Below are 57,428 nucleotides of genomic sequence, written 5' to 3' on the forward strand. Positions count from 1 at the left end.
CGCAAGCGGCACGGAAAACAAAATAGAAATAAAAACTAGGAGCACTCGATTTGCGATGCCTACCATATTCGGACCTTCCCTTGAGCTATCCCCGCACCGGGCACCCGCGCTACAGATGCAATATGAAAAAAGCGGATTAACTACATAAAATAATTCTACGCTGAATCAACATCCCTGAGATGCAATAGGATCAAATCTCCGCGATTTTCCTAGCGCTCCCTCATCGCCTCGGCAGCGCCTCTCCTGAACGGACTTAGCAAATAGTCAACAATCCGACGCTCGCCCGTCATCACCTCTGCCGTCAGGCTCATGCCGGCGGTCAACTTGACATCGACGCCATCGATGTTGAGATTCGAGCGATCCAGGCGAATACGTGCGGGAAATACCAGTCCTAGGTTTTCGTCCTGCGCGGCGTCGCGCGAGATGCTGACAACCTTTCCGGTGATGTAGCCGTAGCGGGTGTAGGGGAAGCTGTCGACCTTGACGGTGACATCCTGGCCGGCCCTGATGAAGCCAATGTCCTTGTTCAGAACCGTTGCTTCTACTTCCAGGGCTTCCTGATCCGGAACGATGGCCAGCAGCTCCTGGCCGGGCGCAACCACACCTCCAGCCGTATGGATGGCAAGCTGCTGGACCGTGCCGTCAACCGGCGCGCGGAGCGTCATCAGGCGATCACGAAGTCCTGCCTTCTCAAGCTCCGGGACGGCCTGTGCGATCCGGGCCTGGGCTTCGCGCAGCCCATCCAGCGTCTGCTGGCGGAAATCGGCGACCAGGATGCGCAGTTCTTCTTCGGAAGCACTCAACGACGAGCGAATCTCTTGCAGTCGATTGCGCTGGGTTGCCAAGTCGCTTTCCGCGGCGATGCGCTCCTGCTCCCTCATCAGGTAGTCGTGACGGCCGACATACTTTCCTTCGAGCAGGCTCGCATAGTCATCAGCTCGAACCTTTGAGATCCGGGCTGATTCAGCCAGGGGTGCGATCGCGTCTGCCGTCGTCCGAAGCTCGGCCTTGCGCTGCGCGATGGCTGCTTCCAATCCGTGCCGCTTCGCCAGAAGCGCATCGAACTGACTAGTTGCCAGGGCCTGCTCGGCCTCCAAGCGCTCCGGTGTGATCCCTGGCAGTTCGACAACTTTCGGCGAAATGCCGACATCCAACGCCTTGGCCAGGGCCGACAGACGCGCAGCAGCCAAGCGCGCGGTGATCAAGGCGTCATCGGATTGCGCCAGCTCGGCTCCCGCAGCGGTGCGGTCCAGCTCGATCAGGGCCTGCCCCGCCCTCACCTCTTGACCGTCCCTCACCAGGATGCGCCGAACGACGGCCGCTTCCGCCGGCTGCACTACCTTGGTTCGGGAGTCGACCACCGTCTTCCCCGGAGCCACGGCGACGATATCGATCTTGCCAAGACATGCCCAAATCAAAGCAACGGAAAAGAGTGCGACGATGATGCGCATCGTCCAGCGTGCCGTCGGCGACACAGGCGTTTCGATCAGCTCCAGGTGCGCGGGCAGGAAGGCCAACTCGTCCGCCTCCCGCTTGGGCGGATCCATTTCCTGGCGCCTGGACCAGGCCGCGGACAACACCTTGCCGTAGCGCAAGGCGAAATCTTTCAAACCTTCCACGACGTGCTTCATACGGTCCCCATCTGCAACTTGTGCAAACGCGCGTAGTGGCCGTCCGGGCGATCGACAAGCTCATTGTGCGACCCCATTTCCACGATCTGGCCCTTCTCCACTACCACGATGCGGTTGGCGCGGCGAACCGTGGAGAGGCGATGCGCAATGATGATGACCGTCCTTCCCTTGCAGATCGCGTGCATGTTGCTCATGACTGCATGCTCGGACTCGTAATCGAGCGCACTGGTTGCTTCATCCAGGATCAGGATGCGCGGGTCGGTGATCAGGGCCCGGGCGATCGCCACGCGCTGGCGCTGACCACCCGACAGGCCCGCCCCATGCTCTCCCACCATGGTGTCGTAGCCCTCGGGAAGCTCCATGATGAAGTCATGAGCGCCCGCGAGCTTTGCCGCATGGATGACACGCTCCAAACGCATGCCGGGGTCGCTCAACGCGATGTTCTCCCGCACGCTTCTGTTGAACAGAAAGTTCTCCTGCAACACCACGCCAAGCTGGCGACGAAGCCAGGCTGGATCAGCCAGGGACAAGTCATGTCCGTCGACCAGCACCCGCCCTCGCTCAGGCGTGTAGAGCCGCTGGACGAGCTTGGTGAGCGTGCTTTTGCCTGAGCCTGAGCGCCCCACGACGCCGATGACTTCGCCCGCGGCGATCTCCAGATCGATCCCATGCAGGATCTCGGGCGTATCCGGCGTATAGCGGAAATGGACTCGCTCAAAGCGCACGGTGCCCTTGATTGGCGGCAGCGCCAAGCGAGAGCCGGGAACTTCGGTGCGGGTATTGAGGATGTCCCCTAGACGCTCGACCGAGATACCAACCTGCTGGAAGTCCTGCCAGAGCTGCGCCAGGCGGATGATCGGTGCCGATACCTGCCCGGAGAGCATGTTGAACGCGATCAACTGTCCAAGGGAAAGCTTTCCTTCGATCACCAGCTTCGCACCAAAGAACAGAATCGCCACACCGACAAGCTTCTGGACCAGTTGGACGCTTTGCTGCCCCAGGGTCGCCACCCGTGTAACCGCGAAACCGGAAGATACGTAGCCGGCCAACTGGTTGTCCCAGGTGCGCGTGGCGCGGGTATCGACCGCGGAGGCCTTGACGGTACCGATGCCGCTCACGGCCTCGACCAGGAAGGACTGGTTCTCGGCGCCCCGGGCGAACTTCTCATTGAGTCGCTTCCGCAGAACTGGCGTGACCAGCGCGGAAATCGCCGCATAGATCGGAAGCGACAGCAGCACGATGAGCGTGAGCCAGTCGCTGTACCAGAACATCACGGCGAGGAAGACGACCGTGAAGAGCAGGTCCAGCACCGAGGTCAGCGCCTGGCCTGTCAGAAATCCCCGGATGTTCTCAAGCTCGCGAACGCGCGCGATGGTCTCACCGACACGCCTGGACTCAAAGTAGGATAAGGGCAGCGCCATGATGTGACGGAAGAGCCGTGCCCCAAGCTCGACATCGATCTTGCTGCTCGTATGCGAGAACACATAGGTGCGAAGGCCGCTGAGCACGACATCGAAGAGCGCGATCGCAACCAGCCCGATGGCGATTACATTGAGGGTGGTCAGGCTTTGGTGCACAAGCACCTTGTCCATCACGACCTGGAAGAACAAGGGGGTGACAAGCGCCAGGAGCTGGATGAAGAGCGAAACGACAAAGACCTCACCCAACAGCTTGCGGTACTTGATGATCGCAGGCACGAACCAGCTGAAATCGAACTTGGCCAGCTGCCCTAGCACCGATGCCCGCGAAGTCACCTGCAAAAGTCGTCCAGCGAAGCGTTCTTCGAGTTCGGACAATGCCAATGACCTGGCGCGGCGCTCTTCCAGATCATGGATCAGCGCTTTTTCACCCTGGATCTTGGCAATCAGGAAGGGCTTGCCGTCCTTGCCCCAGGCCAACGCTGGTAGCACTGCCATCCCAAGTCGCCTTGGCGATGGTGTGACGATCTTGGCTTTGAGCCCAAGCCTTCGCGCAGCGAGAACCAATGCGGTTTCGTCGAAATCCTCTCCGCTGCGGCCAAATTCGTGCGCAAGCTGCGCCGCGTCGACAGCAAGGCCATGGAACTGGGCCAACAGAACTAGCCCGCTCAATGCCAGACCCGGACGCTCTCCGAGCCCACTATCCCTATCGCTGCTCACCAGTGCGAGAGCAGCTGTCCCCTGTGGCATAACGTCCCTGCTATGCAGTAGCAATTACGCGATAGTTTCACGCAGAATTAACTTGATGTCAATCACAAAATCTCAAACTTCTACGTCCTTCCTCACGCCCCCACGCAAGGCTACCCGCTTCAAAGGAGCGAGTTGTCACTGCTACCAGTTGTTGGCACCAGTTATTGGATGAAATCGAGGTGCGTTTGCTATCTACACGAACTAAGCGTCAACCGTGTATTCATGGCAGCGAAGCGACCGGTGTTGCCGATCTCCGTTTCTTTTTTTAGCCGTTGTTCAAAGCGTTGCTGGTGTGAAGCCCGGAGTCTTCACTCAATCTGTCCGCGGCTGCCAACGCTCGGCCCCGAGAATCGGACAATCGTTGCTCAGTTGAGAGCTGCGAGTTCAAGAGGTCCGAGCGCTTGGAGGATCTAAGTGGTCACCATGTGGCACGCTGCAGCCGCGTTACCTCGGACAGGCATGAACAACGGTAGCCGCATCACTACGTGTTGATTGACCACTGAGAGCCTTGCCAAAGCTCCCGTTAAACCGGGTGTCTATGGATAAGCGTCAGGCCTTTTGTAATCGCCCAGCATCAGTTATCAACTGTCCCCGCGCCCACGACGGGCGGAGGGTCCTGAGCACCTGTGCCTGCAGGCGGCCTATTCGAACACGCATCCGAGCGCTGCGGTGCCGTTCCGCCTCCGTCGATGGAGTCGCATCGACCCTGCGTCCGTTTCCCACCCTGAGCCTTGCTTTTGGCGTCATCAGTAGCGGCGTCCCGCGTGGCGTCCGATTTGGCGCCCTCTTCCGCTCGCTCCCTTGGGCTCACGTTGGCATCGTGGGCTCGGAACGGGTCCGGCCCGATGGAAGTCGGTGAATTCTGCGAGGTTGGGGCCTGCGTGTTCTGCGCCGGCGGCGCTTGCTGCGCCTGGACCTGGGTTGCGATCGCCAAGCCAATCAGTGCACCCAGGGGGATCAAACGTGTCATGACAGTCTCCTGTGTGGTTGCAGCCCGCCGTCCAGCTCCAGGACGAGCGCGGACGTGAGGCGATGGGCCGACAGTCAAGCGCGTGGTGCGGAAGGTCGGCGTGCACGGCTTCGTGGGCGATCGTGTCGGGGACGTAACGCCGGGCCCCGCAACGGTGGGGACATCGCTGGCATCTTTCGCTTGCATCTCGGCGCTCCGGCCCGTGCCCGCTCCCTCGAGAATCCACGCGCCAGAGACGGGGCATGGCCCACCATCCGTCCCTCCCCCCATGCTTCGAGTGCCCGAATCGATGTCCAAGCCAAGCGGCTCGCGCCTGGTTGTCTATGCCGCGCTGGCGGGGAACCTGGCTATCGCGGTGGCCAAGTTCGTCGCGGCCTGGATCTCCGGAAGCTCGGCGATGCTGAGCGAGGGCGTGCACTCGCTGGTGGACACCATCAACGAGTTGCTGCTGCTCTACGGCATGCACCGGGCGGAAAAGCGGCCGGATCTCACCCACCCTTTCGGATATGGCCGCGAGCTGTACTTCTGGAGCTTCATCGTGGCCCTGCTGGTGTTCGCCGCCGGTGCTGGCGTGTCAGCCTATGAAGGCATCCAGCATCTGCGCCACCCTGCGCCGGCCACCGATCATCTGGTGAGCTACTCGGTGCTGGGCGTGTCCATCCTCTTTGAAGGGACGTCCTGGTGGATCGCCTTGCGCGAGTTTCGCGCGAGCAAGGGCGCCCTGGGCTATTTCGAGGCCTTCAGGCGCAGCAAGGACCCGACCACCTTCACCGTGCTGCTGGAGGATAGCGCCGCCCTGCTCGGGCTCGGCTTCGCCCTGGCAGGGTTGCTGCTGGCGCAGCTGCTGGAGATGCCGATGCTCGATGGCGTGGCCTCGCTCTGCATCGCCGCGGTGTTGGCCCTCACCGCGTTCCTGCTGGCGCGTGAGACCAAGGGCCTGCTGATCGGCGAGCCCGCGCACCCGCGCATCGCCGAGCGGATCCTGGCGCTGGCCAATGCCGACCCCGACCTGGGCAAGGCCAATGGCGTGACCACCATGCAGATGGGTCCGCGCCAGGTGGTGGCGATGCTGAGCGCCGAGTTTGAGGACGCGCTGACCACCCCGCAGATCGAGGCCTGCATCACCCGGATCGAGGCGGCCGCCAAGCGCGAGTATCCCGAATTGACCGCGTTGTTCATCAAGCCGCAGGAGGCGAAGGTGTTCCACTCCAGGCGTGCGGCATTGAAGCCTTCGAGCGAGGCCAGCGGGCCATAGCGACTCGAAATCACCGCAAGCTCTCTGTGGGAGCGGCTTCCGCCGCGAAGAGGCTCTACCGGGAAAGCCTCTTCGCGGCTGAAGCCGCTCCCACAGGGCCATCTTCACTTGGCTCAACTGTGGCGCGGACCCGCTATTCGAGCCCCCCCCTCAAGCGCGCGCTAATGTCCTGCGGGGATTGGCCAATCCGGCTACGAGCATCGCAGCAGATTGGAGCAACCTAGCTTTTAACTTTCCGGAGTCATTCGCGGATTGCCGCTTCCCTGGTCGACCGGGTCGGGATCGGCCACGCCTTTGCGCGAGACGGCCAGGCCGATCCTGGCCATGCTCCACGGCGGCAGCCCCAGGTGGACAAGCATCGAGTCGGCGGCGATCTCCATCGCGTCGAGTTGCGGGATCGACAGCGGCCGGCACAGCTCGGTGAAGAACTCCTCGAAGCGCACCCACCATTCGTAGTCGCTTCCGGACTGATCGACATTGTCTTCCAGGTACTCGCGTACCAGATCCATCGCCTGCCGGACTTCTCCATCAGTGACCCCACGGCGGAACAGGCGGTCCTCGATCGAGGGCTCGTACGGCATAAATCCAACTCTTCGGCGAACGCGGCAGCACCTTAGGCGCTGGTGCGTGTACCGCGCGTGCAGCTGCATCGTGCGTTGCGGCAAGATCGACATGGGCCTACCGCGTCTGCGCGCTGCAGTGCACGCTGGTTCTAGATCCTCATGAGCCCTGCTGGTTCCGCAACGCAGCAGCTGCGGCATCGAAGTCCACGACCTTGCAAACGAACACGCGCCGCACATCACGTGCGGCGCGTGGCGACAATCTGATTGCGCGGGCCCGGTGCCTGTCACGGCATCGGGCCCGGCATCACCAGCGGCTCAGGCGAGCAGGCGCAGCTTCGGCTCACGCGCCCACTGGCGGGTCTTGGCCGCTTCGACGAAGGCCTTGGCCTCGCTGGCGGCGACGATGCCCGCGTCCTTGCCGACATTGCCGGCCTTGAGCAGCGGCTGGGCGCCGGCATCGCTGGCGATGGCCTTCAGATGCGCCCAGGCGTTGCTGACGAAATCGATTGCCGCCGACTCCTTGGCCAGGGCCTTGCCGGCATCGGCCGACAGCACCACGGCGACCGCGTCGAACACGAACGACGGCGTGCCGGCCAGCTGCCCGTCGGCGGTGAGGCGCTTGCCGTCGGAGAGCTTCACGCCCAGCTTGGGCGCCACCAGCTTGCAGGTCGCGCCCGCGCCTTCGACTGCCTTGCGCAGGGCCTTGACGGTGGCCGCATCGGATCCGTCATGCACCAGGATGCCCACCGCCCGTCCCTGCAGGGTCGGCTTCATCTTGCCGATGATCTGCAGGGCCGGCGACGCCGGCATGTCCTGCGCGGCCACGGCTGCGGCGGGGGCCGGCGGCAGGGCTTCCATCCCCAACCCGTCGGCCACGCGCTGGGCCAGTTCGGCGTCCACATGGCGCAGCTGCCCCACCACCGCCTCGCGCACATGCGCCGTTTCCACCTTGGACAACTCGAACACCAGCGCGGTGGCGATATGCGCCTGCTCAGGCGCAGTCTGGCTGCGGTAGAACAGGCGCGCCTGGGAGTAATGATCGGCGAAGGTTTCCGCGCGCACGCGGCCCTTGATGCCGTCATCGGCCGTGGCGTGGCTGCGGAAGCCGGCGGGGGTTTCGCGAGGGCTATCGCCCTGCAGCGAGGACGGCTCGTAGGCCACGCGCCCCTTGGGCACGTTCATCTGCATGTGGCCATCGCGCTGGTTGTTGTGGAAGGGGCACTTGGGTGCGTTGATCGGGATCTGGTGGAAGTTCGGCGAGCCCAGGCGCGAGAGCTGCGTGTCCAGGTACGAGAACAGCCGGCCCTGCAGTAGCGGGTCGTTGGAGAAGTCGATGCCCGGCGGCACGTTGGCGGGGCAATAGGCGACCTGCTCGGTCTCGGCGAAGAAGTTGTCCGGCCAGCGGTCCAGCACCATCTTGCCGATGATCTGCAGCGGCACCAGCTCCTCGGGGATCAGCTTGGTCGCATCGAGGTGGTCGAAGGGGAAGCGTTCGGCTTCCTGCTCGGTGAACAGCTGCACGCCCAGCTCCCACTCCGGGAACTGCCCGGCGGTGATCGCCTCGAACAGGTCGCGACGCTGGAAATCCGGATCGGCGCCGGCGATCTTCACCGCCTCGTCCCACAGCGTGGACTGCAGGCCCAGCTTGGGCCGCCAGTGGAACTTCACGAAGGTGCTCTTGCCGTCCTGGTCCAGCAGGCGGAAGGTGTGCACGCCGAAGCCTTCGATCATGCGCAGCGAGCGCGGAATGGTGCGATCGCTCATCGCCCACATGATCATGTGCATCGACTCGGGGGTCAGCGAGATGAAGTCCCAGAACGTGTCGTGCGCGCTGGCAGCCTGCGGAAAGCCACGGTCCGGCTCCATCTTCACCGAGTGGATCAGGTCCGGGAATTTGATGGCATCCTGGATGAAGAACACCGGGATGTTGTTGCCCACCAGATCCCAGTTGCCCTCCTTGGTGTAGAACTTGACCGCGAAACCGCGCACGTCGCGCGGCGTGTCGATGGAACCGGCACCACCGGCGACGGTGGAGAAGCGCGTGAACACCGGGGTCTTCTCGCCAACCTCGGTCAGGATGCGGGCCGTGGTGTACTTGGACAGCGACTTGGTCAACTGGAAGTAGCCGTGGGCACCGCTGCCACGGGCGTGGACGATGCGCTCTGGAATGCGCTCGTGATCGAAGTGCGTGATCTTTTCGCGCAGCACGAAGTCTTCGAGCAGCACCGGACCTCGCGGGCTGGACTTGAGCGAATTCTGGTTGTCGCTGACTGGGATGCCCTGGTTGGTGGTCAGCGGCGGATGCGCGCCACCTGCCTGCTGGTGCAGTTCATCGCCCCGGCCGCGCTGATCGGACCCGCCCGCGGCGGTGGGGGGGACGGGGTTGGAGCGCTTGCTGGCTGCCATGGCTGTCGTGCCTGAGTCGCGAAAGGGAACCCGGATACTCGGCAATGGCGTGTCAACGCGCTGTGCCGAGGCGCGAGAGGTCGGCTCGCAATCGCAGTGATGTCATGGGGCACGCTCGCGCCCACTCGCAGGGGCTGCATTGGGTGACGCATGCGAGGGGAGCGTGCGACAGACGGGGTAGGCCTGCCCCCTGCCGCCGGGCGGATCGCCTGCCCGACGCGTCCAGGTCGTCTGCGTGGCCTGCCTTGCTCAGTCAGCCTTGCGGGTCCGGGCTGCCTTCTTCGCGGCCGCCTTGCGTGCCGTAGGCCCCTTGGTACGTGCAGCCTTCTTGGCGGCGGCGGAGCGATCCGCAGGGGTTCGCTTGGCGGCAGACTTCTTGGCCTGCGTGGACAGAGCTTTCTTGCTGACCGCCTTCTTCGCTGCACGCTTGGTCGTGGAGCCGTTCAATGCCTTTTTAGTGGCCTTGGAACGGACGGAAGAGGTCTTCTTGGCCGTACGCATGCCGGCCTTCAAGTCCTGCGATGCCTTCTTCTTGACGGTCTTGCTTGCGCGTTTGGACGGTTTGGCATCCACCCCGTCGCGCCGCGCCTTGGACAATCCAATGGCGATGGCCTGCTTGGTGCTCTTGACGCCATGCGTGCCCTCGCGAACGTGTTCGATTTCCTCGCGCACGTACTCCCCCGCCTGCGTGCTGGCGGACTTGCCTTGCTTCTTGGCGCGCTTGGCCGCCTGCCGTGTCTTTGCCTCGGGCATGTCGTTCTCCGGTGGTATCGCAGTGCTGCTGCCTCTGGATCCGTTAGCAGCCCGCCAGCAACCTTCGATGCTGGCGGGCCTGGATGATGCTCAGTTGGCTGCGACTGCCTTGGCAATCGCATCTGTGAAGGCAGGAATGTCATCGGGGTTGCGACTGGTGATGATGTTGCCGTCCACCACGACTTCGTTGTCTTCCCAGTGTCCGCCCGCGTTGGCCAGATCGGTCTTGAGCGATGCCCAGGAGGTCACCTTGCGGCCCTTGGCCAGGCCGGTCTCCACCAGCAACCAGGGGCCATGGCAGATCGCGGCCACCGGTTTGTTGTCGGTGGCGAAGGACTTGATCAGGTCCAGCGCCTTGGACTCACGCCGCAGGTTGTCCGGGTTGATCACGCCGCCCGGCAGCACCAGCGCGTCGTACTCACTGGAACGGGCCTGCCCCAGCGGCTTGTCGACCTGCACCGCGTTGCCCCAATCCTTCTTGTCCCAGCCGCGGATGCTGTCGCTGCCGTCGGGTGAGATCACGTGGACGGTAGCGCCCTGTTCTTCCAGCCGACGTTTAGGTTCTTCCAGCTCCGACTGTTCGAAGCCGTCGGTGGCCAGGATGGCGATGGTCTTGCCTTTGAGATCGTGCATGTCGTTTCCTCCGTCAAATGGTGAGAACGATGCTGTTGGCCTGCGCGTTCCGGCAGCATGAAAACCTGGCGCCCGCTTACTGACCTGCCCTCAACACATCGCGCCTGCGCCGACGCCGAGGAGTGCCGCGCTGGCAACGGCCATGCGCGCGGCGCGGTTGCCCCGCACTCACGGCGCTTTGGCACCTGCGCACAGACACTGGTGGCCCCCTACTTTCTTCGGAGTCTCCATGCGCAGGTTCTCGACCCTCACCAGCCTGGCCCTGCTGCTGTCCCTGGGGGCGTGCAGCAAGCCCGGCGATGAAGCCTCGCGCACGGCGCCGGCTCCCTCGCCCGAACCGACCACGGCCAGCATTCCCGGCCAGACCGGCGAGCCCACGCGCGACCCGGCGCAGATCGCGGGGGTGGTGGCTGCCTTTGCCGAGACCGAGATCGCGATCAGCCAGATCATCATCGACCGCAACATCGAGGGGCCACTGCGCGACTTCGCGGTCCAGCTGCAGCAGACGCATCGGCAGATCGAGGAACGCGCCAAGGCGATGAATGCGAGCAAGGACGGTCAGCGCGTTGCCCTGCAGCAAGCCAAGGCCAAGACCGAGGTCAAGTCGCTGAGCGAGGAGCAGGACGACCAAGCGCTGATGAACGCCTACATCGCCGCGGTGGTGCGTGACCACGGCGATGCGCTCAAGCAGCTCGACGCCGAGTTGATCCCTGCTGCCAACGGCGAGCTGAAAGCCTTCCTGGAAGACGTGCGCAAGCAGATCGCGGCCCAGCACGAAGAAGCGCAGGCCCTGGCCTCGGCACGCTATTGAGCCGGTCGCCTCAAGAAGCAGTCCAATTGCTCAGGCGCCGCCGTCGCGCGTGAGCGCTACGCGCCACACGGCCTGACGAGACCGTCGGCGCCGCATAGCCGGGATCGCGCTCAGCCGTCCCAGGTCAACCCGCGCGGGGCGCTGGAGAATCCAGCGCCCCGTAACGCATCGGTCACAGGTCCGCGGTCGACGGCCGATTCGTCGATCCGCTCCAGGGTGAAGCGCAAGGCGTTGCCGCGCCGCAGCGCTTGCACCAGCGCTTGCGCGGCCCGTGACAGCCTGGCTTCGGCGCCTGCTGCGCCAGGCGACAGGAAGTTCAACAGCCCCCGTCCGCCCTGGCCGAGATAGAACACCAGCGCGCCGCTGTCGACCACCACGAAGGCCCCCGCACGCCGCGTCGGGCGCGTGCCGAAGGGGTGGTCTGGCCATGGCAGCACCGCGCCGAAGGGGTTGGCCGGGTCGACGGCGGACAAGGCGATGGCCTGCGCGCTGCCGGCCCGCGCTCGACCCGCCAACGCACGCAGGCGATCGACCGTGGTCCGCTCGGCGAACTGCGCCCCACCCAGCCCCTCCACGAAACGACCGCGCAGTACGCGGCCGGCGTCTTCCATGCCGCGCAGGACCTGCTGCAGCGCCGGGAAGCCACCGACGATGCCTTCGCTCATGGCCGCGCCGCGGGTGACGATGGCATGCCGCTCCAGCAGGGCCTCGGTCATCGCAACGGCGCGCTCGGTGTCGCCCAGGGGCTCACGCTGCAGCAGCGACCACCGGCCGTCCAGGGTGGGTGCGGCGAAGCTCGCCACGCCCAAGGTGGCGACGACGGCAGCGTCGGGCTCCCACAACGGCACGCGCCGCCGCGCCGCGCGATGGCGCGCACGACCGACCCGCCGCGCCCGCTGCGGGTGGGCACCATTGAAGGCACGCAGTGGCGCCCAGGAGTCCGTAGTCACCACGCCCTTCCAGAGCAGATCCCACAGCGCGGCGTGGAAGCGTTCCACATCGAAGGCCTCCCCGGCGCCCAGCCTGGCCTGCACATGCAGCGCCAGCTGCCGCGCGAAGTAGCCCGCGCCTCCTTCCAGCGCCTGGACGATGGCCTGCTCCAGCGGCGATGCGGTCAGCTGCGACAGGTCCAGCGCCGGCAGCGATTCGGCGGCCAGCTCGCGCAGATGCAGCGACACCAGGCCGTCGTCCTCGCCCAGGCGGCCGTGGCCGCACCATTGCACGGCGCCGCTGCCGATCAACGCGTCGAGCACGTTCGGCGCATAGGCGCGCACCCGCGCCGGCAGGATCTGCTGCTCCCAGGCCGACACCGGCAGCGGCACGCCGGCCAGCTGCTCCACCACGTGCAGCACGCCCTCCGGGCCTTCCAGGCGTTGCCCGGGCGCCAGGTCGTGGCGCTCCAGCAGCAGGCGCACCAGGGCGGCCTGCGGCACCGGCCGCGCCGCCTCGCGCGCGGCCTGCAGCGAGCGCACGCGCAGGCGCTGGAAGACCTCCTGCGCCAGCCATGCCCTGGTGGCGTCCGCATGCCCGGACCTTGCGGCATCCTCCACTTCCGGCTCGGCCAGGCGGGCGAAATTGCCGCGCAGCAGGCGTCCCTGCTCGGCCAGCGCGACCAGTGCCGCCTCCGCCACCGCAACGCCCAGGCCCAGCGCCTGGGCCAGTTGCCGGGTGGTGAACGGGCCGTGCACCCGCGCGTAGCGCCAGACCAGCTCGCCGAGCGGGTCCGGCGTGGGCTGCAGGAACACCGCCGGCACCTGTGCCGGCACGCGCACCCCCAGGGCATCGCGCAGACGGCCGGCGTCCTCGATGGCGGCCCAGTGCGGCGTGCCACCCAGGACGATCTGGATGGCGCGCCCCTGCTCGCGCAGCGCCGCAAGCGCGCTCCCGGCCTCGCCCTGCTTCATCCGCCTGGCCACCGCCTCACTGGTCAACGGCCCCAGCTGCCGCAACAGATCGGCCACGCCTTCCACGCCCACGACCTGGCGCTCGGCCGACAGGCATTGCAGATCGGCGGCGATGCGCGCGACCACGGCCGGATCCAGCAGCTCGGCGGCGTCGACCTGGCCGAGCAGCTCGCCCAACAGGCCACTGTCCAGGGTCAGCATGGAGGCGCGGCGCTCGGCGGCAGGCGCATCGCCGGCATACAGGAACTCGGCCACGTAGCCGAACAGCAGGTTGGCCGCGAACGGTGAAGGCGTCTGCGTCTGCACCTCCACCAGCCGCACCTCCTCGCGGGCGATGCGCTGCATCAGCCGCTCCAGCGCGTCCAGGTCGTAGACGTCCTGCAGGCATTCGCGCGCGGTCTCAACCAGGATGGGGAACTCGGGGTATTGCTGGGCGATGGCCAGCAGCTGCCCGGCGCGCAACCGCTGCTGCCACAGCGGCGAGCGTTTGCCCGGCTGCCGGCGCGGCAGCAGCAGCGCGCGCGAGGCGCACTCGCGAAAGCGCGCGGCGAACAGGGCCGAGCCGCCGACGCAGCGGCTGACCTGCTCGCGCAGCTGCTTGGGGTCGAACACGAACAGTTCGGCGCCCGGAATGCGACCGGTGGTCTCGGGCAGACGCACCACGATGCCGTCGTCGCTGGCCACCACCGCCGGATCCACCTGCCACTGCTCGCGCAGCCGGTCGGCCAGGGCCAGCGCCCAGGGATCGTGCACGGCACGCCCATACGGCGAGTGCAGCATGATGCGCCAGTCGCCGGTTTCGTCGCGGCTGCGCTCGGCCACCAGGGTCTGCGCGCCGGGCACCAGGCCCGTGGCCTGGCGCTGCTCGCGCACCAGCGCCAGCAGGTTGGCGCTGCCCCTGGCGTCCAGCCCGCACGCGGCCAGGCGGGACTGCAAGGCGGGCGTCATGCCCGCTTCGTCGCCTTCGATCTCCGCGGCCAGCGTTTCCAGGAACTGCCCGACCGCCTGGCCCAGCTCAGCCGGCCGGCCCAGGCCTTCGCCGCGCCAGAACGGCAGGCGCGCCGAGCGCCCCGGCGCCGGGGTGACCACGACCTGGTCGTGGGTGATCTGGTCGATGCGCCAGGAGGTCGCCCCCAGGGTGATGACATCGTTGACGCGCGACTCGTGCACCATCTCTTCGTCCAGCTCGCCCACCCGGCGCGAGCCGGCGCGCTCCTCGCCCTCGGGCAGGACCACGCGGTAGCTTCCGCGGTCGGGAATGGTGCCGCCGCTGGTCACCGCCAGCTGCCGGGCACCAGGACGCGCGCTGAGCTGATTGGTCTGGCGGTTCCACACCAGGCGCGGCCGGAAACCGGCGAAGTCGTCGGAGGAATAGCGCCCGGCCAGCATGTCCAGGGTGGCCTCGAACGCGCGACGCGGCAGGTCCCGGTACGGCGCGGCGCGGCGGACGCGGGCGAACCAAGCCTCCACGTCCAGCGGCTCCATCGCCACCGCCGCGACGGTGTGCTGGGCCAGCACGTCCAGCGGATTGACCGGCGGGGACAAGGCCTCGATCCGCCCGGCCAGCATGCACTCCACCGCCACCGTGGTGTCGATGAGATCGCGCCGGGTGCGTGGGTACAGGCGCCCGGAGGACAGCCCGCCCACCTGGTGGCCGGCGCGGCCCACGCGCTGCAGCGCGCTGGCCACCGATGGCGGTGCGGCGACCTGGATGACCAGGTCCACCTGCCCCATGTCGATGCCCAGCTCCAGGCTGGAGGTGGCCACCACGCAGCGCAGCTGCCCGTCCTTGAGCGCCTGCTCGATCTCGGCGCGCTGCTCCTTGGAAACCGAGCCATGGTGGGAACGGGCGATGTGCTCGGGCGCCACCGTCACCCGCTTGGACGTCGCGCCGGAGAACGAATCGAATGGCTGAGCCTCCACTTGTGCCGTGGGCAGGCCCGCAGCCTGGGCCACGCGTTCGGCATGCAGCTCGTTCAAGCGGGCGGTGAGCTTTTCGGCCACCCCGCGCGAGTTGGCGAAGACGATGGTGGAGCGGCGGCGCAGCACCTCATCGAGGATGCTGGCCTCCACGTGCGGCCAGATCGACCCGGCCCTGGTGCCGCGCGCCTGGCCCCCGGCATCGTGCGCGGGGATGTCGGACATGTCCTCCACCGGCACCACGATCTGCAGGTCCAGGCGCCGCCGCGATGGCGGGCTCACCACCCTGACCGGTCGGTCGCCGCCCAGGAAGCGTGCGACCACCTCGGGCGGACGCACGGTCGCCGACAGACCGATGCGCTGGGCCGGCCGCTGCAGCCCGGCCTCCAGCCGCTCCAGCGTCAACGCCAGGTGCGTGCCGCGCTTGCTGCCGGCCACGGCATGAATCTCATCGATGATGATGGTGTCCACCTCGCGCAGGGTGTCCCTGGCCTTGGAGGTCAGCATCAGGAACAGCGACTCGGGCGTGGTGATCAGGATGTCCGGCGGTCGCCGCGCCAGCCGCGCGCGTTCGGATGGGGTGGTGTCGCCGCTGCGGATAGCCACCGACGGCTCGCTGATCGGATCGCCACGGTGGCGACGCTGGGCGGCCACGCCTTGCAGTGGCCGCTCCAGGTTGCGACGGATATCGGCTGCCAGCGCCTTGATCGGCGAGATGTAGAGCACCCGGGTGCCGGCAGCCGGTGCCACGCCTTTGCCCGCGGGCCGGGGCGTAGGCGCCTCGAACAGACGGTCGATGGCATACAGGAAGGCCGCCAAAGTCTTGCCCGAGCCGGTAGGCGCGATGACTAGCGTGTGCTCGCCGCTGCTGATCGCCTCCCAGGCCTGCAGCTGCACGGGCGTGGCATGTTCGAAGGAAGCGGCGAACCAGGCCCGGGTCGCCGGGCTGAAAGCGGACAGGGCCGCCAATGTGGGAGATGGATCAGTCATTGACAAGCCGTGGCGGTGCGAGCGTGCGCGGCACCGGCTGCGTCAATCGACGAATCTGCAGCGGAACGGGGGAACGGGCGCACCGCGCGAAGATAGCGCATGTGGGGGGATTGGGGATTGGGGATTGGGGATTGGGGATTCGGGATTCGGGATTCGGGATTCGGGATTCGGGATTCGGGATTCGGGATTCGGGATTCGGGATTGAAGATTTTCGCGCGCCCTTCTTGGCAAGGCGTGACCCACGCAAAAGCCACACACGTCGGCAATCCCCCAGCAAATCCCCAATCCCCAATCCCCAATCCCCAATCCCGAATCCCCAATCCCCACCACCGCACACGCTTGACACCGCCGCGCCTACCATGCCCACCTCGCGACAACAGGCATCCCGCATGAAACGGCGTTACCGCATCCCCGCCTGGCTGGCCTTGGCGGCCGTGCTGCTGATCGGCGCGCGGCTGGCGCTTCCGTCCATCGTCCTGCAACAGATCAATGCGCGCATTGCGCACATGGGCGACTACCGCGGGCATGTGCGCGATGTCGATATCGCGCTGTGGCGGGGCGCCTACGTCCTGCACGACCTGGAGATCACCAAGACCAGCGGCAAGATCACCGTGCCGTTCTTCCTGGCGCAGCGGACCGATATCGCCCTGTCCTGGCGCCACCTGTTCCGCGGCCGGGTCGTGGGTGAGCTTGAGTTCCAGTCGCCGGTGATCAACTTCGTCGACGGACGCGACCAGAGCGACTCCCAGGCCGGACAGGGCGTGGATTGGCGCGAGCAGCTGGACCGCATCGTGCTGTTCCAGGTCAACACCCTGGACATCCATGACGGCGTGGTGCGCTTCCACAACCTCATCCGCCAGCCGAAGGTCAGCGTGGCGGTCCAAGCCATCCAGGCGCATGTGACCAACCTGGGCAATGTGCTGCCGCCCAAGGATCCGCGGCGCATCGCCCACCTGGATGCCACCGGACGGGTGCTCGGCACCGCGCCGCTGGAGGTCAAGGCCGACTTCGACCCGTTCGACAAGGCGGGGGATTTCGACGTGCACCTGCGCGCGACCGGCATTGAACTCACCCGCTTGAACACGCTGGCACGCGCTTACGCCAAGGTCGATTTCGAATCCGGTCACGGCGACTTCGTGCTGGAGCTGCAGGCGCGCGACGGCGTACTGGACGGCTACGCCACGCCGTTGTTCAAGGACATGCAGATCTTCAGCTGGAAGGGCGATGTCCAGGACTCCAGCAAGAATCCGCTGCGCATCGTCTGGGAGGCCACCACCGAGGTGGTGACCAAGGTCTTCAAGAATCAGCCGGAGGACCAGTTCGCCACGCGGGTGCCCATCCAGGGCCGGCTGGGCGACCGTGAACTGGGCACGCTGCCGGCGATCCTGGGCATTCTCAGGAACGCCTTCGTCAAGGCCTACAGCGCGGACTTCGAACGTCTCAAGCCGCGCCCGTCGCGCGAGTGATCAGCTGTGCGCGGCGTCGTCGGGGCGCCGCCTGACCCAGTTGTGGATGGTCCGGGTGCTGACGCCCAGGACGCGCGAGGCCGCGGTCTTGTCGCCGTTGCAGTGCTTGAGCGTGGCCTCGAGCATGATCTGCTCGACTTCGCGCATACGCGTGCCGACGGGAATGACCACCGCGTCCTGCGCGTGCGCCAGCGCCTTGGAGGTCGACTCGCTTGCCGGCGCGATGGCTTCCATCGCCACGGTGGGCTTCTGCGCGCCGCGCGTCACGCGCAGCTGCACCTCGCCCTCTTCGCGCGAGGAATACGCCTGGGCCACGGCGTTGGCGAGCTCGCGCACATTGCCCGGCCAGGGATAGCTGCGCACGTGGTCGGCAATGCGGGCCAGCGCCCTGTCCTGGCCGCTGCGTGCGTTGTGCTGTTCCAGAAAATGCCGTGCCAGCAGGTCCAGGTCATGTCCGCGCTCGCGCAGCGGCGGCAGGTGGATGCCGTGCTCGTACAGGCGGTAGAACAGTCCCGGGTAGATGACCCCGGCTGCCGCCTCCATCGGCTCGCCAGTGGCCGCGACGATGCGGGTGAACGCGTCGGGATCGGTCGTATCGCTTTGCAGGCCCCTGATAAAGCTGGCGAATTCGCGCTGCAGGCCGGATGCGAGCAGATCGATGTCCTGCAGCAACAGCGTGCCGGCGCGACTGCGCTCGTAGGCCTCGACCAGCGCCTGCAGACCGAAGTCGCTGTTGTGCTGCGCCTGCCAGCAATTGACGAGCACGAGCTCACCCTTGGCTCCGCTGGCGGCGTGCAAGGCACGCGCCACCGTGGCCTTGCCGGTGCCGGCTTCGCCGAACAGCATGACGTGGACCGCCGAGCCGGCGGCGCGGCGGATGTCCGCGCGCAGTCGTGTCATCGGCGGACTGGTGCCGACCAGCCCCATGCTGTCCGGCACCCTCGCCTGCTGGTCCGAGTAACTGCTGGCCACGCTTCTGAGCAGTTCAAGCAGCTTGCTCGCGGGCAGGGGCTTGAGCCAGTAATCGCTGGCGTGGCTGGACACGGCGCGCGCGATCTCGCTGGCATCGGCGCTGCCGCTGACCATGACCACCTTGCCGCGATGCCGCGGGGTGAGCGTATCCAGCACTTCGTAGCCCGAGCCATCGGGCAGACGCACGTCCAGCAGCATCAGGTCCGGGCTGTGATCGCGCAGCCAGCGCTTGGCTTCGCCGACGCTGTGCATGCCGCGCGCCTGGAATCCATACTCGGAGGCGATCTCCGCGGCCAGGCTGCAGAAGTTGGTGTCGTCGTCCACGATCGCAAAAGAGGGGTTTGCCATAGATCACCATTTCCATATCACGATGTGTGAATCCCCCACTGCCTAGTGTGCCTTTCACGCGCGTTCATGCATCGTGATCGGCGAACGCTGCGCACACGCGCCGGAGATCTTGGATGGATGAGGAAGTACAGACACGCGGCGTGCTGGTCATCGGCGGATCGGCCGGCGCGGTGCCGCCACTGCGCATGCTGCTGGACGGGCTGGGACCGGACCTGAAACAGCCGGTGATCGTGCTGCTGCACATGCCGGCAAACGGAATGGGCATTCTGTCCACGGTCACCGCGGCCTCGCCGCATCTGCCGGTCAGTGCGGCCATCGAGGGCATCGCGCCGGAGCCTGGGCATGTCTACGTGGCCACGCCCGACCGTCACCTGTTGCTGGTCGATGGACGGTTTCGCCTGGGCAATGGCCCGCGCGAGAATCTTGCGCGCCCGGCGATCGACCCGCTGTTCCGCTCCGTCGCGGTCAGCTACGGCCCGCGCGCGGTGGCCGTGCTGCTGTCGGGCATGCTGGACGACGGTGTCTCCGGCCTGGACGCGATCAAGCGCTGCGGCGGCGTGGCCGTGGCCCAGGATCCGGCCGACGCCCTGGCGCCGGGCATGCCGGCAGCGGCCGTGGCCAAGATCGCCTCGCTGGATCTGGTCGCACGCGCCGAGGCGATGCCGGCCCTGCTGCAGGACCTGCTGGACGAGCCCGCCGGGTGGCCGGTACAGGTACCGGAGGACATCATGCTGGAAGTCAGCATCGCCGCTGGCGACATCGGCAACACCAAGCAGCTCGGCCCCTGCGTGCGTCCCTCCAGCATGACCTGTCCGGCCTGCGGCGGGGTCATGTCGGAAATGACCGGGCAGATCCCGCTGCGCTATCGCTGTCAGGTCGGCCACGCCATGACCGCCGAGTACATGGCCAGCAAGCAGGAAGACGCCGTGGATGAGGCCATCCGCGTCGCGCTCCGGGTGATCGAGGAGCGCGCCCAGCTGGTGAGCAGGATGGCCGAGGAGAACCGCGTGGCCGGACGGGTGGCATTGACCGAGTCCTATGAGCAACGCGCCGAGGAATACCGCCGCTACGCCGAAACCTTGCGCGTGGCGGTGCTGAGTTCGCTCAAGGCCCCCGAGGAACGCCAACCGGAACCCGGCTGAGCATGGCCGCGTGCCGGGCTTATCGGCGATCATGCGCGTTCGCATCCGAAGACCCACGCCATGACCTCTCCGATCCTGCCCGAACACCCGCCCGAAGGCGCCGACATGGGGCTGCTGCTGGTGGTGATCGCCTCGGGCAAGGACCTGCAACAGCGGGTGCGCGATCTGTCTTCCATCCCTGCCGATCCGCGCATGTGCGTGGTGCTGGTGGTGCACGACCACGCCGAGGGCGACGACAGCGCGCGGCTGACGGCCCTGGATCAATCCGGGCACCACGCGCAGATCCCGCGCGATGGCGCGCGGATCGTTCCGGGCACGTGGTTCCTGGCGCCCTCGCAGATGGTGGTCTCGCTGGAGCAGGACCGCTTCCGCCTGCGCCTGGACCAGCGCACGCCGGGCGAACGCGGGGTGATCGATACCTTGCTGGTCTCCGCCGCCCAGGCCTGGGGACGCTTTGCCGCCTGCCTGATGCTGGGCGAGATCGGCGACGGCGACGGCGCGCTGGGCGTGACCACGATCAAGGACTTCGGCGGCCTGACCCTGGCCACGGCCGACCCGGCGCAGGTCGCCAGCGACCCCTCCCCGGCCGAATCGGCGGCCCTGGTCGATGAGCTGCTGCCCGCCGCGGCCGTCGGTGCCAGGCTCACGGCCTATCTGCGTCACCTGTTCGGCAATGACGCCATTGCACCGGAGAGCGCGGTCGAACTGCAGAGCCTCAACCAGATCGCCACCATCCTGCGCTCGGCCACTGGCCACGACTTCCACGGATACAAGCGCGCCACCTTCCTGCGCCGGGTGCAGCGGCGCATGCAGGTGGTGCAGGCCTCGCAGCTGGAGGCATATCTGGAGATCCTGCGCAGCCGGCCGGAAGAGGCGCAGCGGCTGTTCAACGACCTGCTGATCGGCGTGACCCAGTTTTTCCGCGACCAGAAGGAGTTCGATTTCCTGCAAAAGGTCATCGTGCCGCGCATGTTCGAGGGCAAGACCGCCCAGGACCAGATCCGCGTCTGGGTGCTGGGCTGCTCTACCGGCGAGGAGGCCTATTCCATCGGCATCCTGCTGCGGGAATTCGCCGAAACGCTGGATGCGCCGCCGCACCTGCAGATCTTCGCCAGCGACATCGACGGGCGCGCGCTGGCCATGGCGCGGGTCGGCCGCTATCCGCTGGGCATCGCTGCGGACATCGCCCCGGAGCGGCTGGCGCGCTGGTTCGTCAAGGAAGCCGATACCTACCGGGTGGTGCGCGAGCTGCGCGAGATGTGCATCTTTTCCCAGCACAGCATCGTCAAGGACCCGCCCTTCTCCAAGCTGGACCTGGTGTCCTGCCGCAACCTGCTGATCTACCTGGATGCGGACCTGCAGTCGCGGGTGGTGCCGTTGTTCCATTTCGCGCTCAAGCCGCGCGGCTACCTGTTCCTGGGCAATTCCGAGAACGTCTCGCGGCATGCGCGCCTGTTTTCGCCGGTGGAACGCAGCTATCGGGTGTTCCATAAGATCGCCTTCGAGGGAAAGATCCATTCGGACTTCCCGCTGGCGGCCGCGCTCCAGGCGCCCCCGGCCACCCAGCCGGCGCTGCGTCCTGCCGTGCCCAGCCATGGCCTGGTCCGGCTGGGCGAGCGGATCGCCGAGCGGCACGCACCGGCCTATGCCGTCATCGACGAGCAGTTCGATGTGCTGCACTTCTCCTCCCAGGTCGGGCGCTTCATCCACCCCAACAGCGGGACGCCCAGCCTGAACCTGCTCAACCTGGCCCATCGCGACCTCAGGCTCGACCTGCGCAGCGCCCTGGACAAGGCCAGCCTGGAGCAGCGGCCGGTGCGGCTGAGCGCGGCCATGGCCCATGGGGAGGTCAGGACGGGGGTGGAGATCATCGTCGAGCCCACGGCCGATCCCCAGCAAAGCTCCCGGGGATACGTGGTGCTCTTCAAGGAGCTCGCCACCGCGCCGACCGCGCCGATGCCCGCCGACGAGGCCCTGGCCACGCGCGATGAGCACGTGCGCGCCCTGGAGCACGAACTGCGCGTGACCCGCGAGCGCCTGCAGGCCATGATCGAGGAACTGGAAAGCACCAACGAGGAACTCAAATCCTCCAACGAGGAATACCAGTCCCTCAACGAGGAGCTGCAGAGCGCCAACGAGGAGCTTGAGACTTCCAAGGAGGAGCTGCAGTCGGTCAACGAGGAAGTCACCACGGTCAACGGCGAGCTGGGGCATCGCGTGCAGGAGCTGGCGCAGGCCAACAGCGACCTGAAGAATCTGTTCGAGAGCACGCAGATCGCCACCGTGTTCCTGGACAACGAGCTTCGCGTCACCAACTTCACGCCCGCGGTGACCGACATCCTGCCGCTGGTGGAAGGCGACCTGCATCGCCCGATCGCGCACCTCAAGTGCCGCCTCGCCTACGACGAGCTGCAGGACGATGTGCGCCGCGTCATCCGCACCCTGGCCTCGGTGGAACGCGAAGTGGAGGACCCGGCCACGGCCGAGCGCTACATCGTGCGCGTGCTGCCCTACCGCAGCGTGGACAACTTCATCGGCGGCGCGGTGGTGACCTTCACCGACATCACCCAGGTCGTGCAGGCCCAGCGCGCGCTGCGCGACAGCGAGACCCGGCTGCGGACGCTGGTGGAAGGCATCCCGCAGCTGGTCTGGCGCTCGCTGGACCAGGGCAGCTGGACCTGGTCCAGCCCGCAATGGGCGGCCTGGACCGGTCAGCAACCCAGCGAAAGCGCGGGCCTGGGGTGGCTGGCGGCGATCCACCCCGAAGACCGCGCGGCCACGCACGCGGCCTGGACCGCGGCCAACGAACTGGGCGTGCTCGAGGTGGAGCACCGCATCGGCAACCGGCAACGGCAGGCCTATCGCTGGTTCCACACGCGCGGACTGCCGGTACGCGATGAGCGCGGCAACGTCAGCGAGTGGCTGGGTACGTCCACCGATATCGACGAGCTGCGCCGGCCACGCCCGTAGGCGCGGCCTGGCCCGGTCATGGGGGGAAGGACAGCGCCACACGCTTGTCCACCGGCAGCCAGTCCAGCCGCAAATGCTTCCAGGCCTCCACCCCGTCCAGCTCCAGCCACTGCCTGGGCGTCATTTCGGACAGGTGCAGGGGAAGCGGCGATCCGGTGCCCAGCTGCGGCCGGGAAATGAGCAGGCACCACGGCTGCATGCGGTCGGCGACACGGGTGACCATGCGAATGCCCGCCAGGTACAGCACCGGCCGCCCGACCACGTGCCAGTACAGCGGCCGCATCGTGGACGGGTCGCGCGATTGCAGGGCCATGCAGGGCAGCAGGCAACGCTGGGTTTCCCACAGCGCGCGCTGCACACCGCCCAGGGCGCCAGCATCCACGGTGAGTTCCGGGCGCTTGCCGGGAGGCAGGGACGGATCGCCCAGCAGCGCCGATTCCACTGAGAGCGCAGCCCCGTTCTGCACCAAGGTGATCGCCTGGCGTTGCGGGGGAACGTCGTCGTCGTATTCGGCACCGGACGCCTGGCCGGCGCGTGGCCCAGGCTGCAGGACGCGCTCAAGCATTGGCCTGCCCCATGCGTCCGCGATGGCTACGATCCGGTCGACAGCAGGCGCCTTGTGCGGGACGCGTCGGACGGGCTGGCTGCATGCGCGAGCGGGGCTCGGCTGAGCGTCCGCGCTGGCCAATCACTTCACGCGAGCGGCCACACCTGCGCAGCCGCTGTCCGAGCGCCGCCATCGTCCGCCGCGCACGGCCTGCCAACGCACTCCCGTCTCCTCTGCCTCGCAACCGCTGCGCGGCGAGCACGGCATCGATCCGGGCCATCTGTTCTTCAAGCCGGTGACAGGGCTCCGGCGCTGGGTCGATCACAACTTGCAAGCCCGATCATCTCCTTGGGGGACCTAGGCATAGCCCGCGCGAATCAAGGCGGCAACGCGCGCACAGCGCTCCTGTGGGCGCCGTTTCGATTTGTAGACAGGCGTCGCAGTTCCACCGGCCAGGTAGGCATACCCACGCATTTCCTGCGGGCATATCAAACCCAAATTGCCGCATTCGATGCGATGATTCACGTTTCAACGAGGGCCTGCGCGATGCACGCGCGAACGCAGATCTGGGAACTTATGGGCTGGCCGCACCTGCGCTACGACGCGGCGGCCCTGCACGAAATCTGCGCCGAAACCGAGTACGCGCTGGGCATCGTGAGCGGCCGCACCGCCGAACTGCCGGCCGGCACCTACGCGCAGCTCAAGCAGGCGGCCGAAGCCGAGGAAATTGTTCGCACGGCCTGGCTCAGCGGTCAGTCGATCGAACGCGCCGCGGCCCTGAGCGCCGTGGCGGATGCCGATGGCGCCGGTGGCGCCGCCGACGAACGGGCGATCGGGCTTGCCCAGGTGCTGCGCGAATGCGCGGGCGTCGGACTGCTGAGCCTGACACGCCTGCGGGCCTGGCACGCGGACTTGTTTCCGTCCGGATTCGACGGTGGCAGGCAGATCCGGCCTGGGCGTTGGCGCAGCGGCGTCGCCTCGGCGGGGCCGGCGATGTCCTGGCCAGGCCCGCCCGCCGAGCGCCTCGTCGGTGAGCTGGAAATCTTTCTGAAGTGGCTCGAGCTGGATCAATCCGACCACTACCTGGTCAAGGCCGCGCTGGCCCACATCTGGTTCCTGGCCTTGAGCCCTTTCCAGTGCGGCAATGCGCGCCTGGCGCGGATGGTCTCCAGGCGTGTCCTGGTAGGCCGCCGCGCGGCGCCGCTCGCGCTGTGCAGCCTGTCGGCGCAGTTCGCGCGCGACCGCGCAGGCTATGTGGAAGCGGTGGAGATCGCGCGCACCGGCGACCTGGACCTGACCCACTGGGTGGGCTGGTTCTGCCATCAGGTGCAGCGCGCGGCGATGCATGCGGAGGTCAACGTCGCCCGCGAGACCTCGGCCTCGCGCTTCTGGCAGCAATGCGCGGGGTTATCGCTCAACCCGAGGCAGCTGCGCGCGCTCGATCATCTGCAGCGCCACCCGGATGAGGCACTGCAGAGCAAGCGGTGGGGCCAGCTGCTGGGCGTGTCCAGCGACACCGCCTTGCGCGACCTGACCGAGCTGGCCGCGCACGGCTTGCTGCGCAGGCAGGGACGCGCGCGCGCGGTGCGATTCGTGCTGGCGCAGACCCCATAGCGTTCACGCTGCCGGCGCAGCTGCGGTGCAGCGCATCGCAGCCGACCCGTGGGCGATGCCCGTGCACGAATTGCAGTCCGATGGGCGCGCGCTGCCGCGGTCTCACGATCGCTTGATCTTCGCGTGCCTAGGGTCGATGCATCCGAAACGCCGAAGGATGATTCGCATGACCCTCCCCGACTTCCCCCGCCCCCCGTTCAAGCCGCAGCCGCAGTCCTTCCCGGGCAAGACCGCGAAGATGGACCCACGGCCGGATCATGGCGAGGACGGCGCCACACGCTATGTCGGTCATGCGCAGCTCAAGGGCAAGAAGGCCCTGGTCACCGGCGGCGACAGCGGCATCGGCGCGGCGGTGGTGATCGCCTATGCGCGCGAAGGGGCCGATGTGGCCCTGACCTATCTGCCGGACGAACAGGCCGACGCCGAAGGCATCGCCGAGGTCGCGCGACAGGCGGGCGTCACGATCGCCCTGCTCCCCTGCGACATCAGCGACCAAGCCCAGGCCGAGGGACTGATCCGCGACACGGTCGAGGCGCTCGGAGGGCTGGATATCCTGGTCAACAATGCCGGTTACCAGGCGTTCTACGAGAAGTTCGAGGACGTGACCCTGGAGGAGTGGGACAAGACCTTTTCCACCAATGTGCGTGCCACCTTCAATCTTTCGCGGCTGGCGGTGCCGTACATGCCACGTGGTGGCGCCATCATCAACACCGCCTCGATCAACTCGCTCAAGCCCAACAACAACCTGTTCCCCTATGCCGCCACCAAAGGCGCGATCGCCAATCTCACCGTTGGCCTGGCCGGTGCGCTGGCCGAGCGCGGGATCCGCGTGAACGCGGTGCTTCCCGGGCCGATCTGGACGCCCTTCATCCCCGCCGGCATGTCGGCCGAGGACCAGGAAAGCTTCGGCAGCCAGACGCCCTTCGGTCGTCCCGGGCAACCGGTGGAGCTGGCCTCCACTTATGTGCTGCTCGCCGCGGACACCAGCAGCTACACCTCTGGGGCGCTGGTCACCATCTCCGGCGGAAACGCGGTCTTGTGAAGCAGGGGGCGGCCCGACGGGCGCGCTGGCGGCGGCTCTTCGAAGACGCCGTCGTGCCCTGGCGGGTCAGCCACGCACTGGGGCCATTGAAGGCGCTGTCCTTCCGCACCCAGGTCAAGCCGGTCCTGAAGGCGGCCTGCAAGAGCCATGTCAAAAGCGAGGGATCCCACAAGCGCAGGGGACGCCGGTTCAAGCGCTATCTGTCCAGGATCGCCTGCGACCTGCCCGACGCGCTCTGCCTGCGCATTGCCCAGGACTGCTGGTCGGACCTGGACCAGCGCGGGTCGCGTTCAGCGCTGTAGGCCGTTCCACTTCAAACGAAGCCACTTCTCTGCGGTGAGGAGCTGGATATGCTGGCTTCGTTCCCAGCTTGGGTTTCCCTCGACTGTGCCGCGCTGGCGCGTGGACTCCCATGCGACTGCCGAGCCACCGCGGATGTGCGGGAGCCGATTCATCGGCGAAGAGGCTTTCACGGTAAAGCTTCTTCGCGGCTGATGGCCTTAAGCCACCTAGCGCCGCTCCACATGTGGCGAGCGTCATCGACAAGGTGGCCGTCTACGCGCGACCGCGCATTTGTGGGAGCCGATTTATCGGTGAAGGGGCTTTCGCGGGAAGGCTTCTTCGCGTCTGAACTCACAGGAATTAGCGTGGCGTGAAGGCATGCGTTACCGATAGCGTGAATTCGCGGTCGAGCGTGAAGGCCGGCACCCGGATGGAACAGCGCCGCACTGCGCCCAGCGTTGAGCCACGCCACGGTCGATGGGGATGGCAGTCTCGGATAAACTGCCAGTGCCTGCCTTGGTGCGACTGGCGCAGGTGCGTTGGACGCCAGCTCCTGATGACTTGTGGGGCTTTCGCACCTTTGACCGCCCACGCGCCTTCCGGGATTCCTTTGAACGCCAAGCGCCACGAAGAACACGCTGTCGATCTCAGCAACTGTGCCCAGGAACCGATCCATCGGCCTGGTGCGATCCAGCCCTACGGTGCGGTCCTGGTGGTGGACGCCGAAAGCCTGCAGGTGCTGGAAGCGGCCGTCACCCGCCAGGAGATGCGCGAAGAGTTTGGCCCGTTGGTCGGCGCGCATGTCGGCGCGATCTTCGACGGCTTCTTCGAACCGCGCTGCGGCGAGCTGCAAAAGCTCAAGGAAGGCCAGTCCCTGCTGATCGGCTCGTATCCCTTCGGCCGCGCTGGCGCCCATTACGTGCTGGCGCACCGCACGCCGGGGCTGGTGCTGATCGACATGGAAGAGCGGGTGCCGGGCGACGCCGGCACGCTCGAAGAGCTCTACCCCAGCATCCAGGCCTGCATCGCGCAGATCGAACAGACCAGCGACACCATCGAGGCCTGCGCCATCGCCTCGGCCTACGTGCGCCAGCTGGCCGGGTTCGACCGCACGCTGATCTATCAGTTCGACAGCCGCTGGAACGGCGCGGTGGTGGCCGAGCATCGCAACGAGCGCCTGCCGTCCTATCTGGGGCTGCGGTTCCCCGAGTCGGACATCCCAGCCCAGGCGCGCGAGCTGTATCGGCGCAACCGGGTGCGCCTGATCGCCGACAGCGACTACACCCCGGTGCCGTTCGAACGCGCCCCTGCCCGGCGCCAGCTCGAACCCACCGACCTGAGCCAGTCCATGTTGCGCAGCGTCTCGCCCATGCATCTTCAGTACATGAAGAACATGGACACCGGCGCCTCGATGTCGATCTCGATCATCAGCGAAGGGCAGCTGTGGGGGCTGATCTCTTGCCATAACCTGGAGCCGATGCGGGTGCCGGTGCATGTGCGTACCGCCTGCGAATTCATCGGGCAGATCCTGTCCCTGCAGATCGCGCTGAAGGAGCGCGCGGTCTCGGTGGAGAAGCGCATCGCCCGGCGCGCGGTGCAGGTGCGGTTGCTGGGTCACATGGCCGGCACCGAGGATTTCATCAGCGCACTGGGCCGCGAGGAGGAAAGCCTGCTGGGGCTGACCTCGGCCACCGGTGCGGCCATCGTCCACAACGGCCAGTGCATCCGGCTCGGCGCCTGCCCCTCGACCCGGCAGATCGAGGAGATCGTGCAGTGGCTGGGCAGCAGGACCCCGCAGGAAGAGATCTTCAGCTCGCATGCCCTGGGTGCCGAATGGGCGCCGGCGCTGGCCTTCGCCGACGTCGCCAGCGGGCTGCTGGCCATTTCCATCTCGCAGCTGCACGACAGCTTCGTCCTGTGGTTCAGGGGTGAGGTCGTGCAGACCGTCAACTGGGGCGGCGACCCGCGCAAGGGCAGCCACGGGCAGTCGCCATCGCCGCGCATGTCCTTCGAGAGCTGGAAGGAAACGCTGCGCCACCAGTCGCTGGAATGGGACGAGCTGGACCGCGACGCGGCCCTGGAGCTGCGCGCGGCCATCGTCGACATCGTGCTGCGCAAGGCCGAAGAGCTGGCCGCGCTCAACGAACAGCTTGTCCGCAGCAACAAGGAGCTGGAGGCCTTCTCCTACTCGGTCAGCCACGACCTGCGCGCGCCTTTCCGGCACATCGTCGGCTACTCGGACCTGCTGGAGACCTCCCTGGGCGACCGCCTTACCGACGAGGAGCGCCGCTACCTCAGCACCATCGTCGAATCGGCCACCTCGGCCGGCACCCTGGTCGATGACCTGCTGAGTTTTTCGCAGATGGGGCGCTCGGTCATCACCCCGACGCCGATCGACAGTGGCGAGCTGGTGCGCGAGACCATCCGCAAGCTGGCGATGGAGGCGGCCGGCCGCAATATCGAGTGGGAGATCGGTCCGCTGGATCCGGTCCAGGCCGACCCCGGCATGCTGGGCCTGGTCTGGCAGAACCTGATCGCCAACGCGATCAAGTTCACCCGCGACCGCGACCCGGCGCGGATCGCGATCCGCTCGGTGCGGGTGGACGAGGAGATCCGCTTCACCGTGCAGGACAACGGCTGCGGCTTCGACATGCGCTACGTGGACAAGCTGTTCGGCGTGTTCCAGCGGCTCCACCACAGCGATGAATTCGAAGGCACCGGCATCGGCCTTGCCAACGTGGCGCGCATCGTCTCGCGCCACGGCGGCCGGGTCTGGGCGGAAAGCCAGATCGGCCATGGCGCCAGCTTCACCTTTGCCCTCCCCCTGTCTAACGGAGCCTCCTCATGAGAGATCTCAGACCCATCCTGCTCGTCGAGGACAATCCCAAGGATGCCGAGCTGACCCTCACCGCGCTGTCGCGCTGCCAGCTGCTGAACAAGATCGTCCACGTGCGCGACGGCGCGCTGGCGCTGGACTACCTGCGCTGCGAAGGCAGCTTCGCGCAGACCCACCACGGCGACCCGGCGGTGGTGCTGCTGGATCTGAAGCTGCCCAAGGTCAATGGCCTGGAGGTGCTGGAAGCGGTGCGCGCCGATGCCGACCTGCGCAGCATCCCCATCGTGATGCTGACCTCCTCCAAGGAGGAGCAGGACCTGGTCAAGAGCTACAAGCTGGGCGTCAATGCCTTCGTGGTCAAGCCGGTGGACTTCAAGGAGTTCTTCGCCGCCATCCAGGGGCTGGGCATGTTCTGGGGCATCACCAACCAGCCGCCGCCACCGACCGGCCATCGCTACAAGGGCGCAGCGGCGAGTGAGTGAGGTCTTGCAAGCGCCGACCATCAGGATCCTGATGCTGGAAGATAGCGCGCTGGATGCGGAGCTGATCAGCGTGCATCTGGCCAACGCCGGCCTGCAGTTCGTCAAGGAACGGGTGTGGACGCGCCAGGACTACGAGCGCCTGCTGGCGGCCGGGAACTTCGATGTGATCCTGGCCGACCACGTGCTTCCGGCCTTCGATGGCGATACCGCCCTGGAGCTGGCGGCGGTGGCCGCGCCGGATGTGCCCTTCATTTTCGTCTCCGGCACCCTGAGCGAGGAAGCGGCGGTGCGCGCGCTGAAGAAGGGCGCGGTGGATTACGTGGTCAAACAGCGGCTGCAACGGCTGCCCGACGCGGTCGAGCGCGCCTTCCTCGAAGCGGACAAGCGCCGCCAGCTGGCGCAGGCGCAGGCCGGCCTGGCGCGGCAGCGGGCGCAGCTGGAGCTGATCACCGATTCGCTCCCCGCGCTGATCGCGCACCTGGATCCGCAACACCGCTTCCTGTTCTCCAACCAGCGCATTGCGCCCTGGCTGGGCGTGAGCAGCGCGCAGGCCCTGCACCAGCCGGCCAGCGCGGTGTTCGGCGATGCGATCTTCGCGGCGATCCAGCCGCAGCTGGCCAGGGCCGCCGCCGGCGAGCGCGTGAGTTTCCAGGCGCATTTGGACCGGCGGGAACCGGACAGCGTGGCCCAGGTGGACTGCGTGCCCGAGTTCTCCGAAGCCGGCCAGCTGACCGGCTATTACCTGCTGGCCATCGATGTCACCTCGCTCAAGCGCGCCCAGACCCAGCTGGAGCAGAGCAATCAACACCTCGAAAGCGAGGTCTCACGGCGTACCCAGGACCTGCGCAGAAGCCAGGAGACGCTGGCGGCCATCTTCGAATCGGCCTACCAGCTGCAGCAGATCATCAGCCCGCAGGGCACCATCCTGGATGCCAACGTCGCTTCGCTGGCGGCGATCCTGGCGCCCAAGCAGGAGGTCATCGGCCTGCCCTACGCCAACTCGCCCTGGTTCTCCGGCACCGACGGCGCCAGCGAACTCATCGAGCGCGCGCTGGAGCGCGGCAGCCGCCGCGAGCACACCCGCTACGAGCTTGAACTCAACCTGCCCACTGGCCGCAGGAGCTTCGACTTCTCCCTGCGGCCGCTGCTGGACCCGAACGGGGCGGTCAGCGCGCTGGTGGCCGAGGCGCTGGAGACCACCGAGCGCCGCCAGGCCGAGCACGCGCTGCGGCAGGCGCAGAAGATCGAGGCGGTGGGCCAGCTGACCGGCGGGGTGGCCCACGACTTCAACAACATCCTGACCATCATCACCGGCAACATCGACCAGGCCCGGCTGATGCTGGACAACCCCAAGTTCCAGCATCGCGTGCCGCGGGCGCTGGACAGCGCGCAGAAGGCGGTGCTGTCGGCCGCCAACCTGACCCAGCGCCTGCTGGCTTTCTCGCGCCGGCAGCCGCTGAAGAGCCGCACCCTGAGCGTCAACCGCCACCTGAGCGAATGGGAAGACATGCTGCGGCGCGCGCTCGGTGAGCTGGTGCGGCTGGAAGTGGTGCAGCAGGAAGACCTGTGGCTGATCGAGGTCGACCCCAGCCAGCTGGAGGCCAGCATCCTCAACCTGCTGGTCAACGCCCGCGACGCCATGCCCCAGGGCGGCACGCTGGAACTGGAGACCAGCAATGGCCTGGTCGATGCGCAGGACGCGGCCGCCTATGACGGCCTGGAGCCGGGGGAGTACGTGCTGCTACGGGTCACCGATTCGGGCACCGGCATTCCCGAGCACGTGGTCGGCCGCATCTTCGAACCCTTCTTCACCACCAAGGAAGTCGGGCGTGGCACCGGCCTGGGCCTGTCGATGGTCTATGGGTTCGTCAAGCAGTCCAAGGGCCACGTGGTGGTGCGCTCGTCCCCGGGCAAGGGCACGACCTTCACCCTGATGTTCCCGCGCGCGGCCGGCAACGTGACCGACGAGGAGCCGGCCGGCAACATGGCCCTGGACGAGGCCAGCTGCGAAGGCACGATCCTGGTGGCCGAGGACAACGACGACGTTCGCGCCTACGTGGTGGAAACCCTGCGCTATGCCGGCTATCGGGTGCTGGAGGCGCAGGACGGCGCCACCGCCCTGAGCCTGCTGTCCAGGCCGGACCGGTCCATCGACCTGCTGTTCTCCGACATCGTCATGCCGGGCATGAGCGGCTGGGAACTGGCCCGCCAGGCGCGGGCGATCGACCCGGACCTGCGCCTGCTCTTCGCCTCGGGTTACCCGCGCGACATCGACATGGACCAGTACAAGGCCAGCGCCACGACCATCGTCGCCAAGCCCTTCACCCGGGCCAAGCTGCTTGGCGCGATTGCGCACGCCCTGGCCGCGCGCTCGCCGGCGCGGCCGGCGGTGCCGGTGGCCGAGCCCTAGGGTCTTCACCCTTTCCTGCCGGTCTCATCTGCACGCTGGGCCATCGGTCCTGCCAGGACCTGCGGAGGTGAAGGGATGCACACGGTGCCACGCGTGCTGGTGGTGGAGGACCACGCGCTTGTTGCGGAGACCATCCGCATGACGCTGGAGCAGAACGGATTCGAGGTCGCGGTGGAAGGCGATGGCCTCAATGGACTGGCGCGGGCGGTGCAGAGCCCCTTCGACCTGCTCATCGTCGATGTCGACCTGCCGCTGCTGGATGGCGTGCAGCTGTGCAACAGGATCCGGGATGCACGGGACCACACCCTGCCCGTCATCATGCTGACCGGGCGCGCACACCCGGCCGACAGGGCCGCGGGCCTGGAGGCTGGCGCGGACATCTACATGACCAAGCCCTTCGAGGGCGGCGATCTGATCGGCAATGTCAGGCGCCTGCTGGCCATGGACGCTACCACCGCGCCGTAGTCAGGCGCCGACGACGCGAAAGTTCCCTCGCGCCGCGGAATCACCACATGCTCACGCCCCTGGCGCCACACTCTGCCCGCTAACAGGGGGTAAGTGTGAAGTTTCTTTTCGCGAGCGCCGCGTCGCTCGCCGTGTTGACCGTGTCCTGCACCAGCCTGATGCCGGTGGCGCAGTCCAAGCTGGGTTACGGCAAGCATCTGGCCTCGCGCAATCCGGTGGTCTCTGCGTTCTCCGGACCGGTCCTGGACCCAGGTGTGCAAAGCGCGCTGCGCGACCTGCAGGCGTCGGCCTTGCTCAATTGCATCGGTGCCGATGCGACTGCCCCGGGCCCAGCCGAGGGACGCGCGCGCGTGGATTTGACCGACGCCTCCCGCTATGAAGCACTGTATGCGCAGCTGCATGCGCAGCCGGATCTCCAGCGGGCGCTTGCGCTGATGCAGGCTGCAGAGATGGCATGCGGCAACGGCGCTGCGCAGCGCATCGCGCATCTGCAACGCGCGGCCTTCGCGCTGGACCGACAGATCGATGTCGCACGAGGTGAGCCATCCAGCCTCCCCCACGATGACGGCGTGGTGGTCCGCTAGCGCAACCTCGCGACGAGGGCAGCGCTCGCCAATGCGTTGCCTGCGCCAGCCGACCGCCATCCCGATGTACACGGCTATCACCCGCCACCGGCAACACTGACGCTCCCCCTCCTGTTGGAAGACGCGTTATGGACGGTTTCATGCCGTGGGTCGTTGGGCTTTTCATCCTGCTGATCGTGGTGGTCTTCGCGCTGGTGACCAAGGCCAAGAAAAACAGGAACCGGCCTGGCGCGGACAAGCCCTAGGGCTTTTGCGTTGCCGGGCGCCCTGCGTCAACGTCGCCGTGCGCCCGCACGTGTGCACGTCCGCGGCGAGCATGCGGTCGTGAAGATTTCCGCAGGTCGCAAGGTTGCCGATGCACAGCGCGTCCTTGCCCGGCCGCTGAGCGTCACCCACATGTGAGCATCCACGCGGCCGCGCTTCACCGGCACGGCAACACGTCACTAGCATCATCACGGTTCCCTTAGCGGCCAATGGCGACCCCATGTCCTCAGCGAACCAATACACGATGCGCAATCCCCTCACCCAGTTTCCGCAGCCGGAGTTTCCGGGCCAGACCCAGGAACCGCCCGGCACGGTGCATGCACTGGAGCCTGCGGCCGATCATGGCGAGAAGACCTACGTAGGTTTCGGGCGATTGGCAGGCCGCAAGGCGCTGGTTACGGGCGCCGACTCCGGCATTGGGCGCGCCACCGCCATCGCCTTCGCCCGTGAAGGTGCCGATGTTGCCCTGAACTACCTGCCGGAAGAAGAAGCCGATGCGGCCGAGGTGGTGCAGCTGATCGAGGCGGAGGGTCGCAAGGCGATCAAGCTGCCCGGCGACCTGCAGGACGAGGCGTTCTGCCAACGCCTGGTGGCCGACGCGGTCCAGGGCCTGGGCGGGCTGGATATCCTGGCCAACATCGCCGGCAAGCAGACCGCGGTGGAGGACATTGCCGACATCACCACCGAACAGCTGGATGCGACGTATCGCACCAACGTCTACTCGTTGTTCTGGATCTGCAAGGCGGCCATCCCGCACCTGCCGGCGGGTGCGGCGATCATCAACACCGGGTCGATCCAGTCCTACCAGCCCTCTCCCAACCTGCTGGACTACGCCTCGACCAAGGCGGCCATCGTGAACTTCACCAAGTCCCTGGCACAGCAGCTTGCCAGCAAGGGCATCCGCGTCAACGCGGTGGCGCCGGGCCCGGTCTGGACGCCCCTGCAGCCCAGCGGCGGTCAGCCGCCGGAAGACATTCCCTCCTTCGGCTCGGAGACCCCGCTCAAGCGCGCTGGCCAGCCGGTGGAGATGGCGCCGCTCTACGTCATCCTCGCAAGCCAGGAAAGCAGTTACGTGACGGGCGAAGTCTTCGGTGCGACCGGCGGCTTGCTGTTGTCCTGATCGGATCGTTGGCTGTTTGACGCCAGGGGAAATCTTCTGCTTCCCCTGGCGCGCTTTTTCTTTCAGAGGATGCTTGCTGTGGCGCAAAGTCCGGTTGTGTCCTCGGGGTCGCCGCCGATGGGCAACCGAGGCGAGACCGCCGACTGGATCAGCCCGCTGCGCCCGGATTCTCCGGCATGATGCCGTGGCGCTCCAGTAACTCGCCCACTTCGCGATTGATCCGCGCCACCTGTTCGGGCGGTGCAGTCCCCACGATCCGTCCTGCTTCTGCCATGACTCGCGTGGCGAACGATGGGTCGCCCGCTGCGCCATTGGCCAGCATGCGCTCGAGTGCGTCGAGCATGTGATGCAAGCTCCTGGTGTCTGAACTCATATGAGGCTCCTCGGCTCTGTGGGGTGTGCTGACCCGACGACCTTCGGTCAGGCCATGGCCGTCGATGCGCGCGCGAAGAAGGGTGTTCCCGTCCTGACGCATTCGGATGCGGCCGTCAGTGCCAATAGTGAGCTGCCTTACGTAGCGCGGAGTGATTGCGGGCGCAGCTGGCATTGCGGGCGACTTTGTTGCATGCAGAGCGCGGAAGCTAGTGGCCTCCTCGCCTGGAGATTCAAAGCCAGACCCATCAGCGAGCGGGTTTATGGCAAACGCCCCTTCGCGGCTGAAGCCGCTCCCACAAAGGGGGTGGGCATCTCGCAGGGGCGTGAAGGTTTGGAAGGCTGACTGCACCCAGACGCAGGCGGGTGTAGCGATACGCCATTTTGAAGCTCCCTCAGGTCGCAGCACCGGCGTGGCGTGTCACTGCATTTTTTGCGTGCCCGACACTTGTGTCCATGCGACGAACAAACGCGCGCCATGCAAGCGCAATCGTGAATCCAATCACAATCGATTGACGGTGCCATTCATAGCTTCAGTGCAATGAATGCACACCCTTCTTTCGCGTCTGGTGAGATCACGACGGACGCGTCACCCCTCATGCACGGCGTGCAGCGATGGTTGACCGCGTATCCCACCTTGCCGCTGCCAGGCGGAGGCGACACCCTCGCGCGTTGGCGTGTGCTGGCGCAGATCGCATCGCAGGATCTGGCAACGGTCAAGCTGCTGGAAGCGCACTACGATGCGCTGGCCATTCTCGCGGAGGCCCGGCTCGGCAGCGAACATGCCGAAGGCACGCTCTGGGGCGTCTGGGCCGCCGAAGGCCCTGCCAGCACGCTGCAACTGACGCAGCCTTCGGCGCATCTGCGTGGACGCAAGCCCTGGTGCAGTGGCGCGCGACGGGTCACGCGCGCCCTGGTCACCGTGAAGGACGAGGCCGGGTGCCAACTGGTGGCCGTCGATCTCTCGCCGGATACCACGAAGGTCGATACCTCGCACTGGCACGGCCCCGGCATGGCCGCGATCGAAACCGGGACGGTCGACTTCCTGGACGCGCCGGCGCGCTTCATCGGCGGGCGTGATTTCTATCTGGATCGCCCCGGCTTCTGGCACGGTGGTGCCGGCATCGCCGCCTGCTGGTATGGCGCGGCGACCGCGGTGGCGGAGAAGCTCAGGCGCAGCGGCCATCGCGGCAACCCGTTCGCGGCCGCGCACCTGGGCGCGATGGATGGATCGCTGGTGGCCTTGCGTGCCCTGCTGCACGCGCTGGCCGCCCGTATCGATGCCGCACCCCAGGAACCGCATCGAAACGAGGTCATCCGCGTTCGCACGGTCGCCGACCGCGTGTGCCGGGATGTGCTGGAGCGCAGTGCGCTGGCCATGGGCCCGGGGCCGCTCTGCACCGATGCCGAGCATGCACAGCGCTGTGCCGATCTTGCGGTGTTCATCCGCCAGAGCCATGCCGAACGCGACGAGCAATGGCTGGGCGAGTCCTCCATCGCGCTGGGAGACAGCCCTTGGCACCTGTAGACGAGGCTGTGATCAGCGGGTGCGGCCGCAGCGAACAGGAGTGGTCGCGATCGGCACCGCTGCAGACGCTGGCGCAGACCTCTGTGGAGGGACTGCTGGCCGATGCCCAGCGCCTGGTGGTGGTCTCGCCGCACCCCGATGATGAAGTCCTGGGCTGCGGTGGACTGATCGCAAGCCTGATGCAGCAGCGCGCAGGCGCCACACCGCTGCTCATCCTGTCCGCCTCCGATGGCGAGGCGGCCTACGCCGATGACCCAAGCTGGCCGCCGGACAGGCTTGCAGCGGCCCGCCGCCAGGAGTTGATCGATGCGCTCGCCGCGCTTGGCGCCGCCTCGGCCCGGGTCGTCAGCCTTGCGCTGGGCGATGGCGCATTGAGCGCCCGCCGCGAGGCCTTGCAGGCAGCGCTTGCGCAGCAGCTGCGTGCGAGCGACCTGGTGCTGGTGACCTATGCCGGAGACGGCCATCCGGATCACCAGGCCTGCGCGCAGGCCGCCGCCGCGGCGGCAGCGCTGTGCGGGGCGCGGTTGGTGCAGTACCCGATCTGGGCCTGGCATTGGTCCGACCCTGACAGCGCGCCGTTCCTGCGTGGGGCGCTCAAGCTGGCGCTTTCGGAGACGGCACGCGAGCGCAAGCGGCATGCGATCGCCCAGTTCCGCACGCAGACCGGGCACAGCGATCCGGCGCCACGCGCCCCCATCCTTCCGCCGTGGGCGCTGGCGCGCTTCCACCGGCCATTCGAGGTGTTCCTGCCATGACCTCCGCAAATGCCGAGTACTTCGACGGCCTGTACCGCGATCAAGACCCCTTCGGCTATCGCTCCAGGTGGTACGAGACCCGCAAGCGCGACATCCTGCTGGCCACCCTGCCCCGCGCGCGTTTTGCCCGGGGATGGGAGCTGGGGTGTTCGAACGGAGAAACCACCCGGGGACTGGCCGCGCGCTGCGAGGCGCTGCTGGCCACGGATGTGTCCAGCCAGGCGGTGGCCCTGGCGCGGCAGCGGGTCGGCGAGCGCAGCAATGTCCAGATCGTCCAGGCGCAGCACCCGCAGCAATGGCCCAGCGGCAGCTTCGACCTGATCGTGTTGAGCGAGGTCGGTTACTACCTCGCGCTGCCCGACCTGACGGAGATGATCGAACGCATCCAGGATGCGCTGGTGCCCGATGGCCTGTTCGTCGCCTGTCACTGGCGGCACCCGTTCGCCGAGGCGCACCAGGACGGCAACCAGGTGCACGCGCAGATCGCCGCACAGCTGTCGCTGCCGCTGGCCTACCGTTACAAGGACAGCGACTTCCTGCTGGAAGCCTGGACCACGCACCCGCAGTCGGTGGCACAGCAGGAGGGCCTGCGGTGATCGGCGTGCTGGTTCCGGCGCGCAACGAGGCCCAGTGCATCGGACGCTGCATCGAAGCCGTCCTCCACGCCAGCCTGCACCCTGCCCTGCAGGGTGAGCAGGTCAGCGTGCTGGTGGCCGCCGACGGCTGCACCGATGCCACCGCCAGCATCGCGCGACAGGCCGGGGCGCAGGTGGTGGAGGTGGCCCCGCCCGGTGGCGTTGGCCTTGCCAGGGGCACGGCCGCGGAGATCCTGATCGCGCGAGGCGCACGCTGGCTGGCCATGACCGATGCGGACTCGGTAGTGCCGGCGGACTGGCTGGCCGTCCAGCTCGCAAGCCGCTGCGAGGTGTTCTGCGGGATGGTCCAGGTCGAGGACTGGGAAGGCTATGGAGACATCGTCGCATCGCGGTTTTCCGCGCTGCACCCGCAGCAGGCGGGCCATGACCATGTCCACGGCGCCAACCTCGGTCTTTCCAGCGCGGCCTATCGTCGTTGCGGTGGATTCCTGCCGCTGTTGACCGGCGAAGATCGCCAACTGGTGGAGCGTTGCCACCAGCTTGGCCTGCGCATTGCCAGGTCGTCGGCCGGCATCGTGGAGACCAGCGCGCGCCGCCAGGCCAGGGCGCCTGCCGGGTTCTCGGATTACCTGAAGGCACTGGAGCAGCGGCTGGTGACGGAGCTGCACGCGCCCTCCAGCATTGCGCCCGCTCTCTAGCGCGGGCGCCATCTCGCCGGGTGACCGCGGTCGCTTGTTGCATGCATGCCATCGCAGCGCTCACGCCCGTTTACGAGGCGGGCGGCACCTTGAACACACCATCATCGGAGGACATACCATGAAGGAGACACGCAGCAAGGACGACCTGCCGCTGAACCCGAGCGGAGATGTCAGCGACCAGGACAAGGCGTTCACGCCCGACCAGCAGCGCGCGGACAAGGCCTGGCACAAGCATCGGGACATGCCGGACACCGATCCTGACAAGAACAAGGCCACGCCCGCCGACTACGAGAAGCCTGCGCCGGGCAGTCCGGAGAAGTGATCGAAGAGGTGCGCCTGGCTGATGACTTGTCAGGGAAAGTTTTGGGGTCATCCAAGTGTGCGGTGCGCACACGCAGCCGATGCCAGTGCGCGTGGCGCTTTGGGAGCGGCTTTAGCCACGAAGAGGCTTTCCGGGTAAGGCCTCTTCGCGGCTAAAGCCGCTCCCACAACAAGGCTATCGGTGTTCGCTGCGCAGCACGATCAAGCGCCCTGCTCCCCCTGTCGCCGCGCCACCTCCAGCCACGCGCGCGCCAGTGACCAGGACTGGACGCCCGAATGCACCAGCATGGTGTCGGTGGCGATCTCCACGGCGACCCGCTGGTGTTCGCCCAGCCCCGCCAATGCGCCCTCGAGGAAGCGCTCGAACTCGCTCCACCACGCCAGATCGCCGTTGGTATCGAAGAGATGGCGATCGAGGTAGGCGCGGACCTTGTCGATGACGTCCTGGACCTGCGGGTCGCTCACACCGCGCGTGAGAACCCTGCGCTCGGCGAACTTCGGTTTCATCATTGCCACATTGCTTTGATTGCGCGGCAGGTTAGTCCATTGGCTGTTGAGGGGCCGTGCAACGCGCCGCCCCGGTCAGCGCGCTTCGGCAAAACTTGCCTGCGCGGTCTTCAATAGCGCGTCCACCTTGCCCAGCAGTTCGAGCATGGAGAAGGGCTTGGGCAGCAACGCGGTGCGATCATCCAGGGTGAAGGGCTGGTCGAAGGAATCGGCCGCGTAGCCGGTGATGAACAGCACTGGCATCTCCGGCTTGGCCACGCGCACCTTGTCGGCCAGTTCGCGGCCGCTGATTCTCGGCAGGCCAACGTCGGTCACCAGCAAGTCGAATGGCTCCGGACCGTCCAGCAGCGCCAGGGCGAGCTCGGCATCGGCCACCGCACTGACCACGTAGCCAGCCGCCACCAGCATGTCCTGGGTGACCTCACGCAACAGCACGTTGTCGTCCACCAGCAGGATGCGTTGCTGGTCGCCATCGGGCAGGCTGTCGGGAAGATCCTGGCGGACCGCCTGCCTGGCCTCCTGTCCCAGCGGCAGCATCAACTCCACCTGGGTACCACGGCCGAGCTGGCTGGTGATGCCGATGGTCCCGCCGGACTGCCTGGCAAAGCCATAGGCCATGGACAGGCCCAGGCCTGTTCCCTGCCCGGTGGGTTTGGTGGTGAAGAACGGTTCGAACGCCTTTTCGATCACAGACTCGGACATGCCCGCGCCGGTATCGGTCACGACCAGGCGCGCGTACGCGCCATCGGCCAGCTCGCGGTCCCCATACAACTCCACCACGCCGGAGTCGATCAGGATGTGCCCGCCCTCGGGCATGGCGTCGCGGGCGTTCAACACCAGGTTCAGCACCACGTTCTCGAACTGGTTGACGTCGGCGCGGGCGATTGCGGGCGAGATACCGGTTTTCAGCGTCAGCTCGACCTTCTCGCCGATGGTGCGGCGGAGCATCTCCTCAAGCGACAGCACGTGCTCGTGCACGTTGAAGTCCGTCGGTGCCAGCGCCTGCCTGCGCCCGAAGGCAAGCAGGCGCTGGGTCAACGCCGCCGCGCCCAGCGAGGCGCGGCGCACGATGTCGATGAACCGCTCCATCCGGTCCAGGCGCCCGGACTTGAGCGAGGCCTCGATGATGTCGATGCCGGCCACGATGCTGGTCAGCTGGTTGTTGAAGTCGTGGGCAATGCCACCGGTGAGCTGGCCCAGCGCATCCATCTTCTGCGCCTGCACCAGCTGGCTTTCGCTCTGCCGGCGCTGGGCGATCTCCTGCTCGAGCTGGCCGGTGGCCAGGTCCAGCTTCTTCTTCTGCAGACGCTCGCGGTCGCGCTGCTCGGTGATGTCCTGCATGAACAGGATCGACTGCCCGGCCTGCGTATGCGGCGTCAGCCGCCACTCCACTTCCCGCCCGGTCGCCGTCACCAGCACGCCTGCCCAGCGACGATTGGCGCCAATCGCATCCTGCATCGCTTGCACGGCCGCGTCCTGCCCGTGCAAGAGGTACTCCGAAAGCCGCAGGTCGCGCGTGCCGGCCAACGAGAAGGCGCGGCCGAACGCGGGATTGGCTTCCACCACCCGCAGCTGCGCGTCCAGCACCGCGATCGGCGCGGCCAGGTTGCTGAAGATCTCGCGCATGCGCGATTCGCTCTTCACCAGCGCCTCTTCCGCGCTTCGGGCGCGCAGCAGCGTGCGCAGCGTGGCGATCAGCACCCCCGGATCGACCGGATGGACCAGGTAGGCATCGGCGCCGGCTTCCAGGCCGGTGACCATGTCGCCGACCTGCATGGAGGCGGCCGAGACATGCACCACCGGAAGCCGGCGGTGCAGCGGATCATCGCGCAGCTTGCGCACCAGCTCGAAGCCGCTGTAGTCCGGCAGGTTGACGTCCAGCACGACCACGTCGAAATCGCCGTCGTGGATCAGCGCCAGGCCCTGGGAGGCGGTTTCCGCTTCCTGCACCTGGTAGGCGTAGTGCTCTAGCACCCGGCGCACCGAATAGCGGGTCGCCGCATTGTCGTCGACCACCAGGATCCGCTCAGCCATGTGCCTGCTCCTGCGCCAGGCGCGTCGGCAGCACCACATGGAACGCCGAACCCTCGCCGGGCACGCTGTGCATGCCCACGTGCCCGCCCAGCAGGATGGCGAAACGCTTGCACAGCGACAGCCCCAGCCCGGTGCCGCGCAGGCGCTTCTGCAGCGGCGAGTCGACCTGCACGAAATCCTCGAACAGGGTGGCGTGCAGCGCTTCGGGAATGCCGATGCCGGTGTCGGTCACGGTGAAGCGGATCCACTCCCCGGCCGCGTCCTCCTGCCGCGCAGAGACCCGCACCTCGCCCGAGGTGGTGAACTTCAGGGCGTTGGAGATGTAGTTGCGCAGGATCTGCGCCAGCTTCTTGTCGTCGGTGTACAGCATGGGCAGCTGCGGCGGGTCCTCGAACACCAGGGCCACGGTGCCGCCCTCGGAGATCGGCCGGAACATGCCGCGCAGCGCGGAGATCAGGTCCATCAGGTCGAACCAGGCCGGCGAGATGGTGATCTTGCCCGCCTCGATCTTGGCCAGGTCCAGCAGGTCGTCGACCATCTCGGTCAACTCCTGGGCGGCGCTGCTGACGAAGCGCACCTGGCGGCGCTGCTCGGCGGTCAGCGGTCCGTCCATCTCGTCCTCCAGCAGGCGCGTCATGGAGCGGATCGACCCCAGCGGCGTGCGGAACTCATGGCTCATGTAGGACAGGAAGCGGCTCTTCAGGTCCGAGACCTGGCGCAGCTGCTCGGCCTGGTCGTCCAGCTCGGCATACAGCGCCAGCACGCCCTGGTTGGTCTCTTCCAGCTCGGCACGCAAGGCCAGCAGCTGCTCGCGCAGCTGGGCGTTGTCCTGCTCGGTCGTCGGTGGCGGCGGTGTCTGGGGGGAATCGGTCTTCATGTGAACTCGGACAAACGCAGGAGCACGACCGTGGTGTCGTCCCGACCACGATCGAAATCGCGACACAGTACCGCAGCGATGAGCGCGGGGTGGCGCAGGGCCAGGCCCGGGTACTGCTGCAGGTCCCAGCGGCCCTGCAGGCCGTCGGAGTGCAGCACCAGCAGCGCGCTGCCGGCCTGGGGGAAGTCGAAGGTCTGCGCCTTGCGGAACTGCAGCCCCACGATGCCCGGCAGCGAGGCCAGTCCGCGACTGCCCGCAGGGGTCAACAGGCGACCTGCGATATTGCCCACCCCGCCGTAGCGCAACTGGCCGCTGGCCGTGTCCAGGCAGGCTACGGCCACCGCGCCGCCGCGGGTCCCACCCAGGGCGGCGTTCAAAGCGGTCAGCACCAGGGAAGGGTCACGCGCTTGGGTGGCGAGGAAGGCTTGGGCAGTCGCATCGGCGACCCGGGCCGCCTCGGGGCCATGGCCCAGGCCGTCGACCAGACAGACCTGCATGTGCCCGGGGCCCGTGCGGAGCGACCAGCCATCTCCGCTGAACGTCCCGCCATCCATCGATCGACGGCGTGCCCCCACGGCCAGGTCGCTGGCGCCCTGCCTGAGCACGCGCGCCAGCACGATGGCGCCCTTGGCATCGGACCAGGATTCGAGCAGGTTGGACTGCCGCTTGACCGCACCCAGGCCGATGCCGGAGGTGCCGCCGGTGGAGTAGCCGTCCTGCAGGCAGGCCGCCAGGTCCAGGCCCGGCCCTTGGTCGAGCGCACACAGCTCCACGCCAAGACCGCCCTGCGCATCCGGGACGGCCTGCACGTGGATCCAGCCACCGCGGCCATGCTTGACCACGTTGGTGGCCAGTTCCGTGGCCACCAGCGCGGCGCGTCCTGCATCGTGCTCGTCCAAGCCGATCTGGGTCGCCAGCGCCTGCGCATGGCGCCGGACCTGGCCGACCTGGGTGGCCTCCTCGACCCTGATGTCCGTGCCGATCGGCCCGGAGTGCGTCAGTTCCATTTGGAGATCGTGACCTCGGTACCCTTGCCCAGTTCGCTGCGGATTTCGAACCGATCGACAAGCCGCTTGGCACCGGTCAGGCCAAGGCCCATGCCCGAGCCGGAGGTCCAGCCGTCGGTCAGCGCCAGCGCCATGTCCGGGATGCCGGGCCCTTGGTCGACGAACCGCAGCTGCACGCCCTTGCGCATGCCCTCCTGCTGCAGGCTCCAGTTCATCACCCCGCCGCCGCCATAGATGACGGTGTTGCGCGCCAGCTCGCTGACGGCGGTGACCAGCTTGGTCTGGTCCACCAGCCGCAGCCCGGCCTGTACCGCCAGGCGCCGGACCAGCTGGCGCGCCAGCACCACGTCCTGTTCGGTGCGTACGGCCGCTTCCCCGCTTTCCGGGCTCATCGCGCGTCCACGCTGTCCTGGAGCAGCTTCATGCCGCGCTCCACGTCCAGCGCTGTACGCACCCCGGGCAGGGTCAGGCCCAGCTCGACCAGGGTGATGGCCACGGCCGGCTGCATGCCGACCAGCACCGTGGTGGCGTCCATGATGCTGGCCACGCCGGCGATCATGCTAATCATCCTGCCGATGAAGGAATCGACCATGTCCAGCGCGGAGATGTCGATGAGCACGCCGCGGGCCGAATGCCGGCTGATCCGCTCGGACAGGTCGTCCAGCAGCGTGGCCGCCAGCTGATCGTGCATGTCCACCTGGATGGTCACCAGCAGCAGCGGTCCCATCTTGAGAATCGGGATGCGGTCCACGGCTCAGTCCTTGCCGCGCACCGACAGTCCCTGGCGCTTGAGCGCCAGGGCCAGCGCGTCGGCCAGCGAGGCCTTGGTGACCACGCCCTGCAGGTCCAGGCCCAGGTGCACGATGGTTTGGGCGATCTGCGGCCTGACCCCGCTGACGATGGCGTCGGCGCCCATCAGGCGGATCGCGGTGATGGTCTTGAGCAGGTGCTGTGCCACCAAGGTGTCCACCGTGGGCACGCCGGTGATGTCGATGATGGCGATTTCAGAGCCGGTCTCCACGATGCGCTGCAGCAGCGACTCCATCACCACCTGGGTGCGCTGGGAGTCCAGCGTGCCGATCATCGGCAGCGCCAGCACGCCGTCCCACAGCTTGACCACCGGGGTGGACAGCTCCAGCAGCTCTTCCTGCTGCCGGGCGATGATGTCCTCGCGCGATTTCTGGAACACGCGCACGGTGTACAGCCCCAGCGTGTCCAGCAGCTCGGTCACCGCCCAGGTCTGCTCACCCAGGGCCTGGGCATCGTCGGCGTACAGCCGCTGCAGCACCTGGAACAGCGGCTTTTTCAGCGAGAAGATGAAACTGGCGGTGTGCTGGGAATCGAAGCCCTGCAGCGCCCGGCTGCGCGAGAGCTCTTCCAGAAAGCGCCGGGTATCGGCCCACTGCGGCTGGCTCAGGTCGACGCGTTCGGCGCCGTCGGCGGCCATGCCCAGCAGCGCCAGGAACTCCTTGGTCTGCCGCTGCAGCTGCAGCGGCTCGATGCGCTGGTCGTGCCCGGCCCCTGAGTCCGAAAGGTTCTCCGACCAGGCGGCCAGAATGGTTGATTCATGGTCGCTCAACGCGGAAAGGGTACGCGGGCTCAGTGCAGTCATCGGCGGTCCGTAAGCGTGCGTCACCGCGCACGTGGATTGTAGGTCGCGTACTTAACAAAATTTCACGGTGATGCTGGCGTGAAGGGTGGGCGGAGGCGTGCTTTTTTTGCAGTTTTGCCTAGGGGTGCAGGAACGAGTGGAGAGAAACGAGGAACGAGTGAAAGGCGCAAGCGCGCTGGCTGCTGGCTTTCACTCGTTCCTCTTTCCTCGTTCCTCGTTTCTGCCCCAGTCAATTCCGCGTCAGAAACGCATCAATCGCCCCCAACTGCGCGCCGCGGATCGCGCCCAGCTCCACCAGCAGCTCGCCCACCCGGTAGCGCAGCTCGGAGGCGTCCAGCGGGTGCAGGTGCTGGCTCTCGCGCAGGCAGTTGGAGATCAGGCAATGACGGAAGCCGGGGGTCCAGCCGCCTTCTGCTTCCCAACCGATGCGGATCCGTGCCCTGGCCCGGTCGATCTCATCGAACATCAGGCGTGCGCCTCGAGCGGGGCCTGCGCGACCGCCATGCTTGAGGCCTGCAGGTCCGCCAGCAGCGTGCACACGGGGGGGCAGGCCTGGGCCGACTTGCGCATGCGCCGGTTCACCAGGCGCATCAGCGCGCAGTCGCTGTATTCGATCGAGAACAGGTCGCCGCGCACGCACCACACCTCGCAGCGCAGCTGCCTGCGGTCGGCGGTGAAACGCACCTCGGCCACGCGCAGTTCCGGCGCCTCGTTGCGGAAGCGCCGGTCCTGCTCGTTGCCGTCGAGCTGGCAGAACTCGATCTCGCAGCCATCCGGCATGCGCTGCACGAAGCCGATCGCCGCCACCTGCCTGTCCCACCGGTCCAGGACATCCCCCTCCAGTTGCTGGCGCACGCTGGCCAGGACGGCGAGATCGATCGGCTGGAGGCGACGCTGGCGATCGAGTAATCGCCGTAAGGAGGAGAGCACTGCGCAGGGCCTGTCGTTGGATTAACGAGATTCTTTCACTTCGGCCGGCCCGGACCCGTGAAACGCGACCGGCCCCCGGCCTCACCCAGGCTTATCGATCACGGCCTTGCGCACCTCCGTCTACCGGCGCCGATGCAGGGCCGCTGCTCGCGCTCAGGCCTGGCCCGAGCCCACCCGCGCCATCAGGCCGGGCACCTGCCCGGCGATCTCGCGCGCCAGGAAGCCGAGGTCGCCCACCGTCGAACTCAACGCCCGCCCGGCTTCGGCATGCAGCCAGACCGCCCACAGGCAGGCCTGCAGCGCAGAGGCGCCACGTGCGGCCAGGCCCGCAACCAGCCCGGAGAGCACATCACCAGACCCGGAGGTCCCCAGCCCAGGCACGCCGCCCCGGTGCAGCCAGGCCTGGCCGTGCGGGTCGACGATGAAGGTGTCGGCGCCCTTGGCCACCACCACGCAGCCCAGGTGCTGGGCCAGGCGGCTGGCATGCGTCAGGGGCGCTTGCTCGACCTCCTCCCGGCTGACACCGCGCAGCTGCGCCAGCTCACCGGCATGCGGGGTCAGGACATAGGGATGGCCGGGGCGAGCGGGCGCCAGGCGCTCGTCCAACGCACCGGCATCCAGCACGAGGACGGCGTCGGACGCGGCGAAGGCCTGGATCGACTCGACCAGGAACGCCGAGGCCTGCATGCCCGGCCCCACCAGCACGGCCTGCGCATCGGCCACGCAGGTGCCAAGCATGGTCCCGGGGGCCATGACCTCGCCGTCTGGCCCTTCCGGCAAGGCGATGACCATCGCCTCGGGCAGCGCCACGCCGAGGGCGGCGGCCACGCTGGCCACGGTGGCGACCTGCAACTTGCCGGCACCCGCGCGCATGGCCGCCTCGCCCGCCAGCAAGGCAGCCCCCGGCACCGCAGCCGAGCCGCCCAGCACCAGCACGCGCCCGCGCGATTCCTTGTCGTCCCCGGGTGCGGGGAGCGGTTGCCCGGCCAGGAGCGCCGGGTCGAGCAGGCTGAAGGCGTCCTCGGCCATCTCAGCGGGCGCCTGTGGGGGCATCGGGTGCGTCGGTCACCGCCTGCTCGGCCAGCTCGGGCGAGACGAAGTTGGTGCGCACCAGCTCCAGCGCCCTGCCCTGGCCGTCGGCGGCGTACTCGGTCACGCCGCAGTTGGGCACATCGCCCTTGCGGTCGATCGCCAGGATCTGCGCCTCGTCCATGCCTTCCAGCAGGTAGCGCATGCAGTTGACGATCACCTGATGGCCCACGACCAGCACGTTGGCGCCGACATGGTTGCGCTGCAGGTCGGCGATCACCCCGCGCAAGCGCAGGATCACATCGCACCAGCTTTCCCCGCCCGGCGGCCGGAAGTAGAACTTGCCCACCAGGGTGCGCTGCTCGGACAACTCCGGAAACGTCTCGCGGATGCCCGCCGAGGTGTAGCGGTCGAGGACGCCGAACTCCTTCTCGCGCAGGCGCTCATCGGCGACCAGCTGCACCTGGCCCTGAAGCGCATCGAGCACCTGCTGGGCGGTCTGCCTGGCGCGCACGTAGGGCGAGCTGAGCACCACCTGCGGACGCAGGTGCGGCGGCTGACCGCTGAGCCAACGGCCCAGCGCCTGGGCCTGTCGCAGGCCTAGCTCGGACAGCGGCACGTCGGCGTCGCGATGCTCCAGCTCGATCAGGCTCACGCCTTCTTCTTCTGCCTTGTCGCGGGCGATGTTGCCCGCGCTCTGGCCATGCCGCACGATCCAGATCCGCGCCGGCCACTGCGTGGACACGCCCTCCATCGCCTTGTTGCGCTCCACGCCGTCGGCGCTCATGCAAAGACCTCCGCGCCGATGCGGGTGCGCATTGCGCGTGCATGGCGCGGCTGTCGGGTCGGCATTGCAAGTGGCATGCGGTTTCACCTCGGGTTGAGCGGTCCGGCGGTTGTAGTGAGCACCACGTCTGACCTGCGTGAATCGATGGCGCGGCCGTGGCTCAGCGCTGGATCTTCATCCACACCGGTGCGTGGTCGCTGGCGCCCGGCTCCAGCCGCACCCAGCGGTCCACGCCCACCTCCACCAGCCGCGTCGCCAGGGCGGGATTGAGCAGCAGGTGATCGATCCGCAGCCCGCGGTCGCGCTCGGCGTGCTGGCGGAAGTAATCCCAGAAGGTGAAGACCTGCTCGGAGCCGAAGACCGAACGCAGTGCATCGGTCCATCCCTGCTCCAGCAGGCGCGCGTAGGAGGCCCTGACCTCCGGCTGGTTCAGCGCGTCCTTCTTCCACGCCGCGGGGTCGTAGACATCCAGATCGCTCGGGATGACGTTGAAATCGCCGATCAGCGCGGCCGGATGCGGCAGGTCGACCAGCGTGCGCGCATGCCGGTGCAGGCGCGCCATCCACTTGAGCTTGTCGTCGAACTTCGGCCCCGGCTGCGGATTGCCGTTGGGCAGGTACAGCCCGCCGATGACGATGCCGTGCGCGGCCGCCTCGATGTAGCGGCTCTGGCGGTCGCTGGCATCGCCGGGCAATACACGCCTACTTTCCACCGGCACGGCATCGCGGGCCAGCAAGGCCACGCCGTTCCAGGCGCGCTGGCCCTTCCAAATCGCCCCATAGCCCTGGCGCTCGATCGCCTCGCGCGGGAAGGCCGCGTCCTCGCACTTGAGCTCCTGCAACGCGACCACGTCCGGCTTGAGATAGTCCAGCCAGGCCAGCAGGTTGGACAGGCGCGCGTTGATGCCATTGACGTTGAACGTGGCGATGGTCAGCGTGCGCCGGCGGGTCATCAGCGCGGTGTCCCCAATCCGGCCTGCTCGCGCGCCGACACCGCCACCGAGGCGCGGCGCTGCTTGATCGACGACAGCACCTGGCCCACCACCGCCGTCAGCAGGATCAGCGAGTTGGTCACCACGAACACCACGCTGCCCATCAGCGCGCTGTAGATGATGAACAGCACCGAGGCCGACATCTGGCCCAGGAACAGCCAGCCGGACACCGCCTGGCTATCGGCGCTCTTCCACTGCTTCCAGATCTGGCGCGACAGGGTGGAGATCAGGATCAGCGTGGCGAGCCAGCCCAGGAGATCAGCGTTCAAGGCGAGCCTCCCATCCAGTGCTCAAACGTCACCGGACCCGCCGGTGCTGCTGAAGACGTTCCCCGTCGTGTAACTGTTGCCCTGCTCGGCCAGGTTCACGTACAGGCCGGCGATCTCCGCAGGTTGCCCCGGCCGCCCCATCGGCGAGTCGGCGCCGAACTGCGGCAGCTTGCCCGGCAGCTGGCCGCCCGCGGCCTGCAGCGGCGTCCAGTAAGGCCCCGGGGCGACGGCGTTGACCCGGATCCCCTTCTCGGCCAGCTGCTTGGCCAGGCTCTTGGTGAAGGTGACGATGAAGCCCTTGGTGCCCGCGTAGTCCAGCAGTTCGCCCGGGCCGTTGGATGCGGTCACCGAGGCGGTGTTGATGATGGCCGACCCGGCCGGCATGCCCGGTACCGCCGCCTTGGTCAGCCAGAACAGCGCATAGATGTTCGTGCGGATGGTCCAGTCGAAATCATCGCTACTGATGTCCACGATGGAGCGGTGCGGCTTCTGCCGCGCGGCGTTGTTGACCAGCAGATCCAGTCCACCGAGCTGCTCGCGCGCTTTGGCGGCCAGCTCAGTGCAGAAGGATTCCTGGCGCAGGTCGCCGGGAATGGCCACGGCCTTGCGCCCGGCCTTCCGGATCAGCGCAACGACCTCGCGCGCATCTTCCTCTTCCTGCGGCAGGTAATTGATCGCCACGTCCGCGCCCTCGCGCGCGAAGGCGATCGCTACCGCCCGGCCGATGCCCGAGTCGCCACCGGTGATCAAAGCCTTGCGACCCTGCAACCTGCCCGAGCCGCGGTAGGAGGTCTCGCCGTGATCGGGCCGCGGCTGCATCCGCGAGGCCAGCGCCGGCCATGGCTGCTGCTGGTCCGGGAACGGCGGCTTGGGGTACTCGGCGGTCACTGCCGCAGTGGCGCCTTGCGCAGCGCCAGCCTGCGAAGGCAACACGCCGGCCGTCGCGCCTACCGCCAGGCCTGCACCCATGGTGGTGATGGCATGGCGACGCGCCAGGGAAGCGGGAGGAGGATCACTGCGCATGGGGAATCGACTCCATTGAGGGCGCCCCTGGATAACCAGCCGCCGGAGACAAGCGTGTGAAGCGCACACGCGCGCCTGCACAAAATGCACACAGGGCAAGGCGTCATCGTGCGACACGAACCTAGACTGATGTATGCCGTTGCTGCGTGCGGGACGCAGCCAGTCCCGCCGCCAACTTACAGGAGCAATGCAATGAACAAGCCCGACGAATTGGAAAAGCACGACGCCCGTCAGTCCGCCTATCGCGGCCAGGGCAAGGACGCGCAGGAGGACGGACACGGCCGCCACGATCCGAGCGCGGCAGATGAAAGGGATGCAGCGCCGGACGCCGCGCGCGAAGGCGATGCGCCCGCTGGCCAAGACCCCTCTCGCGACGATGCCTCCACCCAGCCCAACTTCGGCCAATCCGGAAGCTACGGCCAGGCCGGCGATATCGCCGAGCACACCGCCAGGCGCGACGACTGACCTTGCACGTCGCCTGGGCGCAGCCCGCGTCCACACCTCCCGCCATCGCCACGAGGCCATCATGTCCACGCCACCGCCTGCCACCGCCTACCCCGGCATCGCCATCACCCTGACCCTCAATGGCGTGCGCCGGGAACTGATTGTCGAGCCCTGGGTGACGCTGCTGGACCTGCTGCGTGAGCGGGTGGACCTGACCGGCGCCAAGAAAGGCTGCGACCACGGCCAATGCGGTGCGTGCACGGTGCTGATCGACGGCGTGCGCATCAACAGCTGCCTGACCCTGGCGGTCATGCAGGACGGGCGCAGCATCACCACGATCGAAGGGCTGGCCAACGCGGAGGGCCTGCACCCAGTGCAGCAGGCCTTCATCGACCATGACGCCCTGCAGTGCGGCTACTGCACGCCCGGACAGATCTGTTCGGCGGTCGGGCTGTTGGCCGAAGGCCACGCCCACGACCGCGACCAGGTCCGCGAGCTGATGAGTGGCAACATCTGCCGGTGCGGCGCCTATCCGCAGATCGCCTCGGCCGTGGGGAGCTGCATCGATCAGGCCGGACAGGCAGCCGAGGACGCCAGCGCGCGTCCGGGCACGGTGCCGGCATGAACCCTTTCCACTACGTCCGCGCCGGGGCGACCCAGGAGGCGGTGGCGCAGCTGGCGCGCCCTGGCGAGCATCCGGCCAGGTTGATCGCCGGCGGCACCAACCTGCTGGACCTGATGAAGATCGGGGCGATGTCGGCCGAGCTGCTGATCGACATCAACGCCGCGGTGCCGGACGCGCTGCGCGATGCCGGCGCAGATGGGATGGTGCTGGGCGCGGCCGCGCGCAATGCGGTCACCGCCTACGACCCGGGGGTGAAGCGGCGTTACCCGCTGCTCAGCGCCGCGATCCTGGCCGGGGCTTCGCCGCAGATCCGCAATGCGGCCAGCAACGCCGGCAACCTGCTGCAGCGCACGCGCTGCTATTACTTCTACGACCCGGCCACCGCATGCAACAAACGCGACCCAGGCAGCGGCTGCGCGGCCCGCACCGGGGTCAACCGGCAGCACGCCATCCTCGGCTTCAGCCCCAGCTGCATCGCCACGCACCCGTCCGACATGTGCGTGGCCCTGGCGGCCCTGGAGGCGCGGGTCCAGGTCACCGGCCCGGCCGGAGACCGCGAAATCCCCTTCGCAGAGTTCCACCGCCTGCCCGGCGACCGCCCGGAGCTGGACACCACCCTTGGACCGGACGAGGTCATCACCGCGATCGCCTTGCCGGCGATGGACCAGTTCGCGGGCCACAGCGCCTACCTCAAGGTGCGCGACCGCCTCAGCTATGCCTTCGCGCTGGTGTCGGTGGCGGCCGCGCTGGCGCTGAACGAGGACGGCACGATCGCCCAGGCGCGCCTGGCCGTGGGTGGCGTGGCCCATCGCCCCTGGCGGGTGCCCGCCGCGGAGGAGGCCATGGTCGGGCAGCTGCCGGTGGAGGACACCTTCGCCGCCGCGGCCGAGAGCCTGTTGCAGGGCGCCCGCGGCAGCGGCTTCAACGATTTCAAGATTCCGCTCGCCCGTCGCAGCGTCGTGCGCGCCCTGCAGATGGCCCACGAAGGCACCTACGACAACACCGGTGCGCCACGAGGACAACACCCATGACCCACCCCGACACTCAACCGGTGCGCCTGGGCCAGGACCTGCCGCGCGTGGATGCGCTGGCCAAGGTCACCGGACAGGCGCGCTATGCCGCCGAGCACCCGGCCGCCGACCTGCTCTACGGCGTGGTGGTCAACAGCGCCATCGCGCGCGGCACCATCACCGCCATCGACGACAGCCGCGCCCGCGCGGTGCCAGGCGTGGTGGACGTCATCACCCACCAGAATCGCCCGAAGATGCGCAGCGCGCGCCTGTTCTACAAGGACATGGTGGCCCCCGGCGGAAGGCCGTACCGCCCACTCCACGATGCCCAGGTGCACTACAGCGGACAGCCAGTGGCGCTGGTGCTGGCCGAAAGCTTCGAGGCCGCCCGCTACGCCGCGCGCCTGGTCCAGGTGCAGTACGCCAGCACGCCGCATCGCACCGACCTGCTGGCCGACCTCGGGCGCGCGAAGAAGCCGCTGACCTTCAAGGCGGGCTTCTCGCCCCCGCCCTCGGACAAGGGCAAGCCCGAGCAGGTCTTCGAGGCAGCCGAGTTCCGGGTGGACTGCGAATCGCACAGCGGCGTGGAGCACCACAACCCGATGGAGCTGTTCGCCAGCACCGTGCTATGGGGCGAAGACGGCCACCTCACCATCTACGACAAGACCCAGGGCTCGCAGAACAGCCGCTGGTACGTCTCGCGCGTGTTCGGGCTGTCCAAGGACCGGGTGACCGTGCGCAATCCCTATGTGGGCGGGGCCTTCGGCTCGGGATTGCGGCCGCAGTACCAGCTGCCATTGGCAGTGATGGGCGCGCTCAAGCACCAGCGCTCGGTGCGCGTGGTGATGACCCGGCAACAGATGTTCACCTTCGGGCACCGTCCCGAAACCTGGCAGCGGGTCAAGCTTTCGGCGAGCGCCGACGGGGCGCTGACCTCGATCTGGCACGAGGCAGTGGCCGAGACCTCGCGCATGGAGGACTACGTGGAGGTGGTGGTCAACTGGAGCGGCCAGCTCTACCAGTGTCCCAACGTGCACCTGGGCTATCGCCTGGTCGAGCTGGACCACGCCACGCCGATGGACATGCGCGCCCCCGGCGCCGCGCACGGCGTGCATGCGCTGGAAGTGGCCCTGGACGAGCTGTCCTACGTGCTGGGCATGGACCCGCTGCAGCTGCGCCTGAAGAACTACGCCAGCAGCAACCCCGAAGACGGCAAGCCGTACTCGACCAAGACATTGAAACGTTGCTACGAGGTGGCTGCCGCGCGCTTCGGCTGGGATCGGCGTCCGCCGCAGCCCAGGCAGATGCGCGAGGGGCGCGAGCTCATCGGCTGGGGCATGGCCACCGGCACCTGGGACGCGATGCAGATGTTCGCCAGGGCCGAGGCGGTGCTTGGGCGCGACGGACGCCTGCGCGTGCGCAGCGCGGCCTCGGACATCGGCACCGGCACCTACACCGTCATGGCGATGATCGCCGCCGAGCGCATGGGGCTGCCGCTGGAGCTGGTGGACTTCCAGCTTGGCGATTCCAACTATCCGGTGGCCCCGATCGAAGGCGGTTCCTCGCACGTGGCCACGGTGGGCTCGGCGGTGGACGGGGCCTGCGAGAAGCTGCAGAAGCGTCTGCTGCACCTGGCCCGCAGGCAGCCAGGCAGCGGCTTTTCCAAGGCGAGGATGGCCGATGTGCTGTTCCAGGACGGCGCGCTGGTGCTGAAGTCCGAGCCTTCGGTGCGGCTGCCGTATGCGGAGCTGCTGCAGGCACTTCCGGAAGGCGAGCTCAGCACCCGCTACCTGCTGGTGCCCAACACGCTGCGCCAGCGCAAATATGTGCGCGCCACCCATGGCGCGGTGTTCTGCGAGGTCAGGGTCGACGAAACTCTGGGGATCGTGCGCGTCACCCGCGTGGTCAGCGCCATCGACGCCGGCCGTATCCTCAACCCGCGCACGGCACGCGGCCAGGTCATCGGCGGCATCGTCTGGGGGATCAGCCAGGCCCTGCACGAGGAAACCTTCTGCGACCACACCATCGGTCGCTTCATCAACCACGACCTGGCCGAATACCACGTGGCCGCCAACGCCGACATCCACGAGATCCAGGTCGACTTCGTCGAAGCCCACGATGACATCGTCAGCCGCATCGGCGCCAAGGGCGTGGGCGAGATCGGCCTGGTGGGGGTGGCAGCCGCCATCAGCAATGCCATCTATCACGCCACCGGCAAGCGCCTGCGCGATACCCCGATGACACCGGACAAGGTGATGGCCTAGCGGCCGGGCCGCCCATGGCGCGGCAGGGATGCCGCGCCGCTCAACGGTGCGCGGTGCGTGCATTGCGGCGCCAAAGCGCGGGTGCTCGCATGGCTGCGCCGATCGGTTGGCGCTCAAAACCGGCCTGACACGCGCCATGGCACCAGCGCCGCAGGGCTCAGCCGTTGACCGAGGCTTCCAGGGCCGCCTTCAGCTCGGACAGGTGGAAGGGTTTCTGCACGATCTGCCGCGTCCGGTACTGCGCCGGCACGCCAGCCTGGCCATAGCCGGTCACGAACAGGAACGGCATCCCCTGGGTTTCCAGTGCCTGGGCGATCGGCTCGGAGGATTGGCCGGAGAGATTCATGTCCAGCATCGCCACATCGAATTGCTGGGTGCTCAGCGCCGCCAGCCCGGCCTCCAGGCTGGCCATGGTGCCCACGACCTGGTAGCCCAGGATCTCCAGGCATTCCTCCAGCATCATCGCCACCAGGAACTCATCCTCCACGATCAGCACACGGGTCATGGTCACGCGGCCATCTGCGAGTCTTCGATGGGGATGCGCGCGCGGTAGCGCACTCCTTCGGGCTGGAAATCCAGCGCCGTGGCGCCGCCCAGGTCGTGGCTGAGCCCCTGCTCGAGCAGGCGTGCGCCGAAGCCCTTGACGATGTCTTGACTGGGCGAAGGACCATCACGCTCCTGCCACTCCAGCTGCAGCGCCCTGCCCGCCTCGTCGATATCGCTGGGCTGCCAGGCGATCCGCACCTTGCCTTCGGGCACCGACAGCGCGCCGTACTTGACGGCATTGGTGCACAGCTCATGCAGCGCCATCGACAGCGCCACGGCCTTGTGCGGTGGCAGGCGGTGGCTGACGCCGCTGATCTGGAAACGCCCCTCCGCTGTGGCATAGGGCGCAACCGCGGCAGAGACCAGCTCGACCAGGTCGGCGCTGTGCCAGCCTTCGCGGGTGAGCACGTTGTGGGTGATGGACAAGGCCATGATGCGCGCGTCGATCTTCTCCTGCGCCTCGCGCATGCCGCTGGAACTGCGCATGGACTGACGGATCAGCGTCTGGATCATCACCAGTGAGTTCTTCACGCGATGATTGAGCTCGTTGACCATGAGCTGCATGCGCTGTTCCTGCTGCGTCCGCTCGGTCACATCGCGCGTGCTGCCGGCGATCGCCTCGACCTCGCCATCGACCCCGATGACCGGGGTGAAGATGTAGTCGTAGATACGCACGCCCTTCTCGGCATGTGGAAACGGCACGTCGCCGCGGATGGGCTGGCGCGTGGCGATGACCCGCTCGATCTCCTCATCGTGCATCGCCGCGTGCCACGGCTCGTAGCCGATCTCCAGGCAGGTCTTGCCCTGTGCCTGCTCCCAGGTCATGCCCCACATGTCCAGCAGCGCACGGTTGGCATAGATGAAGCGATGCTGCAGGTCGAAGACGTACAGCAGGTCCGGGGTTGTCCCGAGCAAGGCTTCGTAGGCGCGCCAAGTCGCGTCAGGACTGGCCAGGGCAGGAAACTCGGAAGACATGGGGATCGCGTGGGGAGTGCGCGGCAACGCTAACACCGACGACGGTGAAAGGGAGGTCAAGCCGCGCTCAGGCCTGGTACAGCGCACCCATAAAGACAACGCGGCCGGCGACGGACTTTTGTGGGCCGTTCGGTCGGCCCATGTCAGGCCATCGACAGCCGGGCCCAGGGCGCTCGGTCCGCCTCGTGCCGATGCCTGGGCGCCAGCGCGGGCTTCACCGATCGCGTGAATTTGTTGCCTGCCAGCATGCAGGCCCAGGTCGCGTCCGCGACGTGTCCTGCACAACCGTCCACGGAAGCTCCGAGCCGACATCAGCATCGATCTGGAGACCGGACATGCCCAACGACTTCGCGGTGGATGCCAAGGCGCCCGAGCGCGCCAGGCTGGAAGCGGACCTCGCGCGCTTCCTCGCCAACAAGGGCAAGGTGGAGGTCCTCGGCAACACTCCCTTCCGCAAACCCGAGTTGCTCAGCGTCAAGGACGCCGCGCTGGCCTCGGCCAGCCGCCACTTCTCGAGGAAGGGCGCGACCTGAGCGTGGGGACCTTCTCGGCACGCGCGTGAGCCATTGAGCCCATGCGCCGCTTGGCCCCAGGCACCGGCGCTGCTTCCCGCTCTGTCGCCACGCCTGCGCGAGAGACACATGCACCCACCGCGCGTGGACATCGCCCGGATGATGCGACCCGAGCGTGTGGCCTCGGAACGCCGGGTCCGGCGATAGGCTTGCACGCGATACAAACGACGACGCACGGCCCATCACTGGCGAGCAATTTTTGCGCGCAGCCCCGACACGGTCACGGTGACCTGGTCCACCCGCCAGCTCACCTCGCGGCACGCCGACACGACGCGCTCGACCTGCTCGAGGGTCAGGCAATCATCCGCCGTGGAAACGAACACCACGCCGGATAGCCGGTTTCCCTCCTCATGGAAACGCAGCTGCGCCTCGGCGACGAAATCCAGCGCCAGGACCGCACGATGGAGCTGCGCGACCAGCGGGTCGTCCGAGGATCCATCGACCACCTGCGGATAGGCGTCGTGCATGTCGCGCACCGCCGAGCGCAGGTTGGTCACCCCATCCTTGAGAATGCTGCAGGCGATGAACAGCGCCGCGGCCGAGTCGGCCCACCACAGGCCGAAGCCGATGCCGACGATGCCCAGCACGCCGGCCAGCGCAGTCATCCAGTCGGCCTTGTTGGTATCGGCGTCCGCGTGCAGGGTCTTCAGCGCGATCCTGGGCGCGATCTTCAGCTTCATCCGCCCCAGCACGACCGGGGGGATCACCGAGATCAACAGCCCGCCGATCATCAGCCAGCCCTGCCACACCGCCCGGTCGCCGATGGCCACGGTGGTGATCACCGGATGGCTGGCGGTGATGAGGGTATGGACCGCGTCGATGACCACGGCCAGTCCCACCCCGGTCAACGCCACGGCGGCAATGAAGAAGGTGATGTCGAAGGCGCGCGTGTGACCGTTGAGATACTCCTGGTCCACCGGCCTGCGCTGGAAGCGCGCGGCGACCAGGAACGCGGCGGGCGCAAGCAGGCTCAGCACGTCTTCCACCAGCGCGGTCTGCATCGCCTTGGACCCGCCCATCACCACGTACATCATGATCGAGGTGGCAGCGATCAGGATCAGCGTGGCCCACTCCAGGCGGCAGGCCTTGCGCAGCAGTTCGCGCTGCT

50 protein-coding genes and 1 pseudogene (1 of these 51 running past the window's edge) are annotated in these 57,428 nt (G+C 67.4%); 24 read left to right on the forward strand and 27 right to left on the reverse strand.

The window, feature by feature from the left end:
- Positions 1-209 precede the first annotated feature (209 nt).
- On the reverse strand, positions 210-1,631 hold the full coding sequence (locus tag EPA99_RS17265; protein WP_129472501.1) for an HlyD family type I secretion periplasmic adaptor subunit: 1,422 nt from the start codon (positions 1,629-1,631) through the stop codon (positions 210-212).
- Complete coding sequence (locus tag EPA99_RS17270) at positions 1,628-3,799, reverse strand: type I secretion system permease/ATPase (RefSeq protein ID WP_129472502.1); 2,172 nt, start codon at positions 3,797-3,799, stop codon at positions 1,628-1,630. Before EPA99_RS17270 ends, EPA99_RS17265 begins: the two co-directional genes overlap by 4 nt.
- A 1,259-nt stretch (positions 3,800-5,058) precedes the next feature.
- Here EPA99_RS17270 and EPA99_RS17275 point away from each other — a divergent pair.
- On the forward strand, positions 5,059-6,024 hold the full coding sequence (locus EPA99_RS17275; protein WP_129472503.1) for a cation diffusion facilitator family transporter: 966 nt from the start codon (positions 5,059-5,061) through the stop codon (positions 6,022-6,024).
- Positions 6,025-6,251: 227 nt separating this feature from the next.
- Here the strand turns inward: EPA99_RS17275 and EPA99_RS17280 are convergent, their stop codons facing one another.
- From EPA99_RS17280 to EPA99_RS17295, 4 genes are all read right to left on the reverse strand, one after another.
- Complete coding sequence (locus EPA99_RS17280; protein ID WP_129472504.1) at positions 6,252-6,605, reverse strand: hypothetical protein; 354 nt, start codon at positions 6,603-6,605, stop codon at positions 6,252-6,254.
- 297 nt (positions 6,606-6,902) lie between these two features.
- Complete coding sequence (locus tag EPA99_RS17285; protein WP_129472505.1) at positions 6,903-8,993, reverse strand: catalase; 2,091 nt, start codon at positions 8,991-8,993, stop codon at positions 6,903-6,905.
- Between the two features lie 249 nt (positions 8,994-9,242).
- Entirely contained in the window at positions 9,243-9,746 is a 504-nt protein-coding gene (locus EPA99_RS17290; protein WP_129472506.1) for a DUF6496 domain-containing protein, read from the reverse strand.
- A 90-nt stretch (positions 9,747-9,836) separates the two neighbouring features.
- Positions 9,837-10,379 carry a type 1 glutamine amidotransferase domain-containing protein gene (locus EPA99_RS17295; protein ID WP_129472507.1) on the reverse strand — a complete coding sequence of 181 codons (543 nt, stop codon included), beginning with the start codon at positions 10,377-10,379 and terminating at the stop codon, positions 9,837-9,839.
- Positions 10,380-10,608: 229 nt separating this feature from the next.
- On the opposite strand from EPA99_RS17295, the gene EPA99_RS17300 reads away from it, so the two are divergent.
- Positions 10,609-11,190 carry a DUF4142 domain-containing protein gene (locus EPA99_RS17300; protein WP_164978694.1) on the forward strand — a complete coding sequence of 194 codons (582 nt, stop codon included), beginning with the start codon at positions 10,609-10,611 and terminating at the stop codon, positions 11,188-11,190.
- Between the two features lie 110 nt (positions 11,191-11,300).
- Here EPA99_RS17300 and EPA99_RS17305 read toward each other — a convergent pair whose 3' ends face one another.
- Positions 11,301-16,004, reverse strand: coding sequence for an ATP-dependent helicase (locus EPA99_RS17305; protein ID WP_129472509.1), 4,704 nt, complete (start codon positions 16,002-16,004; stop codon positions 11,301-11,303).
- Positions 16,005-16,393: 389 nt separating this feature from the next.
- On the opposite strand from EPA99_RS17305, the gene EPA99_RS17315 reads away from it, so the two are divergent.
- Positions 16,394-17,470 (forward strand): DUF748 domain-containing protein, encoded by a 1,077-nt coding sequence (locus EPA99_RS17315; protein ID WP_164978695.1) that lies wholly within the window; start codon positions 16,394-16,396, stop codon positions 17,468-17,470.
- Here EPA99_RS17315 and EPA99_RS17320 read toward each other — a convergent pair whose 3' ends face one another.
- Positions 17,471-18,790, reverse strand: a complete 1,320-nt coding sequence (locus EPA99_RS17320) for a sigma-54-dependent transcriptional regulator (protein ID WP_129472512.1) — start codon at positions 18,788-18,790, stop codon at positions 17,471-17,473.
- Positions 18,791-18,903: 113 nt separating this feature from the next.
- Between EPA99_RS17320 and EPA99_RS17325 the strand changes: the two genes are divergently transcribed.
- Positions 18,904-19,932 carry a chemotaxis protein CheB gene (locus tag EPA99_RS17325; RefSeq protein ID WP_129472513.1) on the forward strand — a complete coding sequence of 343 codons (1,029 nt, stop codon included), beginning with the start codon at positions 18,904-18,906 and terminating at the stop codon, positions 19,930-19,932.
- 60 nt (positions 19,933-19,992) lie between these two features.
- A pseudogene (locus EPA99_RS17330) lies at positions 19,993-22,890 on the forward strand (CheR family methyltransferase); the annotation flags it as partial.
- Positions 22,891-22,918: 28 nt separating this feature from the next.
- On the opposite strand, the gene EPA99_RS17335 reads toward EPA99_RS17330, so the two are convergent.
- On the reverse strand, positions 22,919-23,467 hold the full coding sequence (locus tag EPA99_RS17335; protein WP_129472515.1) for a hypothetical protein: 549 nt from the start codon (positions 23,465-23,467) through the stop codon (positions 22,919-22,921).
- A 528-nt stretch (positions 23,468-23,995) separates the two neighbouring features.
- Here EPA99_RS17335 and EPA99_RS17340 point away from each other — a divergent pair.
- The 9 genes from EPA99_RS17340 (at position 23,996) to EPA99_RS17380 (ending at position 34,548) form a co-directional block, all read left to right on the forward strand.
- Positions 23,996-25,063, forward strand: a complete 1,068-nt coding sequence (locus tag EPA99_RS17340; protein ID WP_164978696.1) for a Fic family protein — start codon at positions 23,996-23,998, stop codon at positions 25,061-25,063.
- 166 nt (positions 25,064-25,229) lie between these two features.
- A complete protein-coding gene (locus EPA99_RS17345; RefSeq protein ID WP_129472517.1) occupies positions 25,230-26,105 on the forward strand; it encodes an SDR family oxidoreductase in 876 nt (291 codons plus the stop codon).
- Positions 26,106-26,158: 53 nt separating this feature from the next.
- Complete coding sequence (locus EPA99_RS17350; protein ID WP_129472518.1) at positions 26,159-26,407, forward strand: hypothetical protein; 249 nt, start codon at positions 26,159-26,161, stop codon at positions 26,405-26,407.
- A 590-nt stretch (positions 26,408-26,997) separates the two neighbouring features.
- Positions 26,998-29,235 carry an ATP-binding protein gene (locus EPA99_RS17355; protein WP_241688447.1) on the forward strand — a complete coding sequence of 746 codons (2,238 nt, stop codon included), beginning with the start codon at positions 26,998-27,000 and terminating at the stop codon, positions 29,233-29,235.
- Complete coding sequence (locus EPA99_RS17360; RefSeq protein ID WP_129472520.1) at positions 29,232-29,705, forward strand: response regulator; 474 nt, start codon at positions 29,232-29,234, stop codon at positions 29,703-29,705. Before EPA99_RS17355 ends, EPA99_RS17360 begins: the two co-directional genes overlap by 4 nt.
- Before the next feature lie 31 nt (positions 29,706-29,736).
- Complete coding sequence (locus EPA99_RS17365; RefSeq protein ID WP_129472521.1) at positions 29,737-32,115, forward strand: response regulator; 2,379 nt, start codon at positions 29,737-29,739, stop codon at positions 32,113-32,115.
- A gap of 75 nt (positions 32,116-32,190) precedes the next feature.
- Complete coding sequence (locus tag EPA99_RS17370) at positions 32,191-32,580, forward strand: response regulator transcription factor (RefSeq protein ID WP_129472522.1); 390 nt, start codon at positions 32,191-32,193, stop codon at positions 32,578-32,580.
- Between the two features lie 95 nt (positions 32,581-32,675).
- Positions 32,676-33,164 (forward strand): hypothetical protein, encoded by a 489-nt coding sequence (locus EPA99_RS17375; protein ID WP_129472523.1) that lies wholly within the window; start codon positions 32,676-32,678, stop codon positions 33,162-33,164.
- A 484-nt stretch (positions 33,165-33,648) separates the two neighbouring features.
- Entirely contained in the window at positions 33,649-34,548 is a 900-nt protein-coding gene (locus EPA99_RS17380; RefSeq protein WP_129472524.1) for an SDR family oxidoreductase, read from the forward strand.
- A 148-nt stretch (positions 34,549-34,696) separates the two neighbouring features.
- Here the strand turns inward: EPA99_RS17380 and EPA99_RS17385 are convergent, their stop codons facing one another.
- Positions 34,697-34,921 carry a hypothetical protein gene (locus tag EPA99_RS17385; RefSeq protein WP_129472525.1) on the reverse strand — a complete coding sequence of 75 codons (225 nt, stop codon included), beginning with the start codon at positions 34,919-34,921 and terminating at the stop codon, positions 34,697-34,699.
- A gap of 540 nt (positions 34,922-35,461) precedes the next feature.
- On the opposite strand from EPA99_RS17385, the gene EPA99_RS17390 reads away from it, so the two are divergent.
- The 5 genes from EPA99_RS17390 to EPA99_RS17410 all read left to right on the forward strand — a co-directional run bounded on the left by EPA99_RS17390 (position 35,462) and on the right by EPA99_RS17410 (position 38,819).
- Positions 35,462-36,448 (forward strand): dehydrogenase, encoded by a 987-nt coding sequence (locus EPA99_RS17390; RefSeq protein ID WP_241688448.1) that lies wholly within the window; start codon positions 35,462-35,464, stop codon positions 36,446-36,448.
- A complete protein-coding gene (locus EPA99_RS17395; protein WP_241688449.1) occupies positions 36,436-37,203 on the forward strand; it encodes a PIG-L deacetylase family protein in 768 nt (255 codons plus the stop codon). The genes EPA99_RS17390 and EPA99_RS17395 overlap by 13 nt, the downstream gene beginning before the upstream one ends.
- A complete protein-coding gene (locus tag EPA99_RS17400; RefSeq protein WP_129472527.1) occupies positions 37,200-37,799 on the forward strand; it encodes a class I SAM-dependent DNA methyltransferase in 600 nt (199 codons plus the stop codon). Before EPA99_RS17395 ends, EPA99_RS17400 begins: the two co-directional genes overlap by 4 nt.
- Positions 37,796-38,497 carry a glycosyltransferase family 2 protein gene (locus EPA99_RS17405; RefSeq protein ID WP_129472528.1) on the forward strand — a complete coding sequence of 234 codons (702 nt, stop codon included), beginning with the start codon at positions 37,796-37,798 and terminating at the stop codon, positions 38,495-38,497. The genes EPA99_RS17400 and EPA99_RS17405 overlap by 4 nt, the downstream gene beginning before the upstream one ends.
- A 118-nt stretch (positions 38,498-38,615) precedes the next feature.
- A complete protein-coding gene (locus EPA99_RS17410; RefSeq protein WP_129472529.1) occupies positions 38,616-38,819 on the forward strand; it encodes a hypothetical protein in 204 nt (67 codons plus the stop codon).
- A gap of 200 nt (positions 38,820-39,019) precedes the next feature.
- On the opposite strand, the gene EPA99_RS17415 is transcribed toward EPA99_RS17410, so the two are convergent.
- The 14 genes from EPA99_RS17415 to EPA99_RS17480 all read right to left on the reverse strand — a co-directional run bounded on the left by EPA99_RS17415 (position 39,020) and on the right by EPA99_RS17480 (position 49,884).
- The gene (locus EPA99_RS17415) at positions 39,020-39,325 is read right to left on the reverse strand and encodes a hypothetical protein (RefSeq protein ID WP_129472530.1); all 306 of its coding nucleotides are present in this window, start codon (positions 39,323-39,325) and stop codon (positions 39,020-39,022) included.
- Between the two features lie 75 nt (positions 39,326-39,400).
- Positions 39,401-41,359: a response regulator gene (locus EPA99_RS17420; protein ID WP_129472531.1), complete on the reverse strand. Its 1,959-nt coding sequence runs from the start codon at positions 41,357-41,359 to the stop codon at positions 39,401-39,403.
- The gene (locus tag EPA99_RS17425; RefSeq protein ID WP_129472532.1) at positions 41,352-42,236 is read right to left on the reverse strand and encodes a sensor histidine kinase; all 885 of its coding nucleotides are present in this window, start codon (positions 42,234-42,236) and stop codon (positions 41,352-41,354) included. Before EPA99_RS17425 ends, EPA99_RS17420 begins: the two co-directional genes overlap by 8 nt.
- On the reverse strand, positions 42,233-43,243 hold the full coding sequence (locus EPA99_RS17430; RefSeq protein ID WP_129472533.1) for an ATP-binding protein: 1,011 nt from the start codon (positions 43,241-43,243) through the stop codon (positions 42,233-42,235). The genes EPA99_RS17425 and EPA99_RS17430 overlap by 4 nt, the downstream gene beginning before the upstream one ends.
- On the reverse strand, positions 43,234-43,635 hold the full coding sequence (locus EPA99_RS17435) for an anti-sigma regulatory factor (protein ID WP_129472534.1): 402 nt from the start codon (positions 43,633-43,635) through the stop codon (positions 43,234-43,236). The genes EPA99_RS17430 and EPA99_RS17435 overlap by 10 nt, the downstream gene beginning before the upstream one ends.
- Positions 43,632-43,994 (reverse strand): STAS domain-containing protein, encoded by a 363-nt coding sequence (locus EPA99_RS17440; RefSeq protein ID WP_129472535.1) that lies wholly within the window; start codon positions 43,992-43,994, stop codon positions 43,632-43,634. The genes EPA99_RS17435 and EPA99_RS17440 overlap by 4 nt, the downstream gene beginning before the upstream one ends.
- 3 nt (positions 43,995-43,997) lie before the next feature.
- Positions 43,998-44,855, reverse strand: a complete 858-nt coding sequence (locus tag EPA99_RS17445) for an STAS domain-containing protein (protein WP_129472536.1) — start codon at positions 44,853-44,855, stop codon at positions 43,998-44,000.
- A gap of 229 nt (positions 44,856-45,084) precedes the next feature.
- Complete coding sequence (locus EPA99_RS17450) at positions 45,085-45,321, reverse strand: hypothetical protein (RefSeq protein ID WP_129472537.1); 237 nt, start codon at positions 45,319-45,321, stop codon at positions 45,085-45,087.
- On the reverse strand, positions 45,321-45,785 hold the full coding sequence (locus tag EPA99_RS17455) for a hypothetical protein (protein WP_129472538.1): 465 nt from the start codon (positions 45,783-45,785) through the stop codon (positions 45,321-45,323). Before EPA99_RS17455 ends, EPA99_RS17450 begins: the two co-directional genes overlap by 1 nt.
- 153 nt (positions 45,786-45,938) lie before the next feature.
- Positions 45,939-46,814, reverse strand: a complete 876-nt coding sequence (locus EPA99_RS17460) for an NAD(P)H-hydrate dehydratase (RefSeq protein ID WP_129472539.1) — start codon at positions 46,812-46,814, stop codon at positions 45,939-45,941.
- A 1-nt stretch (position 46,815) separates the two neighbouring features.
- A complete protein-coding gene (locus tag EPA99_RS17465; RefSeq protein WP_129472540.1) occupies positions 46,816-47,601 on the reverse strand; it encodes a histidine phosphatase family protein in 786 nt (261 codons plus the stop codon).
- A gap of 160 nt (positions 47,602-47,761) precedes the next feature.
- On the reverse strand, positions 47,762-48,553 hold the full coding sequence (locus tag EPA99_RS17470) for an exodeoxyribonuclease III (RefSeq protein ID WP_129472541.1): 792 nt from the start codon (positions 48,551-48,553) through the stop codon (positions 47,762-47,764).
- Positions 48,553-48,861 carry a hypothetical protein gene (locus EPA99_RS17475; protein WP_129472542.1) on the reverse strand — a complete coding sequence of 103 codons (309 nt, stop codon included), beginning with the start codon at positions 48,859-48,861 and terminating at the stop codon, positions 48,553-48,555. The genes EPA99_RS17470 and EPA99_RS17475 overlap by 1 nt, the downstream gene beginning before the upstream one ends.
- A 21-nt stretch (positions 48,862-48,882) precedes the next feature.
- Positions 48,883-49,884: an SDR family oxidoreductase gene (locus EPA99_RS17480; protein ID WP_129472543.1), complete on the reverse strand. Its 1,002-nt coding sequence runs from the start codon at positions 49,882-49,884 to the stop codon at positions 48,883-48,885.
- 192 nt (positions 49,885-50,076) lie between these two features.
- Between EPA99_RS17480 and EPA99_RS17485 the strand changes: the two genes are divergently transcribed.
- The 4 genes from EPA99_RS17485 (at position 50,077) to EPA99_RS17500 (ending at position 54,227) form a co-directional block, all read left to right on the forward strand.
- Positions 50,077-50,349 carry a hypothetical protein gene (locus tag EPA99_RS17485; protein ID WP_129472544.1) on the forward strand — a complete coding sequence of 91 codons (273 nt, stop codon included), beginning with the start codon at positions 50,077-50,079 and terminating at the stop codon, positions 50,347-50,349.
- 61 nt (positions 50,350-50,410) lie between these two features.
- Positions 50,411-50,953 carry a (2Fe-2S)-binding protein gene (locus EPA99_RS17490; protein ID WP_129472545.1) on the forward strand — a complete coding sequence of 181 codons (543 nt, stop codon included), beginning with the start codon at positions 50,411-50,413 and terminating at the stop codon, positions 50,951-50,953.
- Positions 50,950-51,984, forward strand: a complete 1,035-nt coding sequence (locus EPA99_RS17495) for an FAD binding domain-containing protein (RefSeq protein WP_129472546.1) — start codon at positions 50,950-50,952, stop codon at positions 51,982-51,984. Before EPA99_RS17490 ends, EPA99_RS17495 begins: the two co-directional genes overlap by 4 nt.
- On the forward strand, positions 51,981-54,227 hold the full coding sequence (locus EPA99_RS17500) for a xanthine dehydrogenase family protein molybdopterin-binding subunit (RefSeq protein ID WP_129472547.1): 2,247 nt from the start codon (positions 51,981-51,983) through the stop codon (positions 54,225-54,227). Before EPA99_RS17495 ends, EPA99_RS17500 begins: the two co-directional genes overlap by 4 nt.
- Positions 54,228-54,384: 157 nt before the next feature.
- On the opposite strand, the gene EPA99_RS17505 is transcribed toward EPA99_RS17500, so the two are convergent.
- On the reverse strand, positions 54,385-54,732 hold the full coding sequence (locus tag EPA99_RS17505; protein WP_129472574.1) for a response regulator: 348 nt from the start codon (positions 54,730-54,732) through the stop codon (positions 54,385-54,387).
- Positions 54,733-54,734: 2 nt separating this feature from the next.
- A complete protein-coding gene (locus EPA99_RS17510; protein ID WP_129472548.1) occupies positions 54,735-55,748 on the reverse strand; it encodes a sensor histidine kinase in 1,014 nt (337 codons plus the stop codon).
- A gap of 335 nt (positions 55,749-56,083) precedes the next feature.
- Here EPA99_RS17510 and EPA99_RS17515 point away from each other — a divergent pair, with 335 nt between their 5' ends.
- On the forward strand, positions 56,084-56,281 hold the full coding sequence (locus tag EPA99_RS17515; RefSeq protein WP_129472549.1) for a hypothetical protein: 198 nt from the start codon (positions 56,084-56,086) through the stop codon (positions 56,279-56,281).
- Between the two features lie 221 nt (positions 56,282-56,502).
- On the opposite strand, the gene EPA99_RS17520 is transcribed toward EPA99_RS17515, so the two are convergent.
- Positions 56,503-57,428, reverse strand: the 3' portion of a protein-coding gene (locus tag EPA99_RS17520; RefSeq protein ID WP_129472550.1) for a cation diffusion facilitator family transporter. 55 nt of this gene lie beyond the right edge of the window; 926 of the gene's 981 nt are visible here — the last part of the coding sequence; the start codon falls outside the window, past its right edge — the gene reads right to left on this strand; its stop codon occupies positions 56,503-56,505.

The sequence above is a fragment of the Pseudoxanthomonas composti genome (genome assembly GCF_004122095.1).
Classification (GTDB): Bacteria; Pseudomonadota; Gammaproteobacteria; order Xanthomonadales; family Xanthomonadaceae; genus Pseudoxanthomonas_A; species Pseudoxanthomonas_A composti.

Bases quoted from the DNA above. Each gene is read 5' to 3' on its own strand.
- EPA99_RS17265 (WP_129472501.1), bottom strand. From the start codon at position 1,631: ATGAAGCACGTCGTGGAAGGTTTGAAAGATTTCGCCTTGCGCTACGGC.
- EPA99_RS17270 (WP_129472502.1), bottom strand. From the start codon at position 3,799: ATGCCACAGGGGACAGCTGCTCTCGCACTGGTGAGCAGCGATAGGGAT.
- EPA99_RS17275 (WP_129472503.1), top strand. From the start codon at position 5,059: ATGTCCAAGCCAAGCGGCTCGCGCCTGGTTGTCTATGCCGCGCTGGCG.
- EPA99_RS17280 (WP_129472504.1), bottom strand. From the start codon at position 6,605: ATGCCGTACGAGCCCTCGATCGAGGACCGCCTGTTCCGCCGTGGGGTC.
- EPA99_RS17285 (WP_129472505.1), bottom strand. From the start codon at position 8,993: ATGGCAGCCAGCAAGCGCTCCAACCCCGTCCCCCCCACCGCCGCGGGC.
- EPA99_RS17290 (WP_129472506.1), bottom strand. From the start codon at position 9,746: ATGCCCGAGGCAAAGACACGGCAGGCGGCCAAGCGCGCCAAGAAGCAA.
- EPA99_RS17295 (WP_129472507.1), bottom strand. From the start codon at position 10,379: ATGCACGATCTCAAAGGCAAGACCATCGCCATCCTGGCCACCGACGGC.
- EPA99_RS17300 (WP_164978694.1), top strand. From the start codon at position 10,609: ATGCGCAGGTTCTCGACCCTCACCAGCCTGGCCCTGCTGCTGTCCCTG.
- EPA99_RS17305 (WP_129472509.1), bottom strand. From the start codon at position 16,004: ATGACTGATCCATCTCCCACATTGGCGGCCCTGTCCGCTTTCAGCCCG.
- EPA99_RS17315 (WP_164978695.1), top strand. From the start codon at position 16,394: ATGAAACGGCGTTACCGCATCCCCGCCTGGCTGGCCTTGGCGGCCGTG.
- EPA99_RS17320 (WP_129472512.1), bottom strand. From the start codon at position 18,790: ATGGCAAACCCCTCTTTTGCGATCGTGGACGACGACACCAACTTCTGC.
- EPA99_RS17325 (WP_129472513.1), top strand. From the start codon at position 18,904: ATGGATGAGGAAGTACAGACACGCGGCGTGCTGGTCATCGGCGGATCG.
- EPA99_RS17335 (WP_129472515.1), bottom strand. From the start codon at position 23,467: ATGCTTGAGCGCGTCCTGCAGCCTGGGCCACGCGCCGGCCAGGCGTCC.
- EPA99_RS17340 (WP_164978696.1), top strand. From the start codon at position 23,996: ATGCACGCGCGAACGCAGATCTGGGAACTTATGGGCTGGCCGCACCTG.
- EPA99_RS17345 (WP_129472517.1), top strand. From the start codon at position 25,230: ATGACCCTCCCCGACTTCCCCCGCCCCCCGTTCAAGCCGCAGCCGCAG.
- EPA99_RS17360 (WP_129472520.1), top strand. From the start codon at position 29,232: ATGAGAGATCTCAGACCCATCCTGCTCGTCGAGGACAATCCCAAGGAT.
- EPA99_RS17365 (WP_129472521.1), top strand. From the start codon at position 29,737: ATGCTGGAAGATAGCGCGCTGGATGCGGAGCTGATCAGCGTGCATCTG.
- EPA99_RS17370 (WP_129472522.1), top strand. From the start codon at position 32,191: ATGCACACGGTGCCACGCGTGCTGGTGGTGGAGGACCACGCGCTTGTT.
- EPA99_RS17380 (WP_129472524.1), top strand. From the start codon at position 33,649: ATGTCCTCAGCGAACCAATACACGATGCGCAATCCCCTCACCCAGTTT.
- EPA99_RS17385 (WP_129472525.1), bottom strand. From the start codon at position 34,921: ATGAGTTCAGACACCAGGAGCTTGCATCACATGCTCGACGCACTCGAG.
- EPA99_RS17390 (WP_241688448.1), top strand. From the start codon at position 35,462: ATGAATGCACACCCTTCTTTCGCGTCTGGTGAGATCACGACGGACGCG.
- EPA99_RS17400 (WP_129472527.1), top strand. From the start codon at position 37,200: ATGACCTCCGCAAATGCCGAGTACTTCGACGGCCTGTACCGCGATCAA.
- EPA99_RS17410 (WP_129472529.1), top strand. From the start codon at position 38,616: ATGAAGGAGACACGCAGCAAGGACGACCTGCCGCTGAACCCGAGCGGA.
- EPA99_RS17415 (WP_129472530.1), bottom strand. From the start codon at position 39,325: ATGAAACCGAAGTTCGCCGAGCGCAGGGTTCTCACGCGCGGTGTGAGC.
- EPA99_RS17420 (WP_129472531.1), bottom strand. From the start codon at position 41,359: ATGGCTGAGCGGATCCTGGTGGTCGACGACAATGCGGCGACCCGCTAT.
- EPA99_RS17425 (WP_129472532.1), bottom strand. From the start codon at position 42,236: ATGAAGACCGATTCCCCCCAGACACCGCCGCCACCGACGACCGAGCAG.
- EPA99_RS17430 (WP_129472533.1), bottom strand. From the start codon at position 43,243: ATGGAACTGACGCACTCCGGGCCGATCGGCACGGACATCAGGGTCGAG.
- EPA99_RS17435 (WP_129472534.1), bottom strand. From the start codon at position 43,635: ATGAGCCCGGAAAGCGGGGAAGCGGCCGTACGCACCGAACAGGACGTG.
- EPA99_RS17445 (WP_129472536.1), bottom strand. From the start codon at position 44,855: ATGACTGCACTGAGCCCGCGTACCCTTTCCGCGTTGAGCGACCATGAA.
- EPA99_RS17450 (WP_129472537.1), bottom strand. From the start codon at position 45,321: ATGTTCGATGAGATCGACCGGGCCAGGGCACGGATCCGCATCGGTTGG.
- EPA99_RS17460 (WP_129472539.1), bottom strand. From the start codon at position 46,814: ATGGCCGAGGACGCCTTCAGCCTGCTCGACCCGGCGCTCCTGGCCGGG.
- EPA99_RS17465 (WP_129472540.1), bottom strand. From the start codon at position 47,601: ATGAGCGCCGACGGCGTGGAGCGCAACAAGGCGATGGAGGGCGTGTCC.
- EPA99_RS17470 (WP_129472541.1), bottom strand. From the start codon at position 48,553: ATGACCCGCCGGCGCACGCTGACCATCGCCACGTTCAACGTCAATGGC.
- EPA99_RS17480 (WP_129472543.1), bottom strand. From the start codon at position 49,884: ATGCGCAGTGATCCTCCTCCCGCTTCCCTGGCGCGTCGCCATGCCATC.
- EPA99_RS17485 (WP_129472544.1), top strand. From the start codon at position 50,077: ATGAACAAGCCCGACGAATTGGAAAAGCACGACGCCCGTCAGTCCGCC.
- EPA99_RS17490 (WP_129472545.1), top strand. From the start codon at position 50,411: ATGTCCACGCCACCGCCTGCCACCGCCTACCCCGGCATCGCCATCACC.
- EPA99_RS17495 (WP_129472546.1), top strand. From the start codon at position 50,950: ATGAACCCTTTCCACTACGTCCGCGCCGGGGCGACCCAGGAGGCGGTG.
- EPA99_RS17500 (WP_129472547.1), top strand. From the start codon at position 51,981: ATGACCCACCCCGACACTCAACCGGTGCGCCTGGGCCAGGACCTGCCG.
- EPA99_RS17505 (WP_129472574.1), bottom strand. From the start codon at position 54,732: ATGACCCGTGTGCTGATCGTGGAGGATGAGTTCCTGGTGGCGATGATG.
- EPA99_RS17510 (WP_129472548.1), bottom strand. From the start codon at position 55,748: ATGTCTTCCGAGTTTCCTGCCCTGGCCAGTCCTGACGCGACTTGGCGC.
- EPA99_RS17515 (WP_129472549.1), top strand. From the start codon at position 56,084: ATGCCCAACGACTTCGCGGTGGATGCCAAGGCGCCCGAGCGCGCCAGG.